Annotated in this window: 53 protein-coding genes and 1 pseudogene (2 of these 54 cut by a window edge); 35 read left to right on the top strand and 19 right to left on the bottom strand. The window is 69.2% G+C overall.

What is annotated here, in order from left to right; genetic code table 11:
• The 3 genes in view from ACMGEZ_RS15395 to ACMGEZ_RS15385 are tightly spaced (at most 3 nt apart) and all read left to right on the top strand, a layout consistent with a single transcriptional unit that may run on beyond the window.
• Positions 1-396, top strand: the 3' portion of a protein-coding gene (locus ACMGEZ_RS15395) for a (2Fe-2S)-binding protein (RefSeq protein ID WP_436823140.1). It extends 228 nt beyond the left edge of the window; 396 of the gene's 624 nt are visible here — the last part of the coding sequence; the start codon falls outside the window, past its left edge; it ends in the stop codon at positions 394-396.
• A complete protein-coding gene (locus ACMGEZ_RS15390) occupies positions 389-1,384 on the top strand; it encodes an FAD binding domain-containing protein (RefSeq protein ID WP_436823139.1) in 996 nt (331 codons plus the stop codon). The genes ACMGEZ_RS15395 and ACMGEZ_RS15390 overlap by 8 nt, the downstream gene beginning before the upstream one ends.
• Positions 1,385-1,387: 3 nt before the next feature.
• On the top strand, positions 1,388-3,604 hold the full coding sequence (locus ACMGEZ_RS15385) for a xanthine dehydrogenase family protein molybdopterin-binding subunit (protein ID WP_436823138.1): 2,217 nt from the start codon (positions 1,388-1,390) through the stop codon (positions 3,602-3,604).
• A 34-nt stretch (positions 3,605-3,638) separates the two neighbouring features.
• Here ACMGEZ_RS15385 and ACMGEZ_RS15380 read toward each other — a convergent pair whose 3' ends face one another.
• Together ACMGEZ_RS15380 and ACMGEZ_RS15375 are read right to left on the bottom strand one after the other, a co-directional pair.
• Positions 3,639-4,577 carry an aldose 1-epimerase gene (locus tag ACMGEZ_RS15380; RefSeq protein WP_436823137.1) on the bottom strand — a complete coding sequence of 313 codons (939 nt, stop codon included), beginning with the start codon at positions 4,575-4,577 and terminating at the stop codon, positions 3,639-3,641.
• Between the two features lie 4 nt (positions 4,578-4,581).
• On the bottom strand, positions 4,582-5,553 hold the full coding sequence (locus ACMGEZ_RS15375) for an SMP-30/gluconolactonase/LRE family protein (RefSeq protein WP_436823136.1): 972 nt from the start codon (positions 5,551-5,553) through the stop codon (positions 4,582-4,584).
• A gap of 87 nt (positions 5,554-5,640) precedes the next feature.
• On the opposite strand from ACMGEZ_RS15375, the gene ACMGEZ_RS15370 reads away from it, so the two are divergent.
• Positions 5,641-6,435 carry an SDR family NAD(P)-dependent oxidoreductase gene (locus tag ACMGEZ_RS15370; protein WP_436823135.1) on the top strand — a complete coding sequence of 265 codons (795 nt, stop codon included), beginning with the start codon at positions 5,641-5,643 and terminating at the stop codon, positions 6,433-6,435.
• Positions 6,436-6,464: 29 nt separating this feature from the next.
• On the opposite strand, the gene ACMGEZ_RS15365 is transcribed toward ACMGEZ_RS15370, so the two are convergent.
• Complete coding sequence (locus tag ACMGEZ_RS15365) at positions 6,465-7,427, bottom strand: LysR family transcriptional regulator (RefSeq protein ID WP_436823134.1); 963 nt, start codon at positions 7,425-7,427, stop codon at positions 6,465-6,467.
• Between the two features lie 109 nt (positions 7,428-7,536).
• Here ACMGEZ_RS15365 and ACMGEZ_RS15360 point away from each other — a divergent pair, with 109 nt between their 5' ends.
• The 11 genes from ACMGEZ_RS15360 to ACMGEZ_RS15310 all read left to right on the top strand — a co-directional run bounded on the left by ACMGEZ_RS15360 (position 7,537) and on the right by ACMGEZ_RS15310 (position 21,214).
• Positions 7,537-8,991 (top strand): aldehyde dehydrogenase family protein, encoded by a 1,455-nt coding sequence (locus tag ACMGEZ_RS15360; RefSeq protein WP_436823133.1) that lies wholly within the window; start codon positions 7,537-7,539, stop codon positions 8,989-8,991.
• Between the two features lie 43 nt (positions 8,992-9,034).
• The gene (locus ACMGEZ_RS15355) at positions 9,035-10,000 is read left to right on the top strand and encodes an ABC transporter substrate-binding protein (RefSeq protein WP_436823132.1); all 966 of its coding nucleotides are present in this window, start codon (positions 9,035-9,037) and stop codon (positions 9,998-10,000) included.
• A 129-nt stretch (positions 10,001-10,129) separates the two neighbouring features.
• Positions 10,130-11,209 (top strand): multiple monosaccharide ABC transporter substrate-binding protein, encoded by a 1,080-nt coding sequence (gene chvE / locus ACMGEZ_RS15350; RefSeq protein ID WP_436823131.1) that lies wholly within the window; start codon positions 10,130-10,132, stop codon positions 11,207-11,209.
• A gap of 145 nt (positions 11,210-11,354) precedes the next feature.
• The gene (mmsA, locus tag ACMGEZ_RS15345) at positions 11,355-12,878 is read left to right on the top strand and encodes a multiple monosaccharide ABC transporter ATP-binding protein (RefSeq protein ID WP_436823286.1); all 1,524 of its coding nucleotides are present in this window, start codon (positions 11,355-11,357) and stop codon (positions 12,876-12,878) included.
• 28 nt (positions 12,879-12,906) lie between these two features.
• Complete coding sequence (gene mmsB, locus ACMGEZ_RS15340; RefSeq protein ID WP_436823285.1) at positions 12,907-14,085, top strand: multiple monosaccharide ABC transporter permease; 1,179 nt, start codon at positions 12,907-12,909, stop codon at positions 14,083-14,085.
• 7 nt (positions 14,086-14,092) lie between these two features.
• Positions 14,093-15,616 (top strand): sugar ABC transporter ATP-binding protein, encoded by a 1,524-nt coding sequence (locus tag ACMGEZ_RS15335; protein ID WP_436823130.1) that lies wholly within the window; start codon positions 14,093-14,095, stop codon positions 15,614-15,616.
• On the top strand, positions 15,613-16,665 hold the full coding sequence (locus tag ACMGEZ_RS15330; protein WP_436823129.1) for an ABC transporter permease: 1,053 nt from the start codon (positions 15,613-15,615) through the stop codon (positions 16,663-16,665). The genes ACMGEZ_RS15335 and ACMGEZ_RS15330 overlap by 4 nt, the downstream gene beginning before the upstream one ends.
• Positions 16,662-17,690, top strand: coding sequence for a galactofuranose ABC transporter, permease protein YjfF (gene yjfF / locus ACMGEZ_RS15325; RefSeq protein ID WP_436823128.1), 1,029 nt, complete (start codon positions 16,662-16,664; stop codon positions 17,688-17,690). The genes ACMGEZ_RS15330 and yjfF overlap by 4 nt, the downstream gene beginning before the upstream one ends.
• Positions 17,691-17,725: 35 nt before the next feature.
• The gene (locus ACMGEZ_RS15320; RefSeq protein WP_436823127.1) at positions 17,726-19,483 is read left to right on the top strand and encodes an IlvD/Edd family dehydratase; all 1,758 of its coding nucleotides are present in this window, start codon (positions 17,726-17,728) and stop codon (positions 19,481-19,483) included.
• 32 nt (positions 19,484-19,515) lie between these two features.
• Positions 19,516-20,442 (top strand): dihydrodipicolinate synthase family protein, encoded by a 927-nt coding sequence (locus ACMGEZ_RS15315; protein WP_436823126.1) that lies wholly within the window; start codon positions 19,516-19,518, stop codon positions 20,440-20,442.
• A 43-nt stretch (positions 20,443-20,485) separates the two neighbouring features.
• The gene (locus ACMGEZ_RS15310; protein WP_436823284.1) at positions 20,486-21,214 is read left to right on the top strand and encodes a glutathione S-transferase; all 729 of its coding nucleotides are present in this window, start codon (positions 20,486-20,488) and stop codon (positions 21,212-21,214) included.
• A 75-nt stretch (positions 21,215-21,289) separates the two neighbouring features.
• Here ACMGEZ_RS15310 and rsmI read toward each other — a convergent pair whose 3' ends face one another.
• Positions 21,290-22,225, bottom strand: coding sequence for a 16S rRNA (cytidine(1402)-2'-O)-methyltransferase (rsmI, locus tag ACMGEZ_RS15305; RefSeq protein WP_436823125.1), 936 nt, complete (start codon positions 22,223-22,225; stop codon positions 21,290-21,292).
• Positions 22,226-22,227: 2 nt separating this feature from the next.
• On the opposite strand from rsmI, the pseudogene ACMGEZ_RS15300 reads away from it, so the two are divergent.
• The 3 genes and pseudogenes from ACMGEZ_RS15300 (at position 22,228) to ACMGEZ_RS15290 (ending at position 24,074) form a co-directional block, all read left to right on the top strand.
• A pseudogene (locus ACMGEZ_RS15300) lies at positions 22,228-22,613 on the top strand (YraN family protein).
• Positions 22,614-22,704: 91 nt separating this feature from the next.
• Entirely contained in the window at positions 22,705-23,334 is a 630-nt protein-coding gene (locus ACMGEZ_RS15295) for an SIS domain-containing protein (protein ID WP_436823124.1), read from the top strand.
• Complete coding sequence (locus ACMGEZ_RS15290; RefSeq protein WP_436823123.1) at positions 23,331-24,074, top strand: BON domain-containing protein; 744 nt, start codon at positions 23,331-23,333, stop codon at positions 24,072-24,074. Before ACMGEZ_RS15295 ends, ACMGEZ_RS15290 begins: the two co-directional genes overlap by 4 nt.
• A 101-nt stretch (positions 24,075-24,175) precedes the next feature.
• Here the strand turns inward: ACMGEZ_RS15290 and ACMGEZ_RS15285 are convergent, their stop codons facing one another.
• The 3 genes from ACMGEZ_RS15285 to ACMGEZ_RS15275 form a co-directional block, all read right to left on the bottom strand.
• Complete coding sequence (locus ACMGEZ_RS15285; RefSeq protein WP_436823122.1) at positions 24,176-25,096, bottom strand: NAD(P)-dependent oxidoreductase; 921 nt, start codon at positions 25,094-25,096, stop codon at positions 24,176-24,178.
• A gap of 49 nt (positions 25,097-25,145) precedes the next feature.
• Positions 25,146-26,282, bottom strand: a complete 1,137-nt coding sequence (locus tag ACMGEZ_RS15280; protein WP_436823121.1) for a PilT/PilU family type 4a pilus ATPase — start codon at positions 26,280-26,282, stop codon at positions 25,146-25,148.
• A gap of 167 nt (positions 26,283-26,449) precedes the next feature.
• Positions 26,450-27,493, bottom strand: coding sequence for a type IV pilus twitching motility protein PilT (locus tag ACMGEZ_RS15275; RefSeq protein ID WP_162578250.1), 1,044 nt, complete (start codon positions 27,491-27,493; stop codon positions 26,450-26,452).
• Between the two features lie 37 nt (positions 27,494-27,530).
• On the opposite strand from ACMGEZ_RS15275, the gene ACMGEZ_RS15270 reads away from it, so the two are divergent.
• Positions 27,531-28,217: a YggS family pyridoxal phosphate-dependent enzyme gene (locus ACMGEZ_RS15270; protein WP_436823283.1), complete on the top strand. Its 687-nt coding sequence runs from the start codon at positions 27,531-27,533 to the stop codon at positions 28,215-28,217.
• Between the two features lie 6 nt (positions 28,218-28,223).
• On the opposite strand, the gene ACMGEZ_RS15265 is transcribed toward ACMGEZ_RS15270, so the two are convergent.
• Positions 28,224-28,703 (bottom strand): Lrp/AsnC ligand binding domain-containing protein, encoded by a 480-nt coding sequence (locus ACMGEZ_RS15265; RefSeq protein ID WP_436823120.1) that lies wholly within the window; start codon positions 28,701-28,703, stop codon positions 28,224-28,226.
• A gap of 93 nt (positions 28,704-28,796) precedes the next feature.
• Here ACMGEZ_RS15265 and ACMGEZ_RS15260 point away from each other — a divergent pair, with 93 nt between their 5' ends.
• The 4 genes from ACMGEZ_RS15260 to ACMGEZ_RS15245 all read left to right on the top strand — a co-directional run bounded on the left by ACMGEZ_RS15260 (position 28,797) and on the right by ACMGEZ_RS15245 (position 34,463).
• A complete protein-coding gene (locus tag ACMGEZ_RS15260; protein WP_436823119.1) occupies positions 28,797-31,760 on the top strand; it encodes an L-glutamate gamma-semialdehyde dehydrogenase in 2,964 nt (987 codons plus the stop codon).
• Between the two features lie 84 nt (positions 31,761-31,844).
• Positions 31,845-33,119: a Glu/Leu/Phe/Val family dehydrogenase gene (locus ACMGEZ_RS15255; RefSeq protein WP_436823118.1), complete on the top strand. Its 1,275-nt coding sequence runs from the start codon at positions 31,845-31,847 to the stop codon at positions 33,117-33,119.
• A complete protein-coding gene (locus ACMGEZ_RS15250; RefSeq protein ID WP_436823117.1) occupies positions 33,116-33,742 on the top strand; it encodes a nucleoside/nucleotide kinase family protein in 627 nt (208 codons plus the stop codon). Before ACMGEZ_RS15255 ends, ACMGEZ_RS15250 begins: the two co-directional genes overlap by 4 nt.
• A gap of 97 nt (positions 33,743-33,839) precedes the next feature.
• Positions 33,840-34,463, top strand: a complete 624-nt coding sequence (locus ACMGEZ_RS15245) for a DUF2242 domain-containing protein (RefSeq protein ID WP_436823116.1) — start codon at positions 33,840-33,842, stop codon at positions 34,461-34,463.
• Between the two features lie 6 nt (positions 34,464-34,469).
• Here ACMGEZ_RS15245 and ACMGEZ_RS15240 read toward each other — a convergent pair whose 3' ends face one another.
• The gene (locus tag ACMGEZ_RS15240; RefSeq protein ID WP_436823115.1) at positions 34,470-34,697 is read right to left on the bottom strand and encodes a hypothetical protein; all 228 of its coding nucleotides are present in this window, start codon (positions 34,695-34,697) and stop codon (positions 34,470-34,472) included.
• A gap of 197 nt (positions 34,698-34,894) precedes the next feature.
• Here ACMGEZ_RS15240 and ACMGEZ_RS15235 point away from each other — a divergent pair, with 197 nt between their 5' ends.
• Positions 34,895-35,272: a VOC family protein gene (locus ACMGEZ_RS15235; protein ID WP_436823114.1), complete on the top strand. Its 378-nt coding sequence runs from the start codon at positions 34,895-34,897 to the stop codon at positions 35,270-35,272.
• A gap of 147 nt (positions 35,273-35,419) precedes the next feature.
• Here ACMGEZ_RS15235 and rocF read toward each other — a convergent pair whose 3' ends face one another.
• The 6 genes from rocF to senA all read right to left on the bottom strand — a co-directional run bounded on the left by rocF (position 35,420) and on the right by senA (position 41,204).
• On the bottom strand, positions 35,420-36,337 hold the full coding sequence (gene rocF / locus ACMGEZ_RS15230; protein WP_436823113.1) for an arginase: 918 nt from the start codon (positions 36,335-36,337) through the stop codon (positions 35,420-35,422).
• A 163-nt stretch (positions 36,338-36,500) separates the two neighbouring features.
• Positions 36,501-37,310, bottom strand: coding sequence for a phosphonate ABC transporter, permease protein PhnE (gene phnE, locus ACMGEZ_RS15225; RefSeq protein WP_436823282.1), 810 nt, complete (start codon positions 37,308-37,310; stop codon positions 36,501-36,503).
• 127 nt (positions 37,311-37,437) lie between these two features.
• The gene (locus ACMGEZ_RS15220) at positions 37,438-38,274 is read right to left on the bottom strand and encodes a PhnE/PtxC family ABC transporter permease (protein ID WP_436823112.1); all 837 of its coding nucleotides are present in this window, start codon (positions 38,272-38,274) and stop codon (positions 37,438-37,440) included.
• Complete coding sequence (locus ACMGEZ_RS15215) at positions 38,271-39,101, bottom strand: phosphonate ABC transporter ATP-binding protein (RefSeq protein ID WP_436823111.1); 831 nt, start codon at positions 39,099-39,101, stop codon at positions 38,271-38,273. Before ACMGEZ_RS15215 ends, ACMGEZ_RS15220 begins: the two co-directional genes overlap by 4 nt.
• Positions 39,102-39,114: 13 nt before the next feature.
• Positions 39,115-39,981, bottom strand: a complete 867-nt coding sequence (locus ACMGEZ_RS15210) for a putative selenate ABC transporter substrate-binding protein (RefSeq protein WP_436823110.1) — start codon at positions 39,979-39,981, stop codon at positions 39,115-39,117.
• A 32-nt stretch (positions 39,982-40,013) separates the two neighbouring features.
• Positions 40,014-41,204, bottom strand: a complete 1,191-nt coding sequence (senA, locus tag ACMGEZ_RS15205) for a selenoneine synthase SenA (protein ID WP_436823109.1) — start codon at positions 41,202-41,204, stop codon at positions 40,014-40,016.
• 28 nt (positions 41,205-41,232) lie between these two features.
• Between senA and senB the strand changes: the two genes are divergently transcribed.
• Together senB and selD are read left to right on the top strand one after the other, a co-directional pair.
• Entirely contained in the window at positions 41,233-42,195 is a 963-nt protein-coding gene (gene senB, locus ACMGEZ_RS15200) for a selenoneine biosynthesis selenosugar synthase SenB (RefSeq protein ID WP_436823108.1), read from the top strand.
• Between the two features lie 27 nt (positions 42,196-42,222).
• Positions 42,223-43,284, top strand: coding sequence for a selenide, water dikinase SelD (gene selD, locus ACMGEZ_RS15195; RefSeq protein ID WP_436823107.1), 1,062 nt, complete (start codon positions 42,223-42,225; stop codon positions 43,282-43,284).
• Here the strand turns inward: selD and ACMGEZ_RS15190 are convergent.
• On the bottom strand, positions 43,274-44,875 hold the full coding sequence (locus tag ACMGEZ_RS15190; RefSeq protein WP_436823106.1) for a WS/DGAT/MGAT family O-acyltransferase: 1,602 nt from the start codon (positions 44,873-44,875) through the stop codon (positions 43,274-43,276). The genes selD and ACMGEZ_RS15190 overlap by 11 nt on opposite strands.
• A 331-nt stretch (positions 44,876-45,206) precedes the next feature.
• On the opposite strand from ACMGEZ_RS15190, the gene ACMGEZ_RS15185 reads away from it, so the two are divergent.
• The 9 genes from ACMGEZ_RS15185 (at position 45,207) to ACMGEZ_RS15145 (ending at position 49,876) form a co-directional block, all read left to right on the top strand.
• Positions 45,207-45,758, top strand: coding sequence for a hypothetical protein (locus ACMGEZ_RS15185; RefSeq protein ID WP_436823105.1), 552 nt, complete (start codon positions 45,207-45,209; stop codon positions 45,756-45,758).
• 57 nt (positions 45,759-45,815) lie between these two features.
• Entirely contained in the window at positions 45,816-46,304 is a 489-nt protein-coding gene (locus ACMGEZ_RS15180) for a phasin family protein (RefSeq protein ID WP_436823104.1), read from the top strand.
• Between the two features lie 15 nt (positions 46,305-46,319).
• Positions 46,320-46,952 carry a TetR/AcrR family transcriptional regulator gene (locus ACMGEZ_RS15175; protein WP_436823103.1) on the top strand — a complete coding sequence of 211 codons (633 nt, stop codon included), beginning with the start codon at positions 46,320-46,322 and terminating at the stop codon, positions 46,950-46,952.
• Positions 46,953-47,021: 69 nt separating this feature from the next.
• Positions 47,022-47,795, top strand: a complete 774-nt coding sequence (locus tag ACMGEZ_RS15170) for an esterase/lipase family protein (RefSeq protein ID WP_436823102.1) — start codon at positions 47,022-47,024, stop codon at positions 47,793-47,795.
• Between the two features lie 53 nt (positions 47,796-47,848).
• A complete protein-coding gene (locus tag ACMGEZ_RS15165; protein ID WP_436823101.1) occupies positions 47,849-48,124 on the top strand; it encodes a DUF2164 domain-containing protein in 276 nt (91 codons plus the stop codon).
• Between the two features lie 11 nt (positions 48,125-48,135).
• Positions 48,136-48,663 (top strand): hypothetical protein, encoded by a 528-nt coding sequence (locus ACMGEZ_RS15160; RefSeq protein ID WP_436823100.1) that lies wholly within the window; start codon positions 48,136-48,138, stop codon positions 48,661-48,663.
• Between the two features lie 121 nt (positions 48,664-48,784).
• The gene (locus ACMGEZ_RS15155; protein ID WP_436823099.1) at positions 48,785-49,051 is read left to right on the top strand and encodes an antitoxin; all 267 of its coding nucleotides are present in this window, start codon (positions 48,785-48,787) and stop codon (positions 49,049-49,051) included.
• Positions 49,048-49,464 carry a type II toxin-antitoxin system VapC family toxin gene (locus ACMGEZ_RS15150; protein WP_436823098.1) on the top strand — a complete coding sequence of 139 codons (417 nt, stop codon included), beginning with the start codon at positions 49,048-49,050 and terminating at the stop codon, positions 49,462-49,464. Before ACMGEZ_RS15155 ends, ACMGEZ_RS15150 begins: the two co-directional genes overlap by 4 nt.
• Positions 49,465-49,492: 28 nt before the next feature.
• On the top strand, positions 49,493-49,876 hold the full coding sequence (locus ACMGEZ_RS15145; protein ID WP_436823097.1) for a RidA family protein: 384 nt from the start codon (positions 49,493-49,495) through the stop codon (positions 49,874-49,876).
• Between the two features lie 16 nt (positions 49,877-49,892).
• Here the strand turns inward: ACMGEZ_RS15145 and ACMGEZ_RS15140 are convergent, their stop codons facing one another.
• The 3 genes from ACMGEZ_RS15140 to ACMGEZ_RS15130 all read right to left on the bottom strand — a co-directional run.
• On the bottom strand, positions 49,893-53,114 hold the full coding sequence (locus tag ACMGEZ_RS15140; RefSeq protein WP_436823096.1) for a bifunctional cytochrome P450/NADPH--P450 reductase: 3,222 nt from the start codon (positions 53,112-53,114) through the stop codon (positions 49,893-49,895).
• 107 nt (positions 53,115-53,221) lie between these two features.
• Positions 53,222-54,475: a branched-chain amino acid ABC transporter substrate-binding protein gene (locus ACMGEZ_RS15135; RefSeq protein ID WP_436823095.1), complete on the bottom strand. Its 1,254-nt coding sequence runs from the start codon at positions 54,473-54,475 to the stop codon at positions 53,222-53,224.
• Positions 54,476-54,528: 53 nt separating this feature from the next.
• Positions 54,529-54,734, bottom strand: the 3' end of a protein-coding gene (locus ACMGEZ_RS15130; protein ID WP_436823094.1) for a TetR/AcrR family transcriptional regulator. It continues 466 nt past the right edge of the window; only the last 206 of its 672 coding nucleotides appear in the window; its start codon lies beyond the right edge, outside the window; it ends in the stop codon at positions 54,529-54,531.

The following is a 54,734-nucleotide window of genomic DNA, read 5'->3' as shown; positions in this document are numbered from 1 at the left end:
CTTGCCCTGACCGGCGCCAAGAAAGGTTGCGACCACGGCCAGTGCGGCGCCTGCACGGTGCACGTGGACGGCCGGCGCGTCGCGTCCTGCCTGACGCTGGCAGTGAAGGCCGACGGGCGCGCCGTGACCACCATCGAGGGCATCGAATCGCCCGACGGCACGCTGCACCCGATGCAGCAGGCCTTCATCGACCACGACGCGCTGCAGTGCGGCTATTGCACGCCGGGCCAGATCATGGCGGCCATCGCGTGCGTGCGCGAAGGCCATGCGACGAGCGATGCGCAGATCCGGGAGTTCATGAGCGGCAATCTCTGCCGCTGCGGCGCCTACGCGGGCATCCTGGCGGCGATCCGCGACGCGGCCCCGCGCATGAAGAAGGACGCAACGCATGCGTGACTTCACCTACCTGCGTCCCCGCAGCGCGGACGAGGCCGTGCACCAGCTCGAGCGTCACCAGCCCGGCGCGCGCTACTTCGCCGGCGGCACCACGCTCTACGACCTGATGAAGCTCGGCGTGGAAGCCCCGGCCGCGGTCGTCGACATCACCGCCATCGAAGGCCTCCGCGGCATCGATGGCAGCGAGGGCCATGAACTGCGGATCGGCGCGCTCACCCCGATGAGCGAGGCGGCCGAGGACCCGATGCTGCTGCGCGACTTTCCGGCGCTCGCCGAGTCGCTCTCGAAGGCCGCCTCCCAGCAGCTGCGCAACATGGCGACCGTGGGCGGCAACCTGCTGCAGCGCACGCGTTGCGCCTACTTCCGCGGCGGCGCCGAGTTCGCCTGCAACAAGCGCACGCCGGGCCGCGGCTGCGATGCCATCGCCGGGCAGAACCGCGGCCATGCCGTGCTCGGCGGCAGCGAGGCCTGCGTGGCGGTCTACCCCGGCGACTGGGCGGTGGCGCTCGTTGCCTTCGATGCACTGGTCGACACGCTCGGCCCACGCGGCACGCGCACGGTCCCCGTGCGCGAGCTCCACCTGCTGCCGGGCCGCACGCCGCATCTGGAGACGGTGCTGGCCGCGGACGAGCTCATCGTGCGCATCCGCGTGCCGCGCACGCCGGCCGGGCGTGCCTCCACGTACCACAAGATCCGCGACCGCGAGTCCTACGCCTTCGCCCTTGCCTCGGCGGCGGTCGGGCTGCAGATCGAAGCCAATCGCGTGGTCGATGCGCGCATCGCGCTCGGCGGCGTCGCGACGCGGCCCTGGCGCGCCACGGAAGCCGAGCGCAGCCTGCTCGGACAGCCGCTCACGCGCTCGACCGCCCGGCGCGCGGCGGAGCTGGCTTTCGTGGGCGCGAAGCCGCTGGAGCACAACGCCTTCAAGGTCGCGCTCGGCATCGAGACCGTGACCGACGCCCTGATGCTGGCCAAGGACAGGAGCTGATCGATGACCACGACCTCACAAGCCCCGAGCGCAGCCGGCCCCGAGCGCGTCGACGCCCGCGACAAGGTGCGCGGCGCCACCCGCTATGCGGCCGACGACGCGCGTGCCGGGCTCCTGCATGCACTGCCCGTGCCCGCGACCATCGCGCGCGGGCGCGTGCTGCGCATCGACACGGCAGCCGCGCAGCGCGTGCGCGGCGTGCGGCTGGTGCTCACGCACGAGAACGTCGGCGCGCTGGAGGGCGCAGGCTTCCTGATGGGCGGTGGCTTCGGCTTCCAGAGCGTCTATCCACTGCGCTCGTCGGAGATCGCGCACCGCGGCCAGACGGTCGCGCTGGTGGTGGCCGACACGCTCGAGGCGGCACGCGAGGCAGCGGCATCGGTCGTCGTTGCCTACGAAGCTTCGCCCTTCATCGCCACGATGCAGTCGCAGGGTGCCCAGCCGGTGGCGCAGGCCAGCGTGCTCCCCGCACCGATGTTCTCGGACAAGCTGGCCGGCAATGCCGATGCCGCGTGGGCGCGAATGCCGGTGACGGTAGACGCCAGCTATGACCAGCCCGCGCAGCACCAGAACCCGATGGAGCTCATCGCCACGGTGGCCGAATGGCAGGATGGCGTGCTCACGGTCCATGAGCCGACCCAGAACGCCGAAGGCGTGCGCCACGGCGTGGCTCGGCAGCTGGGCATCGAGCCCGCGAAGGTTCGCGTGCTGTCGCCCAGCGTGGGCGGTGGCTTCGGGCAGAAGAACTCGCTGCAGGCGCACACGGCGCTGGTCGCCATCGCGTCGCGCATGCTCGGGCGGCCGGTCAAGCTGGTGGTCCCGCGCGCCCAGCTCTTCCATGCCGCGAGCTTCCGCCCCGCGAGCCGGCATCGCGTGCGGCTCGGCGCCGAGCGCGACGGCCGCGTGCGTGCGGCCGTTCACGAGATCGACCAGCAGACCTCGCGCCACGACCTGTTCCCGTCGGTGGGCACCGACATGAGCTCGCGGCTGTACGGCATCGAGAACTTCCGCGGCAGCGAACGCCTGGTGCGCACCGATGTGCAGACGCCCGGCTACATGCGCGCGCCGTACGAGCAGGCGGCGGGCTTCGCCTTCGAATGCGCGATGGACGAACTGGCCTACGCACTGGCCAAGGACCCGGTGGCGCTGCGGTTGGCCAACGACACGGCAAAGGACCCGATCACCGGCAAGCCCTTCACCTCGCGCCACCTGGCCGAATGCCTGCGCGAAGGCGCGCGCCGCTTCGGATGGGCGCGCCGCACGATGGCGCCGGGCTCCATGCGCGCGGAGGACGGCAGCCGCGTCGGCTGGGGCGTGGCCGCCGGCGCCTACAAGGCGGCGGTGGCGCCGGCCGTCGCCACGGTGCGGCTCGCGGACGACGGCCGCGTGCGGGTCGCGGTCGGCGGCCACGAGATGGGCCAGGGCATGCGCACCGCGATCGCGCTCACCGTGGCGCGGGCGCTCGGCGCGCCGGTGGCGGCGATCGAGATCGTGCTCGGCGACACGCAGGCCGCGCCACAGCACGTGACGGCCGGCTCCTGGGGCACGGCCACGGTCCTTCCGCCGGTGCAGGACGCTGCCGCGCAATTGATGGAGGACCTGCGCCGCCACGCCGGCAATGCCAGCGGCACGGCGCTTTCGCTGCTGCGCGCCTCGGGCCGCCCGTTCGCGCAAGCCGAAAGCCGCCGGCGCGCGCCCGGCCAGCCGGAGCAGGTCTATGGCCGGCTCGCCGGTGGCCTCCCCGCCGCAGGCGGCCCCGTGTACCCGGACTTCGTCGCCTTCAGCTTCATCGCGCATTTCGTGGAAGTGCGGGTCGAGCCCGGCACGTGCCGCATCCGCGTGCCGCGCGTGGTGAGCGTGGTCGACTGCGGCACGGTGGCCAGCCCGCGAACCGCGCGCAGCCAGGTGGAGGGCGGCGTGGTGTGGGGCATCGGTGCCGCGCTGCGCGAGCAGAGCGAGATCGATCCTCGCTACGGCGGCTTTCTCAACACCGACCTGGCGGAGTACGTGCTGCCGGTGGCTGCGGACATCGGCCGCATCGAGGTCGAGTTCGTCGGCGCGCCGGATCCGCTGCTCAACCCGCTCGGCGTCAAGGGCCTGGGCGAGGTCGCGATGGTGGGCGTGGCGCCGGCCATCGCCAACGCGGTGTTCCATGCGACCGGCCGACGCTTGCGCAGCCTGCCGATGCGGGCCGAGCATCTGCTGGGCCCTGCCGCGTGAGCGAGGTGTTCAGACGGCTGCCGCCATCCGCGGGTCACCCGCCGGTCGCCTCGCCACCGAGGGGCTCGATGCGCCATTGGATGCGCATCGTCAGCGTCTCGCCCGACTGCAGTGTGCGCAGGCCCGGCCGGCCTTCCAGGTGAAAGGCATCGATGGGCTGCGTGATCGGCTCGAAGCAGAAGGCCGGGCCTTCGGGCGGCCGGTACATCAGGCAGTAGTGATGCTCCGCACCGCCGTCCTCGACGAAGTCCGGCATCGTCAGGGCGAGCTGCAGCTGGTGCTCCGGCCACTCGATGCGCGCGTGGCCGCCCCAGCCTGTGTAGGCGTTGTCGACGAAGCTGCCGAAGGCGGGTGCACCTTGCCCCAGGTCCCAGTCCTGCGGGATCTCCCGCGTGTGCCGGGTCGGCAGCGGGTCGCTGCCGCAAAGCCACACGCCTTGCACGGGCGCGACGATGCGCGTGCCCGCCGTTCGGATGAACCAGGGATGCACGCCCAGGCCGTAGGGCAGCGGTGCGTGGCCCAGGTGGCGGACCTCGAGCGTCTGGTCCAGCCCGTCGTCGACCAGGCGAAAGTGCTGGCTCGCCTGGTATTCGTAGGGGTTGTCGTCGAAGCGCCGCGAATGCAGCGTCATCGTCGCGGCGTCCTCGGCCAGGCTGTCGAGCTCCCAGCCCTGCAGCCAGCCGTCGCCATGAATCGGATAGGGCTCGCCCGCGCGGTTGGGACGCACCGGATGGAATTCGCCCGCCGCCTCGAAACCGCCGCCGCTGATGCGGTTGGACCACGGCACCATCGGGAAGGAGGCCATGCGGTAGAGGTCGAGCGTGACGCCGTCCCAGGGCCGCCACAGGTCGAAGGGGCCGTCCGCACGCTCGATCTGCCAGGCGGCGACGCTGCCGCCGAGCGATGGCACCAGGCCCAGGCGTTGGCGGCCGTGGCGCAGCCAGACGACGGGATGCGAAGGGTTTGCAGTCATGGGCTCAGCCTCCGAAGCGAAAGGCCGGCAGCCCGGGGCTGTCCACCTCGACCGCGAACAGCCCTCCGGCCAGCGGCTCGACGGCGAGGCGGGCTTCGTCCAGGCCGGTCCTGGCCGACGTGATGTACAGCGTGCGCAAGTCGGGTCCTCCGAAGGTGCAGTTGGTGACCTGGCTCACCGGCAGCGCGATGCGCCCCAGCTCCTCGCCGCTCAGCGGGTGGTGGCAGCTCACGCAGCTCCCCGCCCAGTGGGCGATCCAGAGACGGCCCGCCGCGTCGGTCGTCATGCCGTCGGGCAGGCCGTCGCGGCGCGCGAAGCGCAGCCAGAGCCGGCGGTGGGCGAGGGTGCCCTGATCCGGATCGAAGTCGTAGGCGTGGATGCCGCCCTCCGCGGTGTCGTTGAAGTACATCGTGCGGCCGTCCAGCGACCAGGTCGGCCCGTTGGTGACCGCGAAGCCGCTGTCGTGCTGGGTGCACCGCCCGTCGGGGTCGAAGCGGTACAGCGCGCCGCTCGGGGCCACGCAGTCGAAGTCCATGGTGCCGCCCCAGAAGCGGCCGCGGGCGTCGCACTTGCCATCGTTGAAGCGATTGGTGAGGAGTGCCGGCTCGGGCCTGTGCAGCCATTGCGGCCCTGCTTCGGCTTTCGCCGGATCGAAGAAGGCGAAGCCGCGCCGCAGCGTGACGACCAGGCCCGGCGCGTTCTCGCGTTCCGCCAGTGCCGAGATCTCTTCGTCGAAGCCCCACTGGTCCCGCTCGCCCGTCGCAGGATCGAGCCGGAACAGGCGCTTCTCGAGGATGTCGACCCAGTACAGCGCCTGTTCCCGTCCCGACCACATCAGGCCTTCGCCGAGGCTCGCGCCCGCGGCCTGGATGCAGCGCAACGTGCCTTCGAAGCGCGGGGCGGGAAAGGTGGGGGAAGGGCTCACGGGTGGTCTCCGGTGCAAAGCGGGCCGCTGCGGGCCCTTGACGCGCCGCATCGTAGCAAGGCATATTGATAAGAGAAAGTAGGCAAACGCGTATAGACCGATACACGATTTGCAATGTCAATCAACTGGAGACCCTCTTTGACCGCCACCGCCGCGCGAGCGCCCGCATCCCCCGTTTCCACCTATCCCAGCCTGCGCGACAAGACCGTCTTCGTGACCGGCGGCGGCAGCGGCATCGGCGCCGCGATGGTCGCCGCCTTCGCCGAACAAGGCGCGCGGGTCGCCTTCGTCGACATCGCGGAAGAGGCCAGTGCGGCACTCGCGGCGCAGGTCGCCGAAGCCGGCCATCGCGCCCCCTGGTGGCGGCGCTGCGACGTGCGCGACATCGCCGCATTGCAGGCCGCGATTGCCGACGCGGCAGGCGAGCTCGGCGATTTCGCCGTGCTGGTCAACAACGTCGCCAGCGACGACCGCCACACGCTCGAGTCCGTCACGCCCGACTACTACGACGAGCGCATGGCCATCAACGAGCGCCCGGCCTTCTTCGCCATCCAGTCCGTCGTGCCCGGCATGAAGCGGCTGGGCGGCGGGGCGATCGTCAATCTCGGCTCCACGGGCTGGCAAGGCAAGGGCGGGGCCTACCCGTGCTACGCCGTCGCCAAGTCCTCGGTCAACGGCCTCACGCGGGGCCTGGCCGTGAACCTCGGGCGCGATCGCATCCGCATCAACACCGTGTCGCCCGGCTGGGTGATGACGGAGCGCCAGGTCCGGCTCTGGCTGGACGCCGAAGGCGAGCAGGCCCTCGCGCGCAACCAGTGCCTGCCCGACCGTCTGCAGCCGCACGACATCGCCCGCATGGTGCTGTTCCTGGCTTCGGACGACGGCGCGATGTGCACCGCGCAGGAGTTCAAGGTCGACGCCGGCTGGGTTTGAGGGCGCCAGGACTCGCGAACAACCGAGCTTCAGGCCTCGACCTCCAGCCGCCTTCCATAGACGGTCAGGCTTGCCGCCTTGAGCGCGCGCATCATCACCTTCGCGGCCGGCGAGAGCAGGCGGTCGGTGTGCGTGATGATGCCGAAGGCGTCCATGTGGCAGGGCACCGCCACCGGCAGGACCGCGCCCATGCCGTGCGCGGCGTAGTAGCGCGCCACGTCCGTCGCCAGCACCGCGAGCATGTCCGACTGCTGCAGCATGCGGGTGATGAAGAGCAGCGCCGAGCTCTCGATCACGTTCATCGGCGGTGCCAGCCCTTCCTCCCTGAACATCAGCTCGAAGCGGTGCCGCAGCACGCTGCCCGCCGGCGGCACGATCCAGCCGGCGCTCACCAGGTCGCGCAGCGTGAGGCCGGTCATCCCCAGCAGCGGATGGCCGGTCCGCACCAGCGCCGACACCGGCTCCTCGGTCAGCGGCTCGTAGTGCAGCTTGGCCTTGTCGTGCTCGGCCGACAGCCGCGCCACCAGGATGTCGAGCTTGCCCTGCTCGAAGCGCTCCATCAGCACCCGGCTGGTCTCGATCTCCAGGGCGACGCGCAGGTTCGGCTGGTCGCGCTTGACCAGCGCGATCGCCGGCGGCATCAGGGTCAGGCCCGGCGCGGTGATGGTGCCCACGCTCACCTGGCCGAAGCGCCCGGCCTTGAGCGCCATGAGCTCGTCGTGCGCCTCGTTGAGGCTGGCCAGCGCCATGCGGGCGTGGCGGATCATGCTCTCGCCGTACCAGGTGGGCCGCATGCCGCGCGGCAGGCGCTCGAAAAGCGGCACCTCCAGCACGTCCTCCAGGTCCTTGAGCAGCTTCGAGGCGGCCGGCTGCGTCATGTTCAGCACCTGTGCGGCGCGGTGGATGTTGCCTTCCTCCGCCAGCGCGACCAGCAGCAGCAGCTGCCGGGTCTTGAGCCGGGCGCGGATGAACCAGTGGGTGTAGTTCGTCATGGGGTTTTCCTGAATCCTGTTTCGAGTATCGATTCGATCCAAATCTCTATTGGAAAGATATCAGTGCGATTCCTACACTCCGCCCCACTCATCCATAGGAGTTTCGACGTTGAAGCGCAGTCCCGAGGTCCAGCTCAGTGCCCGCCATTACATCAATGGCCGCTGGGAGACTGGCGTGACCAGCGGGCAGAGCATCAACCCCTCGGACCTGCGCGAGACCGTGGCCGAGTACGCCCGCGCCGACCGCAGCCAGACCGAGCTGGCCGTGCGGGCCGCGGCCGACGCCTTCCGAGCCTGGAGCATGACGACGCCGCAGCGCCGCGCCGATGCGCTGGACCTGATCGGCAGCGAAATCCTTGCGCGCAAGGACGAGCTGGGCCTGCTGCTGGCGCGCGAGGAAGGCAAGACGCTGCCGGAGGCCGTTGCCGAGGCCGCGCGGGCGGGGCAGATCTTCAAGTTCTTCGCGGGCGAGGCCCTGCGCGTGGGCGGCGAGAGCGTCGCCTCGCTGCGGCCCGGCGTGCACGTGGACATCACCCGCGAGCCAGTGGGCGTGGTGGGCCTGATCACGCCCTGGAACTTCCCGCTTGCCATTCCCGCCTGGAAGATCGCGCCGGCACTGGCCTGCGGCAACGCGGTGGTGTTCAAGCCCTCCGAGCTGGTGCCCGCCTGCGGCTGGGCGCTGGCCGAGATCATCAGCCGTGCCGCGTTGCCGGCGGGCACCTTCAACCTGGTGATGGGCAGCGGGCGCGAGGTCGGCCAGGCGCTGGTCGAGCATCCGCTGGTCGATGCGATCAGCTTCACCGGCTCGGCTGCCACCGGCGAACGCGTGCTGCAGGCCGCCGCCGCGCGGCGCGCCAAGGTGCAGCTCGAGATGGGCGGCAAGAACCCGCTGGTGGTGCTGGCCGACGCCGACCTGGAACTGGCCGTCGACTGCGCGGTGCAGGGCGCCTACTTCTCGACCGGCCAGCGCTGCACGGCCTCGAGCCGCCTCATCGTCGAGGCGCCGGTGCACGATGCCTTCGTCGCGCGGCTCAAGCAGCGCATCGCCGCGCTGAAGGTCGGCCATGCGCTGGAGCCCGGCGTGGACATCGGACCCGTGGTCGATCGCGCACAGCTCGAACAGAACCTTGCCGCCATCGCGAGTGCCCGCGAGGAAGGCGCCGAGCACGTCTGTGGCGGCGACCTGCTGCAGCGGCCGAGCGAAGGCCACTACATGAGCCCCGCGCTGTTCCTCGCCCGGCCCACGCACCGGATCGCCCGCGAGGAGGTCTTCGGCCCGGTGGCCTGCGTGCTGCGGGCCGACGATGCCGAGCACGCCCTCGTGCTGGCCAACGACACGCCCTTCGGCCTGTGCGCCGGCATCTGCACCAACTCGCTGCGCCATGCAATGCACTTCCGCCGCCATGCGCGCGTGGGCATGACCATGGTCAACCTGCCGACGGCCGGCGTCGACTACCACGTGCCCTTCGGCGGGCGCAAGGCGTCGAGCTATGGCGCACGGGAGCAGGGCCGCCACGCCGCCGAGTTCTACACCACGGTGAAGACCGGCTACATGCGCGCTTGAAGCATCTTTTCAGCCATACCCATACCAACCAGGAGACGACAGCATGAAACTCAACCGCCGCACATTGACCACCGCCATCGCCGCTGCCTCGCTGGCCGCGCTTCTGCCGGCCACCGCGCTCGCGCAGAAGAAAATCGTCCTGGGCTTCAGCCAGGTCGGCGCCGAAAGCGAATGGCGCACCGCCAACACCGAGTCGATCAAGTCGGCCGCCAAGGAGGCCGGCATCGAGCTCAAGTTCTCCGACGCCCAGCAGAAGCAGGAGAACCAGATCAAGGCCATCCGCTCCTTCATCGCGCAGAAGGTGGACGTGATCGCGTTCTCGCCGGTGGTCGAGTCGGGCTGGGAGACGGTGCTGCGCGAGGCCAAGGCCGCCAACATCCCGGTGGTGCTGACGGACCGCTCGGTCAACACCAAGGACGACTCGCTCTACGTGAGCTTCATGGGTTCGGACTTCGTCGAGGAAGGCCGCAAGGCCGGGCGCTGGCTCGTGGAGAAGATGAAGGACCAGAAGGGCGAGGTCAACATCGTCGAGCTGCAGGGCACCGTGGGCTCGGCGCCCGCGATCGACCGCAAGAAGGGCTTCGAGGAGATCATCAAGGCCGACCCCAAGTTCAAGATCATCCGCTCGCAGACCGGCGACTTCACGCGCGCCAAGGGCAAGGAGGTGATGGAGGCCTTCCTCAAGGCCGACGGCAAGAAGATCAATGTGCTCTACGCGCACAACGACGACATGGCCATCGGCGCCATCCAGGCGATCGAGGAGGCGGGGCTGAAGCCTGCCAAGGACATCACCATCATCTCCATCGACGCGGTGAAGGGCGCCTTCGAAGCCATGATCGCCGGCAAGCTGAACGTCTCGGTCGAGTGCAGCCCGCTGCTGGGCCCGCAATTGATGGCCGCCGTCAAGGACATCAAGGCCGGCAAGCCGGTGCCCAAGCGCATCGTGACCGAAGAGACGATCTTCCCGATGGAAGTCGCCGCCAAGGAATTCCCGAAGCGCAAGTATTGAGCTCGCCCCCAGGTTGGCCCACTTCGTGTGGCCGCCCACCCCCTCACCGGGGGCAACACCAGCGGCCCGGCAAAGCCGGTTCCGCGGTGTTCCTGGAATGAGCTCGGATCCATTTAGGAGACATAGTCCATGAAACGCAACTTCCTCAAAGCCACCTTCGCCGCCGCCGCCCTCGCCATCGCCGGCACGGCCGGCATTCCCTCGCTCGCCCAGGCGCAGGACAAGGGCCCGATCGCGATCTCGATGCCGACCAAGTCCTCGGCCCGCTGGATCTCCGACGGGTCGAACATGGTCAAGTACTTCAAGGAGAAGGGCTACAAGACCGACCTGCAGTACGCCGACGACGACATCCCCAACCAGCTCGCGCAGATCGAGAACATGGTGACCAAGGGGTCGAAGGTGCTGGTGATCGCGGCCATCGACGGCAGCACGCTTTCGGACGTGCTGCAGAAGGCTGCCGACAAGGGCGTGAAGGTCATCGCCTACGACCGGCTCATCAAGGGATCGAAGAACGTCGACTACTACGCGACCTTCGACAACTTCCAGGTCGGCGTGCTGCAGGCGCAGTCGATCGAAAAGGCGCTCGACCTGAAATCCGGCAAGGGGCCCTTCAACATCGAGCTCTTCGGCGGATCGCCCGACGACAACAACGCCTTCTTCTTCTACAACGGCGCGATGTCGGTACTGGACCCGTACATCAAGAGCGGCAAGCTGGTGGTGCGCAGCAAGCAGATGGGCATGGACAAGGTCGGCACGCTGCGCTGGGACGGCGCGGTCGCGCAGGCGCGCATGGACAACCTGCTGTCGGCCTACTACACCAAGGAGCGCGTGGACGCGGTGCTCTCGCCGTACGACGGGCTGTCGATCGGCATCATCTCCTCGCTCAAGGGCGTGGGCTACGGCACGCCGCAGCAGCCGATGCCGGTAGTGTCGGGCCAGGATGCGGAAGTGCCTTCGGTCAAGTCGATCCTGCGCAAGGAGCAGACCTCGACCGTGTTCAAGGACACGCGCGAGCTGGCCAAGGTCACGGTTGCGATGGTCGACGCCATGCTGGCCGGCAAGACCCCGGAAGTGAACGACACCAAGACCTACAACAACGGCGTGAAGGTGGTGCCTTCCTACCTGCTGAAGCCGGTGAGCGTGGACGCTTCGAACTGGAAGCCGGTGCTGGTCGACAGCGGCTACTACAAGGAAAGCCAGGTCAAGTGAGCGTGCGGCACGGCGGGCGGGCCGCCGGGCCCGCGGCCGCGAAGGAGGCCTCTTGAGCGAAGTGAGCGAAGTGAGCGAAGTGAGCGATGTCGGCGTGAGCGACGCAAGCGGCGAGGCCCGTGCGAAGAACGCCGTTCTTCTGGAGATGCGCGCCATCACCAAGACCTTCCCCGGCGTGAACGCGCTGGACAAGGTCAACCTCGCCGTGCGCCCGGCCGAGATCCATGCCGTGGTGGGCGAGAACGGCGCCGGCAAGTCGACGCTGATGAAGGTGCTCAGCGGCGTCTACCCCTGCGACTCCTACACCGGCGAGATCCACTTCGACGGCGAGCTGCGCCGCTTTCGCGGCATCGCCGACAGCGAGGCGCTCGGCATCATCATCATCCACCAGGAGCTGGCGCTGGTGCCGCTGCTGTCGATTGCCGAGAACATCTTCCTCGGCAACGAGACGGCGCGCGGCGGCATCATCGACTGGAGCGAGGCCTGGCGCCGCACGCACGAGCTGCTCGCCAAGGTGGGCCTGAACGAGCGGCCGACCACGCTGGTCTCCGACCTGGGCGTGGGCAAGCAGCAGCTGGTCGAGATCGCGAAGGCGCTGTCCAAGCGGGTGCGGCTGCTGATCCTCGACGAGCCCACCGCCAGCCTGAACGAGAGCGACAGCGAAGCGCTGCTCGCGCTGTTGCTGGAGCTCAAGGCGCAGGGCATCGCCTCGATCCTGATCTCGCACAAGCTGGGCGAGATCGCCAAGGTCGCCGATGCGATCACCGTGCTGCGCGACGGCAGCACGGTCGAGACTATCGACTGCCGCCGCGAGCCGATCAGCGAGGACCGCATCATCCGCGGCATGGTCGGGCGCGACATGGCGCACCGCTATCCGCAGCGCACGCCGCGCATCGGCGAGCGCATGCTCGAGGTGCGCGACTGGCGGGTGCACCATGCGCTGCACGCCGACCGCGAGCAGATCAAGGGCGTCAACCTCCACGTGTGCCGCGGAGAGATCGTCGGCATCGCGGGCCTGATGGGCGCCGGGCGCACCGAGTTCGCGATGAGCGTCTTCGGCCGCTCCTACGGCCAGCGCATCAGCGGCACGGTGCGCATGCACGGCAAGGAGGTCGACGTCGGCACCATCCGCAAGGCGATCGACCATGGCATCGCCTACGTCACCGAGGACCGCAAGGGCGCCGGGCTGGTGCTGGAGGAAGACATCCGCACCAACATCAGCCTCGCGAACCTCGAGGCCGTGTCGAGCGCGATGGTGATCGACGAGGGCCGCGAGTACAAGGTGGCGAACGACTACCGCAAGGCGCTGCGCATCCGCAGCGCCGATGTCTACCAGCAGGTGGTGAACCTCTCGGGCGGCAACCAGCAGAAGGTGGTGCTGAGCAAGTGGCTCTTCGCCAACCCGCAGCTGCTGATCCTCGACGAGCCCACGCGCGGCATCGACGTGGGGGCCAAGTACGAGATCTACAGCCTCATCGACCAGCTGGCGAGCGAGGGCAAGGGCATCCTGATGATCTCCTCGGAAATGCCCGAGCTGCTGGGGATGTGCGACCGGATCTATGTGATGAACGAAGGACGCTTCGTCGCCGAATACCCGGTGGCCGAAGCGTCGCAGGAGCGCATCATGCGCGCGATCGTGAACTCGGGAGGTGGCGTCCATGGCCAATGAAGCACAGGCGGCGAAGGCCGCAACGGGGATGGAGGGGCTGGCCGCGAAGCCCTCCATCCATCCAGGATTCCTGAAGAGCAACCTGCGCGAGTACGGCATGCTGATCTCGCTGGTCGCGATCATGGTGCTGTTCCAGGTGCTGACCGACGGCACGCTGCTGCAGCCGCTCAACCTCACCAACCTGGTGCTGCAGAACAGCTACATCGTCATCATGGCGCTGGGCATGCTGCTGGTGATCGTCGCCGGCCACATCGACCTGTCGGTGGGCTCGGTGTGCGGCTTCATCGGCGCGCTGGCCGCGGTGCTGATGGTGGAGTACGAATGGCATTTCGTTCCCACCTTCCTCGCCTGCCTGATCGCCGGCGGCGCAATCGGCGCCGCGCAAGGCTGGTTCGTGGCGTACTCCCGCATCCCTTCGTTCATCGTCACGCTGGCGGGCATGCTGGTGTTCAAGGGCCTGACGCTGGCGCTGCTGGCGGGCCAGTCGGTCGGCCCCTTCCCGGTCGCCTTCCAGCGCCTGAGCTCGGGCTTCATCCCCGAGGCCCTGGCCACCGACGGCCTGCGGCTGACCTCGCTGCTTCTGGGCGCGCTCGCTGCAGTGGCGCTGGTGTTCTTCAAGCTGCGCGGGCGCGCAAGGCTGGCGCGGCACGGCATGGAGGCGGAGCCCTTCGCCTTCTTCCTGCTGAAGAACGTGCTGTTCGCGGCCATCATCCTGTTCTTCAGCTGGCTGCTGGCCTCCTACAAGGGGCTGCCCAACGTGCTGATCGTGATGGCGGTGCTGATCGTGGCCTACGACTTCGTGACCACGCGGACCACGGTCGGGCGGCGCATCTATGCGCTGGGCGGCAACGAGAAGGCGGCGCGGCTCTCGGGCATCAAGACGCAGCGGCTGGCCTTCCTGGCCTTCGTCAACATGGGCGTGCTGGCCGCGCTGGCGGGGCTGGTGTTCGCCGCGCGCCTGAACACCGCCACCCCCAAGGCCGGGCTGGGCTTCGAGCTCGACGTGATCGCGGCCTGCTTCATCGGCGGTGCGTCGGCCTCGGGCGGCGTGGGCAAGGTGATGGGCGCGGTGATCGGCGCCTTCGTGATGGGCGTGATGAACAACGGCATGTCGATCCTCGGCATCGGCATCGACTACCAGCAGGTCATCAAGGGCCTGGTGCTGCTGGCGGCGGTGTTCGTCGACGTGTACAACAAGAACAAGTGAGATCGCGATGAGCGCAGAGATGCAGCAGCCGGTCCTGGAGCTTTCGGGCATCCACAAGCAGTTCGCCGGCGTCAGCGCGCTGCGCGACGTGCAGCTGCGGCTGTATGCGGGCGAGATCCACGCGCTGATGGGCCAGAACGGCGCGGGCAAGTCCACGCTGATCAAGGTGCTCACCGGCGCGCTGCCCTCGGGCGGCGGCACCATGCGGCTGGAAGGCCAGCCCATCCAGCCCGCCTCGCCGCTGGAGGCGCAGAAGCTGGGCATCAGCACCGTCTACCAGGAAGTCAATCTGTGTCCCAACCTCTCGGTGGCCGAGAACGTGTTTGCGGGGCGGTATCCGCGGCGCGGCGCTGTCGAGGGCTTTCGCATCGACTGGTCGGCCGTCCATCGGCGTGCGCGCGAGCTGCTGGCGCGCATCGGGCTGGAGATCGACGTCGGCCGGCTGCTGTCGAGCTACCCGGTCGCGGTGCAGCAGATGGTCGCGATCGCGCGCGCACTCGGCCTGTCCTCCAAGGTGCTGATCCTCGATGAGCCGACCTCCAGCCTGGACGAGGACGAGGTTCGCAAGCTCTTCGAGGTGCTGCGCCGGCTGCGCAGCGAAGGGCTGGCGATCGTGTTCGTCACGCACTTCCTGAACCAGGTGTACGAGGTGTCGGACCGCATCACGGTCCTGCGCAACGGCACCTGGGTCGGCGAATGGCGCGCGAGCGAGCTGGGACCGCAGGCGCTGATCGCCGCAATGCTCGGGCGCGAGCTGGCAGCGCAATCGGCGCGGCCGGCCGCGCTGCCCGTGGTCGCCATCGACACACCGGCGATGCTGGACGCGCAGGGGCTCGGCCAGTCGGGGCTGCTGCAGCCGCTGGACCTGCGCATTCGTGCCGGCGAGATCGTCGGGCTCGCCGGCCTGCTGGGCGCGGGCCGCACGGAACTCGCGCGCCTGCTCTTCGGCCTGGAGGCGCCCGATCGCGGGCAGCTGCGCATCGATGGCGAGCTGGTGCGCTTCGCCAGCCCGGCCGACGCGGTCCGCCACGGGCTGGCGCTGTGCCCCGAGGAGCGCAAGACCGACGGCATCGTGGCCGAGCTGTCGGTGCGCGAGAACATCGCGCTGGCGCTGCAGGCCAGGCTGGGCGCGCGGCGCTTCCTGTCGCGCGCGGAGCAGACGGCGCTGGCCGAGCGCTACGTGGCCGCGCTCGGCATCAAGACGGCGAGCGTGGAAACGCCGATCGGCCTGCTCTCCGGCGGCAACCAGCAAAAGGCCGTGATCGCGCGCTGGCTCGCCACCGAGCCGCGGCTGCTGATCCTCGACGAGCCGACGCGCGGCATCGACGTCGGGGCCAAGCAGGAAATCATGGACCAGATCCTGAAGCTCGCACAGGCCGGCATGGCGGTGCTCTTCATCTCGTCGGAAATGAGCGAGGTGGTGCGCGTGGCGCACCGCATCGTGGTGCTGCGAGACCGCCGCAAGGTGGGCGAACTGCCCGCCGGCAGCAGCGAGGACGAAGTATGCGAACTGATCGCGGCCACCCCATGAGCACCGCTCCCTCTCCCGGTGTTCTCGCCATGGCCCTGCGCCACCGGCTCGCCTGGCCATTGCTCACGCTGGTGCTGCTGCTCGCGCTCAACGCGGCGTTCAACCCCGGCTTCCTGCATCTGGAGTGGCGCGACGGGCATCTCTACGGCAGCCTGATCGACATCCTCAACCGCGCGGCGCCGCTGGTGCTGGTCTCGCTGGGCATGACGCTGGTGATCGCGACGCGCGGCATCGACATCTCGGTGGGCGCAGTGGTCGCCATCGCGGCGGCGCTCGCGGCCTGGATGATCGGCGGCTCGGTCTCGGGCAACGTCAGCCGCTTCCCGATGCCGGTGGCCATCGCCTCGGCCATCGGCGTGGCCCTGGTCTGCGGGCTTTGGAACGGGCTGCTGGTCGCACGCGTGGGCATGCAGCCCATCATCGCCACGCTGATCCTGATGGTGGCGGGCCGCGGCATCGCGCAGCTCATCACCGGCGGGCAGATCATCACCATCTACTACCAGCCCTTCTTCTTCCTGGGCAGCGGCTACCTGCTGGGCTTGCCCTTCTCGCTCTTCGTCGTGGCGCTGGTCTTCATCGCGCTGTACCTTGCGCTCACGCGCACGGCGCTCGGGCTGTTCATCCAGGCGGTGGGCATCAACCCGACGGCGGCCCGCGTGGCCGGCGTGAAGGCGCGCCGCCTGGTGGTGGGCGCCTACGCCTTCTGCGGCGCCTGCGCGGGCGTCGCAGGGCTGCTGATCAGCTCGAACGTGAAGAGTGCGGACGGCAACAACGCCGGCCAGCTGCTCGAGCTCGACGCGATCCTGGCCGTGACGCTGGGCGGTACCGCGCTCACCGGCGGGCGCTTCAGCCTCGTGGGCAGCGTGATCGGCGCGCTCATCATTCAGACGCTGACCTACGCCATCTACTCGCTGGGCGTGCCGCCCGAGATCAACCTGGTGGTGAAGGCGGCGGTGGTGTTCGCGGTGATGCTGCTGCAGTCGCCTGAATTCCGTGCCGCGGTCGGCAGCCTGGCGCGGCGGCCCGCACTCGAAGGAGCGGACCGATGAGCGCGGTGATGCAGGAACAGAAGACGGCCGTGGCCGGCGCCGTGACCGGCACGGCGCGGCACCCGCGCTTCAACCCCAAGTACCTGCCGCTGGCCGCCACGATCTCGCTCTTCGTCGCGATGGCCGCGCTCGGCTCGGTGCTCTACGACGGCTTCTTCTCGGCGCAGGTCTTCCTCAACCTGCTGATCGACAACGCCTTCCTGATCGTGGTGGCGGTGGGCATGAGCTTCGTGATCCTGTCGGGCGGCATCGACCTGTCGGTGGGCTCGGTGATCGCGCTCACCACCATGGTCTCGGCCTCGCTGGTGGAGAAGCATGGCTGGAACCCCGCGGTGGTCATCCCGCTGGTGCTGCTGATGGGCACGGCCTTCGGCGGCGTGATGGGCGTGCTGATCGAGCGCTTCCGGCTGCAGCCCTTCATCGTCACGCTCGCGGGCATGTTCCTGGCACGCGGGCTTTGCTACCTGATCAGCATCGATTCGATCAGCATCACGAACGAGTTCTATGCGTCGGTCTCGCAGCTGCGCATTCCGGTGGGCTTCGGGGCCTCGCTGTCGGTCAGCGCCGTGATCGCGCTGGCGGTGCTGGTGCTGGCGGTGTTCGTCGCGCACTGGACGCCCTTCGGCCGCACGGTCTACGCGATCGGCGGGAGCGAGCACTCGGCCATGCTGATGGGCTTGCCGGTGCGCTCGACGCTGGTGGGCGTGTATGCGCTCTCGGGTTTCTGCTCGGCGCTCGCGGGCGTGATCTTCACCTTCTACATGCTCTCGGGCTACGGCCTGCATGCGATGGGGCTGGAGCTCGACGCCATCGCGGCCGTGGTGATCGGCGGCACGCTGCTGACCGGCGGCGTCGGCTATGTGGCCGGCACGCTGTTCGGCGTGCTCACGCTCGGGATCATCCAGACGCTGATCGCCTTCGACGGCACGCTGAGTTCCTGGTGGACGCGCATCGTCGTGGGCGCCTTGCTCTTCTTCTTCTGCCTGCTGCAGCGCTTCTTCACGGCGCGCGCGCCGCGGCGCTGAGTCTCTTCCATCACCGTTCCCGAGAAAGCCCGCTCATGCCGGATGCCCCCAAGAAACTACGTTCCGCCCAATGGTTCGGCCCGGCCGACAAGAACGGCTTCATGTACCGCAGCTGGATGAAGAACCAGGGCATCCCCGACCACGAGTTCGATGGCCGCCCCATCGTGGGCATCTGCAACACCTGGTCGGAGCTCACGCCCTGCAACGCGCACTTCCGCAAGATCGCCGAGCATGTGAAGCGCGGCATCTCGGAGGCCGGCGGCTTCCCCGTGGAGTTCCCGGTGTTCTCCAACGGCGAGTCGAACCTGCGGCCGACCGCGATGTTCACCCGCAACCTCGCGAGCATGGACGTGGAGGAGGCGATCCGCGGCAATCCGATCGATGCGGTGGTGCTGCTCACCGGCTGCGACAAGACCACGCCTGCGCTGCTGATGGGCGCGGCAAGCTGCGACATCCCCGCCATCGTGGTGACCGGCGGGCCGATGCTCAACGGCAAGCTCGAGGGGCGCAACATCGGCTCGGGCACGGCGGTGTGGCAGCTGCACGAGTCGTTCAAGGCGGGTGAGATCGACCTGCACCACTTCCTCGCGGCCGAAGGCGGCATGTCGCGCTCGGCCGGCACCTGCAACACCATGGGCACGGCCTCGACCATGGCCTGCATGGCCGAGGCGCTGGGCACCTCGCTGCCGCACAACGCGGCGATCCCGGCGGTGGACGCGCGCCGCTACGTGCTGGCGCAGATGTCGGGCGCCCGCGCGGTCGCGATGGCACGCGAGGGCTTGACGCTGTCGAAGATCCTCACGCGCGAGGCCTTCGAGAACGCCATCCGCGTGAATGCGGCGATCGGCGGATCGACCAACGCGGTGATCCATCTCAAGGCTATTGCCGGACGCATCGGCGTCGATTTGGCGCTGGAGGACTGGACCCGCATCGGCCGCGGCACGCCCACCATCGTCGACCTGATGCCCTCGGGGCGCTTCCTCATGGAGGAGTTCTACTACGCCGGCGGCCTGCCCGCGGTGCTGCGTCGGCTGGGCGAGGCGGGGCTGCTGCCGCATCCCGGCGCGCTCACCGTCAACGGCAGCACGCTCTGGGACAACGTGCGCGAAGCGCCCAGTTACGACGACGAGGTGATCCGCCCGCTGGACCGGCCGCTGATGGACGACGGCAGCATCCGCATCCTGCGCGGCAACCTGTCGCCGCGCGGCGCGGTCCTCAAGCCCTCGGCTGCCACGCCCGAGCTGCTGCAGCATCGCGGCCGGGCGGTGGTGTTCGAGGACTTCGACCACTACAAGCGCCGCATCGTCGACGAATCGCTGGAGGTCGACGCGAGCTCGGTGCTGGTGATGAAGAACTGCGGCCCGCGCGGCTACCCCGGCATGGCGGAGGTCGGCAACATGGGCCTGCCGCCCAAGCTGCTGCGCCAGGGCGTGAAGGACATGGTGCGCATCTCCGACGCGCGCATGAGCGGCACGGCCTACGGCACGGTGGTGCTGCATGTCGCGCCCGAGGCCGCGGCGGGTGGTCCGCTTGCGGCGGTGCGCGATGGCGACTGGATCGAGCTGGACTGCGAAGGGGGCCGCCTGCACCTGGACATCAGCGACGAGGAATTGGCCGCTCGCCTCGCCGCGCTGGCTGCACTGGCCGCACCGGCCGAGGAACCGCCCGCAGCAAAGGCGCAGGGCGGCTACCGGCGCCTGTACATCGACCATGTGCTGCAGGCTGACGAGGGCTGCGATTTCGACTTCCTGGTGGGCTGCCGCGGTTCCGAGGTGCCGCGGCACTCTCACTGACCCACCTCCATTCCTTCTTCCGCGGAGCCTGCATGACCCTGGACAACCCCCGCCATCGCGGCATCTATCCCGTCGCGCCCACCACCTTCACCGAATCGGGCGAGCTCGACCTCGACAGCCAGAAGCGCTGCATCGACTTCATGATCGACGCCGGTTCCGACGGCATCTGCATCCTGGCGAACTTCTCCGAGCAGTTCCTGCTGTCGGACGAGGAGCGCGAGGTGCTCACGCGCACGGTGCTCGCGCATGTCGCGGGCCGCGTGCCGGTGATCGTCACCACCACGCACACCAGCACCCGCGTCTGCGCGGAGCGCAGCCGGCGCGCGCAGGACATGGGCGCGGCCATGGTGATGGTGATGCCGCCGTACCACGGGGCCACCTTCCGCTTCATCGAGCCGCAGATCCAGGCCTTCTATGCGCGCGTGTCGGACGCCATCGACATTCCCATCATGATCCAGGACGCGCCGGCAAGCGGCACGCCGCTGTCGGCTTCGTTCCTCGCGCGCCTGGCCATGGAGATCGAGCATGTCGCCTACTTCAAGATCGAGACCGCGGGCGCCGCATCGAAGCTGCGGGAGCTGATCCGCCTGGGAGGCCAGACGATCGAAGGGCCCTGGGATGGCGAAGAGGCGATCACCTTGCTGCCCGACCTGGACGCCGGTGCGACCGGGTCGATGACAGGCGGCGGCTATCCGGACGGCATCCGGCCCATCATCGAGGCGCATCGCAACGGCGACCGCGAGCGGGCCTATGCGCTCTACGAGCGCTGGCTGCCGCTGATCAACTACGAGAACCGGCAGGCCGGCTTCCTGGCCGCGAAGGCGCTGATGAAGGAGGGCGGGGTGATCGCCTGCGAGGCGCCGCGCCACCCGTGGCCGGCGCTGCATCCGGAGACGCGCAAGGGGCTGATCGAGACCGCCAGGCGGCTGGATCCGATGGTGCTGCGCTGGGGGCGTTGACGAGGGAGCGTGTCGCGGTAGCATGCGCGCGAAAGGGCGCGACGTGACCTACCAGCTCCACTACTGGCCCACCATCCAGGGCCGCGGCGAATTCGTGCGGCTCGCACTCGAGGCGGCCGGTGCCGACTATGTCGATGTGGCGCGCGAGCCGCCGGCCCGCGGTGGCGGCGAGGCCGCGCTGGTGCGGCGGCTGAGCGATCCTGACAATCCGCGCGCCTCCTTTGCGCCGCCCTTCCTGGTCGATGGCGACATCGTGGTCGGCCAGACGGCTGCGATCCTGCTGTACCTGGGCCCGCGCCTGGGCTTGGCCGGCATCGGCGAGCGCGATGCGCTCTGGACGCACCAGCTGCAGCTCACCATTGCCGACGTGGTGGCGGAAGCCCACGACACGCACCACCCGATCTCCAGCGGGGCCTACTACGAGGAGCAGCGCGAGGCCGCGCAGGCGCGCGCCAGGTGCTTCCGCGAGGAGCGCATCCCGAAGTACCTCGATTGGTTCGAGCGCGTGCTGCAACGCAATCCGGCGGGCGACCAGCATCTCGTGGGCGAGGGCCTGACGTACGCGGACCTCTCGCTGTTCCAGCTGGTGGCGGGACTGCGCTATGCCTTCCCGAAGGCGACGGCACGTGCGCTGGGCCGCACCCCGGCCGTGGTCAAGCTGCATGCCAACGTGGCACGCCGGCAGCGCGTGCACGAGTACCTGCAGAGCCCGCGGCGCATTCCGTTCAACGAAGAAGGCATCTTCAGGCGCTATCCCGAGCTCGACGGCTGATCGGCACCGCGGCTACCGGAAGCGGACATGGCTCCGCGCGCAACCCTTCGATCCTTCGCGCTGGAATGCAAGCCGCTAGTCGCTGGGCTCTTCGCGCAGGCGCAGCGCCAGCTCGTAGAGCGCATTGCGCGGTGCGCCGCTGATCTCGGCCGCCAGGCGCACTGCGCTCTTGAGCGGCAGCTCGGCCAGCAGCAGCTGCAGGACGCGCCGGGCTTCGGCGTCGTCGTCCGCAGCCGCCGGCGCGGGATGCAGCGCCAGCGCGAACTCGCCGCGGGTGCGGTCGCGGCTGGCCGCAAGCCAGGCGGGCAGCTCGGCCGCGGGCAGGGTGGCGATCTCCTCGAACTGCTTGGTGAGCTCGCGCCCCACCGTCACGCGCCGCCCGCCCAGCAGGGCCAGGGAACGCGCCAGCGCCTCGATGCGATGCGGCGCCTCGAGCAGCACCACGCTGCGCCGCTCGGCGGCGAGCGCCTGCACGGCGGCATCGCGCTCGCCGGGCTTGGCGGGCAGGAAGCCGGCGAAGACGAAGGCACTCCCGGCATCGCCGTCCGCAACCAGCCCTGCGGCCGACACCAGCGTGGTCACGCTGCTCGCGCCCGGCAGCGGCAGCACGCGCAGGCCCGCTGCACGCACCGCAGTGGCCAAGCGCGCGCCGGGATCGCTGACGCCGGGCGTGCCGGCATCGCTGACATAGGCGATGCGCTCGCCGGCCGCGAGGCGCGCGATCACGGCCTGTGCCGCCTCGGCCTCGTTGTGCTGGTGCAGCGCGAGCAGCCTGGCCGCGGGCCGCTCGATGCCGTAGGCGCGCAACAGGCCTTGCGTGTGGCGCGTGTCCTCGCAGGCCACGGCATCGACCAGCTGCAGCACGTGGAGGGCGCGCAGCGTGATGTCCGCCAGGTTGCCGATCGGGGTGGCGACGACGTAGAGCGCGCCTTCGGGATAATGCTGCGCGCCCGCGGCATCGCGCGCGGCCTGAAGGGCTGCGCCGAAGGAAGCAGGGGCGAGGGAGGTCAAGCGTGTTTCTCCAGAACAAGAAGGCGGCCGAGGCCACCACCAAGCAGCGCGGCGATGCAGCCGAGGCGGCCGCGCTCGCGCATCTGCAGTCGGCCGGCCTGGTGCTGGTCGCGCGCAATTATCGAACCCGGGCCGGGGCGGCGGCGAGATCGACCTGATCATGCGCGATCCGGGTGACGGCACGCTGGTCTTCGTCGAGGTGCGCCACCGCGCCGGCGCGAGCCATGGCGGCGCGGGCTCCAGCATCACCGGCGCGAAGCGGCGGCGCATCGTCTTCGCGGCGCGGCACTACCTGAGCCGCCTGCGCACGTTGCCGCCCTGCCGCTTCGACGTGGTGCTGCTGGAGGCGCAGATCGAATGGATCCGCGCCGCCTTCGATGCCGATTGATGTTTTTCCGGCGCGGGAACCCGGCCTCTGCGCCGCACTCAAGTGAGGCAATAACCTTTTGTTGCCCGACCCGCAGTTATCATCCCGCCCCATGCTCGAGCAACGGATCCAGCAGCACTTCATCGACAGCGCGGACCTCAAGTACCAGGCCGGCCCGCTTCTCGGCAAACCGATCTCCCAGGCCATGCAGGCACTGCTTGCGTGCGTGACCAGCGGCGGCAAGGTCCTGGCGTGCGGCGCGGGGGTCTCGGGCCTGCTGGCGGCGCAGTTCGCCGCCCAGTTCGTCGGCCGCTTCGAACGAGATCGTCCCGGCCTCGGCGCCATCGCGCTGCCATTCGACGCCGTCGACCCCGCCGCCGACACGCCCGAGGCCGGCGACCCGGACCGCTTCGCGCGCCAGGTGCGCGCACTCGGGCAGGGTGGCGACGTGCTGCTGGCCCTCAGCGCCAGCGGCCAATCGGCCGCCGTGCTGGCCGCGCTCGAGGCAGCGCATGCGCGCGACATGACCGTGGTGGCCCTGCTGGGCAACGGCGCGGGCAGCGGCGCCAGCAGCAGCAATCCCGGCGGCGCCGTCGGGCGCGCCTTGCGCGAAACCGATGTCCAGATCTGCGTGCCGCACGAGCGCGCGGCGCGCATCCACGAAGTCCACCTGCTCGTGCTGCACTGCCTGTGCGACGGCGTGGATGCCCAGTTACTCGGAGAACAGGAAGGTTCCATATGACGACGACATCTCTCCAGCGCCTTGCGTTGGCCTTGACCGCGGGCGCTGCACTGGCTGCCAGCCTCTCCGCCTGCGTGCCGCTGGTGGTCGGCGGCGCGGCGGTGGTGGGCGCGGGCATGGTGGCGACCGACCGCCGCAGCTCGGGCGCACAGCTCGACGACCAGGGCATCGAGCTGCGCGCAAGCGCGCGGGTGCGCGAGATCGCCAACGACCAGATGTACGTCAGCGTCACCAGCTACAACCGCCAGGTGCTGCTGACCGGTGCGGTGGGCAGCGAGGCCGATCGCCGCCGCGTCGAGGACGTGGTGCGCCGCGTCGACAACGTGCGCTCGGTGGTCAACGAGCTGACGATCGGCGCGCCGAGCACCTTCCAGGAGCGCTCCAGCGACACCCTGATTGCCGGCAAGATCAAGGCGTCGCTGCTCGACGCCAAGGACATCTTCGCCAACTCCTTCAAGGTCGTCGTGGAGCGCGGCACGGTCTACCTGATGGGACTGGCCACGCGGCGCGAGACCGATCGCGCCACGGAAATCGCCCGCGGCATCTCCGGCGTGCAGAAGGTGGTGCGCGTGGTCGAGATCGTCAGCGAGTCGGAGCTGGCCGGCCAGCCGCAGCAGGGCGGCACCGGTGCCGCGCCGGCCGGCTCGCGCTCCAACGTGCCGCTGCCACCCATGGAGCCGCTGCCTCCCGCCGGCTCTTCGCAGCCCTCCGGCGGTGCGATCGCCACCCCCGTCCGATAGGGGATTCCAGGAACACCGCGGAACCGGCTTTGCCGGGCCGCTGGTGTTGCCCCCGGTAGGGGGTGGGCGGCTACACGAAGTGAGCCAACCTGGGGGCGAGCCTATTTCAATCGCGTGATCAGGCTCGACGTATCCCAGCGTCGGCCGCCGGCCTGCTGCACGTCGGCATAGAACTGATCCACCAGCGCGGTCACCGGCAGCCGCGCGCCGTTGCGCTTGGCCTCGTCGAGCACCAGGCCGAGGTCCTTGCGCATCCAGTCGACCGCGAAGCCGAAGTCGAACTTGCCCTCGACCATGGTCTTGCCGCGGTTGTCCATCTGCCAGCTCTGCGCGGCGCCCTTGCCGATCACGGCCAGCACCTCGTTCATGTCGAGCCCGGCGCGCTGGCCGAAGGCGATGGCTTCCGACAGGCCCTGCACCAGGCCCGCGATCGCGATCTGGTTGACCATTTTCGCGAGCTGGCCCGCGCCGCTGTCGCCGAGCCGCGTGACGGCGCGAGCGAAGGCGGCGATGACCGGCTTCACGCGCTCGAAGGCGGTTGCGTCGCCGCCGCACATCACCGTCAGCGCGCCGTTCTGCGCGCCGGCCTGGCCACCGGAAACCGGGGCATCGATGAACTGCACGCCGCGTTCCAGCGCGGTCTTCGACAGCTCGCGCGCCACGTCGGCCGAGGCGGTGGTGTGGTCGACGAAGACCGCGCCCTTTGCCATGCCGGCCAGGGCGCCGTGCTCGCCCAGCACCACCGAGCGCAGGTCGTCGTCGTTGCCGACGCAGCAGAACACGATGTCGGCGCCGGCTGCGGCTTCGCGCGGCGTGGGGGCGTGGCGCAGGCTGCCCTTGGCCTGGGAGCCGAACTCCTGTTGCCAAGCGGCGGACTTCGCTGCGGTGCGGTTGTAGACCGCGACGCTGTGGCCGGCCAGGGCGAGGTGCCCGGCCATCGGGTAGCCCATCACGCCGAGGCCGAGGAAGGCGACCTTGTGCGCCGGGATGGGGTCGTAGGTTTTGGGGTTGAGGCTGCTCATGAGGGCGAGCTTATCGCCCTTGCCGCCTCGCGGGTTCGTTCACACCTTCTCAGACGATCGCGAAGTGCTCGGTGCCGGCGGAGAGGTCGGTCGTGCGCGCGCGCTGACTGTTGAGCTTGATCTGCAGCCGAAGGTCATTGGCCGAGTCGGCGTTGCGCAGCGCGTCCTCGAAGGAAATCATGTTGGTCTCGAACAGGTCGAACAGCGCCTGGTCGAAGGTCTGCATGCCGAGGTTGCGGCTCTTCTTCATGACCTCCTTGATCTCGCCGACCTCGCCCTTGTAGATCAGGTCGGTGATCAGCGGGGTGTTCAGCAGGATCTCCACCGCGGCGACGCGGCCGCGTCCGTCCTCGGTCGGGATCAGGCGCTGCGAGATCAGCGAGCGCAGGTTGAGCGACAGGTCCATCAGCAGCTGGGCGCGGCGCTCCTCGGGGAAGAAGTTGATGATGCGGTCGAGCGCCTGGTTGGCACTGTTGGCGTGCAGCGTGGCCATGCACAGGTGGCCGGTCTCGGCGAAGGCCACCGCATGCTCCATGGTCTCGCGGTCGCGGATCTCGCCCATCAGGATCACGTCGGGGGCCTGGCGCAGCGTGTTCTTGAGCGCGGCCTCCCAGCTGTCGGTGTCGATGCCCACCTCGCGCTGCGTCACCACGCAGTTCTTGTGCGGATGCACGAACTCCACCGGGTCCTCCACCGTCACGATGTGGCCGAAGGAATTCTCGTTGCGCCAGTCGATCATCGCGGCCAGCGTGGTCGACTTGCCCGAGCCGGTGGCGCCCACCAGGATGCACAGGCCGCGCTTGGTCATCGTCACATCCTTCAGCACCTGCGGCATGCCCAGCCCGTCGATGGTGGGGAGCTTGGCCGGAATGGTCCGCAGCACCATGCCGACCTTGCCCTGCTGCACGAATGCGTTGACGCGGAAGCGGCCGATGCCGGTGGGCGAGATCGCGAAGTTGCACTCCTTGGTGCGCTCGAACTCGGCCGTCTGGCGGTCGTTCATGATCGATCGCGTGAGCGCCAGCGTGTGCTGCGAGCCCAGGGCCTGCTGCGACACCTTGGTGACCTTGCCGTCGACCTTGATGGCGGGCGGGAAGTCGGCGGTGATGAACAGGTCGCTGCCGTTGCGGCTCACCATGAGCTTGAGCAGTTCGTTGATGAACTGGCTGGCTTGATCGCGTTCCATCTGACGACTCCTAGGTCAATTTGGCCGGCGTCGCTGGACGAGCGCGGCATTCAAGGTTATCCCCATTCCGGGAACACCGCGGAACCGGCTTTGCCGGGCCGCTGGTGTTGCCCCCGGTAGGGGGTGGGCGGCTACACGAAGTGAGCCAACCTGGGGGTGAGCCATGTTCAGCCCGGGAAATTCTCGGGGATCTTCGCTTTGCCGCGGGCTTCTGCGGCGGAAATGACGTTGCGCCGCACCAGGTCCGTCAGGCATTGGTCCAGCGTCTGCATGCCCTGGCCGCTGCCGGTCTGGATCGAGGAATACATCTGCGCCACCTTGCCCTCGCGGATCAGGTTGCGGATGGCCGAGGTGCCCAGCATGATCTCGTGCGCCGCCACCCGGCCCTGGCCGTCCTTGGTCTTGCACAGGGTCTGCGAGACCACGGCCTGCAGCGACTCCGACAGCATGGCGCGGATCATTTCCTTCTCCTCGCCCGGGAACACGTCGATGATCCGGTCGATCGTCTTGGCGGCCGAGGAGGTGTGCAGGGTGCCGAACACCAGGTGGCCCGTCTCGGCAGCGGTCATCGCCAGGCGGATGGTTTCCAGGTCGCGCATTTCGCCGACCAGGATCGCGTCGGGGTCCTCGCGCAGCGCCGAGCGCAGGGCGTTGGCGAAGGACAGCGTCATCGGCCCGACCTCGCGCTGGTTGATCAGGCACTTCTTGGACTCGTGCACGAACTCGATCGGGTCTTCCACCGTCAGGATGTGGCCGTATTCGGTCTCGTTGAGATAGTTGATCATCGCGGCCAGCGTGGTGGACTTGCCCGAGCCCGTCGGGCCGGTCACCAGCACCAGGCCACGAGGCTTGAGCGCGAGGTCGCCGAAAATCTTGGGCGCGTTGAGCTGCTCCAGCGTGAGGATCTTCGAGGGAATGGTCCGGAACACCGCCGCCGCGCCGCGGGCCTGGTTGAAGGCGTTCACGCGGAAGCGCGCGAGGCCGTCGATCTCGAAGGAGAAGTCGACCTCCAGGAATTCTTCGTAGTGCTTGCGGTGCGTGTCGCTCATGATGTCGTACACCATGGCGTGCACGGCCTTGTGGTCGAGCGCGTCGACATTGATGCGCCGCACGTCGCCGTGCACGCGGATCATGGGGGGCAGGCCGGATGAAAGATGCAAGTCCGAGGCCTTGTTCTTCACGCTGAAGGCCAGCAGTTGGGTGATGTCCACGAAGCTCCTCGGTGACGTTTTGATACGTTTGACGATTATGACGATGATTGGTGACAAGCTCCAGCAAGTTCGGACCCGGATCGTGACCGCATGCACGGCGGCCGGCCGCGACCCGGCGAGCGTGCGCTTGCTTGCGGTGTCCAAGACCTTCCCCGCCGAGGCGGTGCGCGAGGCCCGCGCCGCCGGCCAGATTGCCTTCGGCGAGAACTACGTGCAAGAGGGCGTGGCCAAGATCGAGGCCCTATCCGACCTGCGCGCCGAGCTCGAATGGCACTGCATCGGCCCCCTGCAGAGCAACAAGACGCGGCCCGTGGCGGCACATTTCGATTGGGTGCACAGCATCGACCGGCTCAAGATCGCCGAGCGGCTCGCCGAGCAGCGGCCGGCGGAACTGCCGCCCTTGCAGGTCTGCCTGCAGGTCAATGTGGATGGCGGCGCCAACAAGTCCGGCGTCGTGCCGCAAGAGGCGCTGGCCTTGGCGCGAGCTGTTGCGGCCTTGCCACGTTTGCGCCTGCGCGGGCTGATGGCCATCCCGGAGCCCGCGCCCGATTTCGAAACACAGCGGGCGCTGTTCCTGCGCGCCGCAGGCATCTTCGAGGAGATGCGAAGCGCCGGCCTCGAGGTCGACACGCTCTCGCTGGGCATGTCGGCGGATCTCGAGGCGGCGATCGCGGCGGGCAGCACGCTGGTGCGCATCGGCACCGCGATCTTCGGCGCGCGCTGAGCGCTCTCAAGCGTGCAGCGGAATGCGTGCGCTGCTCTTGACCTCCTCCATCACCGCGTAGGTGCGCGTCTCCCGCACGCCCGGCAGTTGCCACAGCACCGTGCCGGCGAATTCGCGGTACGCCGCCATGTCTGCCATTCGGGTCTTGAGCAGGTAGTCGAAGCCGCCGGCCACCATGTGGCATTCCATGATCTCGTCGCGCACCTGCACCGCGGCCTTGAACTGGTCGAAGACATTGGCCGCGGTGCGGTCCAGCAGCACCTCGACGAAGACCGTGAAGCCGCGGCCCAGCTTGTGCGGGTCCAGCCGCGCCTCGTAGCCCTGGATGAAGCCTTCGCGCGTGAGCCGCTGCACGCGGGCCAGCACGGCGGTGGGCGAGAGCGACACCGCCTCGGCAAGCTTGAGGTTGGAGATCCGCCCGTCCTCCTGAAGAATCTTCAGAAGTTTGAGGTCGATGCGGTCCAGGTTGATGGCTTCTGCAGTCATGCTTGGCGAATTATCCAGTCGACTGTCGATTTTTAGTGAATAACTCGGCGAAGAAAGGCGGACCATCGGTACATCGCCACCGGAGTTTTCGCCATGCGCCTGCCCACCCCCTACCGGCCCGAAGCCGAGATCGTTTCCCACCGCCTGGCTTCCTTGAAAGGCGCGCTCGACTGGCCTTCGGCAGCATCCGCGGCGGCGCCGTGGGTGCGGGCCGTGCGCGAGCATCCACCGCATTTCTGGGCGATGGAAAGCCTGCTGCGCGAGTACCCGATCTCCAGCGCCGAGGGCCTCGCGCTGATGCGCCTGGCCGAGGCGCTGCTGCGCGTGCCCGATGCCGAGACCGCCATCGCGCTGACCGCCGACCAGCTGGGCCGCGCCGACTTCGAAGGCGCCGCCGACTCCAGGCTGGCGCGCCTGTCCGGCTCTGCCATCGCGCTGTCGAAGAAGTTCCTGCCGGCGCCCGGCGGGACCGACGCCGAACCCGGCCTGATGGCCCGCGTCGGCGCCCGCACCGTGGTGGCCGCCACCTTGCGCGCGGTGCAGCTGCTGGGGCGGCAGTTCGTGCTGGGCCAGACCATCGAGGAGGCGATGGGCGAGGCGCGCTCGGCGCACCAGAAGCACCGGGCCCTGCGTTTCAGCTACGACATGCTGGGCGAAGGCGCGCGCACCGAGGCCGATGCGCGGCGCTACCTCGACAGCTATGCCAACGCCATCCGATCGATCGCCGCGCGCGCCGACCGTGAGGGCGCGCCCGAGCACAACGACGGCATCTCCATCAAGCTCAGCGCGCTCCATCCGCGCTACGAGGACGCGCAGCGCGAGCGCGTGCTGCGCGAGCTGGTGCCGCGTGTGTGGCAGCTGTGCGAGCTGGCCGCCGAGGCGCGCCTCAACCTCACCATCGACGCGGAGGAGGTCGACCGGCTCGAGCTTTCGCTGGATGTCTTCGAGGCGCTGGCCGCGCGGGTGGCGGCCGAACGGCCGCAATGGCGCGGCTTCGGCCTGGCGATTCAGGCCTACCAGACGCGCGCGCTGGAACTGGTCGAGCATCTGGTCGCCCTTGCGCGCCGCTACGAGCTGCGCCTGATGTGCCGGTTGGTGAAGGGCGCCTACTGGGACGCCGAGATCAAGCGCGCGCAGGAGCTGGGGCTGCCGCACTACCCGGTGTTCACGCACAAGCACCATAGCGACATCAGCTATCTCGCCTGCGCCCGCGCGCTGCTGGCCGCCCCCGACGCCATCTATCCGCAGTTCGCGACGCACAACGCGGGCACCATCGCAGCCATTCTCCAGATGGCTGGGGACACGCCCCTGGAGCTGCAGCGGCTGCATGGCATGGGCGAGGGCATCTACCGCGAGGTGATGAAGCGCACCAGCGCGCCGGTGCGCATCTACGCCCCGGTGGGCCGCCACAAGGACCTGCTGGCCTACCTGGTGCGCCGGCTGCTGGAGAACGGCGCCAACTCCTCGTTCGTCAACCAGTTGGGCGACGAAAGCGTCGGCCTCGACGAGCTGCTGGTGTCGCCCCTGTGGCTGGACAGCCGCGCCCCGCTGCCCTTGCCGGCCGATCTCTACGGCCCGCCGCCGGCAAGGCGCAACAGCCGCGGCCTGGACCTGGCCGATGCCTCGATGCGTGCGCCGCTGCTGGCGGCTCATGCCGATTGCATCGTGCCCACCGTCGCCGAGTTCGATCCCGCGCAGACGGCCCAGGCCCTGGCGAAATCGATGGCGGCCTACCCCGCCTGGCGCAAGGCGCCGGTCGCGCAGCGCGCCGACATCCTGCGCCGCGCGTCCGACGCGCTGCAGGCCGAGCTGCCGCGCTTCTGCGCGCTGCTGGTCGAGGAAGCCTTCAAGACCTGGGGCGATGCGGTGGCCGAGGTGCGCGAGGCCATCGACTTCCTGCGCTACTACGCCGACGAGGCCGAGCGGGTGATGCAGCCGGCGACGCTGCCCGGCCCCACCGGCGAGAGCAACGAGCTGCGGCTGACCGGACGCGGACCCTGGGTCTGCATCAGCCCCTGGAACTTCCCGCTCGCAATCTTCCTGGGCCAGGTGGCGGCTGCGCTCGCCACCGGCAACACGGTGCTGGCCAAGCCGGCCGAGCAGACCCCGGCCGTTGCATCCGAAGCCGTCCGCCTGCTGCACGCGGCCGGCGTGCCCGCCGATGCGCTGCAACTGCTGCACGGCCCCGGCGAGACCGTCGGTGCGGCGCTGGTGGCGGCGCCGGACGTCGCGGGCGTGGTGTTCACCGGCTCGACGCAGGTCGCGAAGACCATCCACCGCGCGCTGGCCGGCAAGGACGGGCCCATCGTGCCGCTGATCGCCGAGACCGGCGGCATCAACGCGATGCTGGTCGATTCCAGCGCGCTGCCCGAGCAGGTGGTCGATGCGGTGGTCCAGAGCGCCTTCCGCTCGGCCGGGCAACGCTGCTCGGCGCTGCGCCTGCTGATCCTGCACGAGAGCATCGCCGACGAGGTGATCCGCATGATCCAGGGCGCCGCGGCCGAGCTGGTGACCGGCGACCCTGCCCTGCTCTCGACCGATGTCGGCCCGGTGATCGACCGCGATGCCTTCGACGGCATCCGGCAGCACCTGAAGCGCCTGGATTCGGAAGCCCGCGTGCTGGTGGCCGGCAGTGCTCCCGCCGACGGCATGCCCCATCTGATTGCGCCGCATGCCTACGAGCTGCCTTCGATCGAGCGCGTGCAATGCGAGATCTTCGGCCCCGTGCTGCACGTGGCGCGCTGGTCGGGCGAGCCGCAGGCAGTCATCGACCGCATCAACACGCTGGGCTTCGGCCTCACGCTGGGCATCCAGACGCGCATCGACAGCCGCGCCCAGGCGCTGGCCGCGCGCGCCCATGTGGGCAACGTGTACGTCAACCGCAACATCATCGGCGCGGTGGTCGGCGTGCAGCCCTTCGGCGGCGAAGGCCTGAGCGGCACCGGCCCGAAGGCCGGCGGGCCCCACTACCTGCCGCGCTTCTGCGCCGAGCAGACGCTCACCATCAACACCACCGCCGCCGGCGGCAACGCGGCCCTGCTTGCCGCAAGCGCATAAGGCGCAACGCATCGCGCATAGGCCATGGCGCGGGGCCGCGCGCGAGACTATCGTGCATGGCTTCGCAACAATGCCTGGAGTGCCATGTCCGCCGCCGATCTGTCCTACGTCCAACCGACCCCCAACAGCCCCTGGGGCACCTACCTCTCGCAGGTGGACCGCGTGGTGCCCTACCTGGGCGAGCTGTCCCGCTGGGTCGAGACGCTCAAGCGCCCGAAGCGCGCGCTGATCGTCGACGTCCCGATCGAGATGGACGACGGCAGCATCGCCCACTTCGAGGGCTACCGCGTGCAGCACAACATGTCGCGCGGCCCGGGCAAGGGCGGCGTGCGCTTCCACCCTGACGTCACGCTGGAAGAGGTGATGGCTCTGTCCGCCTGGATGACGGTCAAGACCGCCGCGGTGAACCTGCCCTACGGCGGCGCCAAGGGCGGCATCCGCGTCGACCCGAAGAAGCTCACGCACAAGGAACTCGAGCGGGTGACGCGCCGCTACACCAGCGAGATCGGCATCATCATCGGCCCGCAGCAGGACATCCCGGCGCCCGACGTCAACACCAACGCCCAGATCATGGCCTGGATGATGGACACCTACTCGATGAACGTCGGCGGCACCGCCACCGGCGTCGTCACGGGCAAGCCGCTGCACCTGGGCGGCTCGCTGGGCCGGGTGAAGGCGACCGGCCGCGGCGTGTTCGTCACCGGCCGCGAGGCGGCGCGCCGGCTGGGCCTGGACCTGCGCGGCGCGCGCATCGCGGTGCAGGGCTTTGGCAACGTCGGCTCGGTGGCGGCGGAGCTGTTCGCCGAGGCCGGCGCAAAGATCGTGGCGGTGCAGGACCACACCGGCACCATCATCAACGCCAACGGGCTCGACCTCAAGACGCTGATGCCACTGGCGCGCACCGAAGGGGTGGTGGGCTTCAAGGGCGGCGATGTGATCGACAACGAGTCCTTCTGGGACGTGGCCTGCGACATCCTCATCCCCGCCGCCCTCGAAGGCCAGCTGACCGCCGAACGCGCGCAGAAGACCCAGGCCAGGCTCGTGCTCGAAGGCGCCAACGGTCCGACCGTGCCGACGGCCGACGACATCCTGGCCGAGCGCGGCGTGCTGGTGGTGCCCGACGTGATCTGCAACGCCGGCGGCGTGACGGTCAGCTATTTCGAATGGGTGCAGGACTTCTCGTCCTTCTTCTGGGACGAGGACGAAATCAACCAGCGGCTGGACCGCATCATGATGAACGCGCTCAACCAGATCTGGGACACCGCCGACAGGCACCGGATCACGTTGCGCACCGCGACCTTCGCGGTGGCCTGCGAGCGCATCCTGATGGCGCGGCAGGAGCGCGGGCTCTACCCATGAACCTGGCGCCCGAGCTGGCCCGTCTCGAGTCTTTGCTGGCGGATGGCCGGCGCAAGCTGCTCGGCCTGGTGGGCGCGCCCGGCTCGGGCAAGTCCACCCTCGCTCGCGCGCTGGAGCAGGCCTTGCCCGGGCGCGCGCAGGTGGTGCCGATGGACGGCTTTCATCTCGCGCAGGTGGAGCTGCGGCGGCTGGGCCGGGCCGAGCGCAAGGGCGCGCCCGACACCTTCGACAGCGCGGGCTACGTGGCGCTGCTGCGGCGCCTGCACGACCAGCGCGCGGACGAGATCGTCTACGCGCCCGAGTTCCGGCGCGAGATCGAGGAACCCGTCGCCGGCGCCATCGCCGTGCTGCCCGGGACGCAGCTCGTTATCACCGAGGGCAATTACCTGCTGCTGCAGGAAGGCGCATGGGGCGACGTCGCGCCGCTGCTGGACGAGGTCTGGTACGTGGAGGTCGACGACGCGCTGCGCGTGGAGCGCCTGGTAAGGCGCCACCAGCAGTTCGGCCGGAGCTTCGAGGAAGCGCGGGCGTGGGTCGAGCAGACCGACGAGCCCAATGCGCGCCGCATCGCCGCCACGCGCGAGCGGGCGCATCGCGTGGTCCGCGTCGCGAGCCCCGCCTGAAGAGGATGAAAATCCGCTCGATCAGTCGCAGCACGTCGGCCGCGCCACGCGGGTTCGGGCTAGCATTTCGCATCTCCGATCTCGGCTTCTGCTCTCCATGCGTCCTCCCTTTCCGCGTGCAGCCCTGGCGCTGCTGTTCACGCTCCTTCTCGCGGGCTGCGGCATCAGTTCGCCCAAGCAGGTCTCCTACGACCCCGAGGAATTCGACTCGACCACCACCCACACGCGCAGCTTTCGCGCGCCCCAGGCCGAGACCTGCGAGGCCGCCCGGCGCGCGCTGCTGAGCCAGGGCTACCTGGTGACGGCGGCCAACGCCGACCTGGTGGCGGGCCGCAAGAGCTTCCAGCCTGCCAGCGAGGTCCATGTGGAGGTCGAACTGCGCGTGGTCTGCGCGCGCGACAGCGGCGGTGCGAGCACCATCGCCTTCGCCAGTGCGCTGCAGGACCGCTACAGCCTCAAGAAAGTCAACAACTCGGCCAGCGTCGGCGTCGGCGCGCTCGGTTCGCTGTCGCTGCCTTTTTCATCGAGCGATGACGCGCTGGTCAAGGTGGCCAGCGAGACGCTCACCGACGAACGTTTCTACGATCGCTTCTTCGCCCTGATCGACCGCTTCCTCGTGCCCGAGGCGGTGCAGAGCACGCCGGTGGCACCGCCCGCGCTGCCTGCGCCAAGCACCGATGCGCCGCTGCGTCCGGTGCCGCTGTCGCCTTCGCGCGGCTGATCCCGGTCAGATCGAGATCGAGCGTGCCGCGTAGGCCGGCAGGCCGGTGAGGCCGCAGAGGCGCTGCAGCACGCCATAGCCTTGCGCGAGCGCGGCGGCGTAGGTCGCGAAGGGGCGCTCGGCGCGCTGCAGCGCCTCGAAGCGGCCGTCGTGGCGCACATCCTCGTGGATCACCCAGTAATAGGAACCATCGAACGGTTGTTCCACCAGCAACCCGATCTTTCGCACGTCCATGCCTTGTCCTCGCTCAGAATCTCAAAATGAATACTTAAGAATGTAGTCCGTTGTGATTAATAGCCGGCACTGAAAAGTTCACGCTTCGCCGCGTTTTGTGGTGCGGCTCCTCGCCTTCGCTGATTGATTTCACGCCGGTGCTGTGCAACGGTGTTCCGATGGGATCGACAGTCAACCCTCGCTGAAGGAGCAAGGCCATGCTGGGAAACAAGGAAGCGGTTGCGAACCTCGCGGTCAAGGACCTTGATCGGGCGAAGCAGTTCTACGAGGAAATGTTGGGACTGACGCCGATCGAGGCGGAGGGCGATGACTTGATCGTGTTCCAGAGCGGCATCTCGACGCTCAATGTCTACCGCTCCCAATACGCCGGCACCAACCAGGCGACCGCGGTCACCTGGGCCGTCGGCGAGGAGATCGAGGCGCTGGTCAGCGCGCTCAAGGCCAAGGGCGTGCGCTTCGAGCATTACGACATGCCTGACACGCGGCTCGAAGGCGACATTCACGTCACGGGCGAGATGAAGGTCGCGTGGTTCAAGGACCCGGATGGCAACATCCTCAACCTCATCAACCAGTAAAAGAATTCAAGGTTCGAATCGCATTCGAGATCGCGGTCTCGTCCGCCGAATGGGTGCGGCTGGAGGGCGTGGCCGTGCGTCGCAGCCCGCGCATTTCGGTGCGCGTGTTCCCCAGCGTGTTCGCGCGCCTGGCCTGACGGCCCCGCTTCAGCGCACCAGCGTCGATTTGCCGAACAGGCTCTCGATCAGTTCCACCGCCACTTCCGCCGTGCGGTTGCGCACATCCAGCGCGGGATTGAGCTCGACGACATCCAGCGAGGCGAGCCGGCCGGTGTCCGCGATCATCTCCATGCACAGCTGCATCTCGCGCCAGGTCGGGCCGCCGCGCACGCCGGTGCCCACGCCCGGCGCGTAGTCGGGGTCCAGGCAGTCGAGGTCGAAGCTCACGTGCAGGTGGGTCTCCTCGTCGATGTCCTGCAGCGCCTCGGTCATGGTGGTGCGCATGCCGTGCTCGTCGATGTGGCGCATGTCGAAGACGTTGAGGCCGAGCGCGCGGATCGCCGCCTTCTCCTCCGCGTCGACGCTGCGGATGCCGATGAAGCGGATCGCATCGTGCTCCAGCGCCGCGGCCTCGCCGCTCCAGCCGCTCAGCGCCTGCGGCCCGTGGCCGAGCAGGCAGGCGACCGGCATGCCGTGGATGTTGCCGCTGGGGCTGGTGCGCTCGGTGTTGACGTCGGAATGCGCATCCAGCCACAGCACGCGCAGCTTCTTGCCGCGCCGGCGCGCGTGCCAGGCGATGGCGCTGATGGAGCCGATCGCCAGGCAGTGGTCGCCGCCCATCAGGAGCGGCAGGTGGCCGGCGCCCAACGCGCCGTCGACGGCGTCGTAGACGGCGCGGTTCCAGCTCACCACTTCGCCCAGGTGCCGCAGCCCGTTGGCCGGATCGGCCCAGGGGGTCGCGGGGCCGGCCAGGTTGCCGCGGTCCACGATCTCGTAGCCCAGGCGCGAGAGCGTGGCGGCAATGTCTGCCACCCGCAGCGCGTCCGGCCCCATGCCGGCGCCGCGCACGCTGGCGCCGACGTCGGTGGGCGCGCCGATCAGTTCGACCGTGGTGAAGGGACTCATTGGAACTCCGATGTGTTCAGTGTCGACGCCGAATGAAACGGTCGCAACCCGGCCGGGGAACACCGCGGAACCGGCTTTGCCGGGCCGCTGGTGTTGCCCCCGGTGAGGGGATTGGCGAAGCGACACGAAGTGCGCGAAGCCTGGGGGAGAACGTCATCATTTTTCATGCGTGGGCGGGTGCCAGGCCGCGCCGCAGCCGGCCGCTCGCAGTGTCCACGATGAAGACCAGCACGAACATGGCGCCGATCACGGTCGCCGATTGCGCCTGCTGGAACAGCGAGAGATGAAAGTACAGCATCTGCCCGAGCCCGCCGGCACCGACGAAGCCGAGCACGGCGGCCATGCGGATATTCATCTCCCAACGGTACAGCGCATAGGCGAGCCATTGGGGCCAGGCGAGCGGCAAGCTGCCGTAGGCGAAGGCCGCGACCGCGCCGCTGCCGGCTTCGCGCAAGGCGCGCTCGGGCGTGGGCGGCACGTTCTCCAGCGTCTCGCCGAACAGGCGGCCGAACACGCCGCTGGTGTGCAGTGCCAGTGCGAGCACGCCGGCGAAGGGGCCGAGCCCGGCCGCGAGCACCATCAGCGCGGCCCACACCAGCTCGGGCACGCTGCGCAGCAGGTTCAGCACGAAGCGCGAGGCCTGGCGCAGCGCCGGCCCGAAGCGGCCGGAGGCGGGCAGTGCCAGCGCGGCGCCGCCCAGCATCGCGAGCAGGGTGCCGAGCGCCGAGACCGCCAGCGTCTGCAGCGCGCCCCAGGCGGTCTTGGCGAGGAAGCCGGGCGACAGGTCGGGTGGAAAGAACTCGGCCACGAACTTCGCCATCGAGGCCAGCGACTCGCGTGCCACGAGCGCGCGAAAGTCGATGCCGAGATAGAGGAAGCTGGCGATCACCGCCGCCAGGATCGCGCCGGTGGCCAGCACGCAGCCAAGGCAGGGCGCGGCGGCGCGCGCGCGTTCGGTGGCGGTTGGGCGCATCGAATTCACTGGAGTACCCCTTCGCCTCCGGCTGCGGTGCTATTCGCCTTCGGAGGGGCCGTGCGGCTCACTGGAGTACCTTCGCCTTCGGCTGCGGTGCTATGAGCCTTCGGAACGGCCGTGCGGCTCATGCGAGCCACTTTCGCAGGGCCGCGCTCAAGGCATCGGCCATCAGCACCAGCAGCAGGAACACGATCAGGATGCTGCAGGCCTCGCCGCCGTTGAGCATCTTCATCGATTGGTCCATCAGCTGGCCCAGCCCGCCGGCGCCGACGAAGCCCATCACCACCGAGGCGCGCACCGCGCATTCCCAACGGTAGACGGTGTAGGAGGCCAGCTCCTGTGCCGCGCCCGGCAGCAGGCCGTAGCACAGCGCGGCGATGCGCCCGCTGCCGGCCTCGAGCAGTGCGCGCGCGGGCCGCGTGTCGCCCGATTCGAGGATCTCCGCGTACACCTTGCCGAGCATGCCGCCGTAGGTGATCGCCAGCGCCAGTACGCCAGCCGCCGGGCCCAGGCCGAAGGCCCGCACCAGCAGCAGCGCCCACACCAGTTCGGGGATCGCGCGCAGGACGGTGAGCAGGCCGCGCGCCGCCGTCCGGATGGCCGCGCCGCGCCATCGCCCGGGGCCGGGCCCGATGCGCGAGATCGACAGCGACCGCGTCACCACGAAGGCCAGCGGCACCGCGAGCACGAAGGCGAGTGCGACGCCGGCGGTCGCCATCGCGAGGGTTTCCAGCGTCGCGCGCGCCAGCAGGCCGAGAAAATCGGCGTTCAGGGCGGGCGGCAGGAAGCCCGCCAGGAAGCCGCCCATCACGCGCAGGCTGCCGGGCGCCAGCAGCGCCTGGGGCTTGAACTCGGCGACCACCAGCATCGGCCACAGCACCACCAGCGCGAGCAGCAGCGCGCCCAGGCGCCGGCGCGCGAGCGGGTCGCGCAAGGGCGGCGGGTGCTGCAGTGCGCTCATCGGCAGGCGACCGGCAGCAGAGGCGCGCGACGCTCTTCGAGCACGAAGTCCGGCGCCTGGGTCGGCAGCGCGCCGCCCTCGGTCGCATAGAGCTCCTGCAGCATCGCGCGGCTGACGGCGGCGGGCGGCGCATCGAAGGCCACCACGCCGGCACGCAGGCCGACGATGCGGTCGAACCACTTCAGCGCCAGGTCCACCGCGTGCAGGGAGGCGACCAGCGTGGCCCCGGTGGACCGGCTCTGCGCGATCAGCTCGCCCACCGCCAGGTCGGCCAGCGCGGGGTCGAGCGCCGACACCGGCTCGTCGGCCAGCAGCAGCTCGGGCGCCTGGTAGAGCACGCGCGCCATGCCGACGCGCTGCAGCTGGCCGCCGGAGAGCCGGTCGCAGCGGTCGAACAGCCGGTCGGCCAGGTCCAGCCGGGCCAGCACGGCCTGGGCCCCCGCGATATCGGCCGGCACCAGCAGCGAGGCGAGGGCGTGGGCGCCCGACCAGGCACCCAGCCGGCCGGCCAGCACCGCCGTGATGACGCGCAGGCGCGGCGGGATCGGCGGCGTTTGCTGGATCAACCCGATGCGCGCGCGCAGCGCTTTCAGCGGCCGGGCGCGCAGCTGCCAGGGCCGCGCGCCCAGCAGTTCGACACGTCCTTCGCTGGCGCGCAGTGCAGCGCCGGCGATGCGCAGCAGGCTGGTCTTGCCGGCCCCGGAGGGACCGATGATGGCCACGCGCGAGCCCGGCGCAACGCACAGCGTGACCCCTTGCAGCGCGCGCTGGCCGTTGGCATGGACCAGGCCGACATCCTCCAGCGCCAGCGCGGCTTCGGCAGTCAACGGCGAGGCCCGCCTACTTGATGAGCCCGGCCGAGCGCGCCGCCGCCTCGATGCTGTCGTAGTTCGAGGCCTTGGTCGGGATGAACTTCGAGGCGCGCTGCAGCGACAGGATCTCCTGGTGCGCCGGGTTGGCCGCGTCCAGCTTGAGGAAGGCGTCGGCGAGCTTCTTCTGGAGCGCGGGATCGAGTCCGGGCCGGGCGGTCCAGTTGTAGTCGTAGTAGGGCGCGGTGGTGGCCAGCACGCGCACCTTGGCGGCATTGGGATTCTTCGCCTCGACCAGCTTGTCCCAGACCGAGGCGTTGAGCACGCCGGCCTCGGCCCGGCCCGCGGCGACGAAGGCCACGGTGGCGTCGTGCGCGCCGGAGTAGGCGACGGTCTTGAAATCCTTGTCCGGGTCGATGCCGGCCTGCAGCAGGAAGTGGCGCGGCATCAGGCTGCCCGAGGTGGAAGAGGGTGCACCGAAAGCGAAGGTGACGCCCTTGAGATCGCCCAGCTCCTTGGCCTTGCTGTCGACAGGCACGATGAACTTGCTGGTAAAGACCTCGTCCTCGGCCCGCTGCACCAGCGGCACCACGCCGCCCTGCGTGCGCAGCCTGGCCTGCACGAAAGTGAAGCCGCCGAGCCAGGCCAGGTCGATCTTGTTGCCGGCCAGGCCTTCGACCACCGCCGCGTAGTCGGTGACGGGCGTGAACTGCACGTCGAGCCCGGTCTCCTTCTTCAGGTACTCGCCCAGCGGCTTGAACTTGCGCTGCAGCTCGGTCGGCGCCTCGTCGGGGATGGCCGAGACGCGCAGGGTGGTGGCGGTTTGCGCATGGACCGGCAGGCCGGCGGCCAGGCCGAGCAGGCAGAAGAAGGTGGTCTTGAGGAACTGGCGTTTCATGATGGCTTTGCCGAGGGGAAGAGGGCCGCAGTTTAAGGAGCCGCGGTCCTGAAGCCGGCGAACACATCGTTGCGGCCGGGTTGGAAGAAGTTGCGATAGCGCAGGTCGTGCAGGCGCGGGTGCGTGGCGAAGGCGCCGCCGCGCAGCTCCCGGTGGTCGCCGAACCAGGGGGCCGAGTAGTCGCGGTAAGGGCCGGGCGCGAAGCCCGGGTAGGGCGTGAAGGTGCTGGCGGTCCATTCCCACACGCTGCGGCCCCAGGCGAAGCCGGGCTGCGTGGCCGCCGCATGCTCCCATTCGGCGGCCGTGGGCAGGCGGCGGCCGGCCCAGCGTGCATAGGCCTCGGCCTCCCAGGCGTTGACATGGATCACGGGTTGCTCGGGGTCGAGCGGCAGCCAGCAGTCGAACCAGCGGATCTCCCATTGCTGCAAGACGCGGGAGAGGCGCCGCCAGCGCGCCGGGTGATTGCGGGCCTGCGTCGCTCGCCAGCGCCCGGCCTCGCCGGGCCAGAAGGCGGGATCGTCGTAGCCGCCGGATTCCACGAAGCGCAGGTAGCAGCCTGCCGTGACCGGCGTGGCATCGATCTCGTAGCCGGCCAGGCTGACCGGATGCCCGCCGAGCTCGTTGTCGAAGGCGAAGCCGCGGCGCGCCGCCGGCCAGCCGATGCAGGCCTGCGCGGCGGGCACTTCGATGGCGGGCCCTTCTGCCAGCCGCGGCGGCGCAGTCAGCCCGTCGGGCGCGGCGTAGCCGAGCGTCGCGCGCAGCCAGGCGAAGGCCTCGTCGTGCATATCCTCGTGGAACAGCACCAGGCGATGGAAGTAGAGGGCTTCGTCACTGTCATCGCATTGCGCGAGCGCGGCCAGGCAGGCCTCGAGCTGTGCATCGAGGCGCGCTTCGATCTCCTTTCGTGCGGGCAGGGCCACGGACCAGCGGGCGATGTGGGCCAGCCGGGCCGAGTCGAACAGGGCATCGGGCCCGGCGATGCGCGCCGGCTGGCTGGCTTGCACATGGCCATGGGCGTCGACCGCGTGCGGACCGCGCAGCACCCAGAACTCGCCGAACCAGGCGAGGTGCGACAGCTCCCAGGCGACGAGGTTCACGCCGGCCTGGCGGGGCACCTGCCATTGGGCGTCGCTCAGGTCGAAGGTCCAGGCGCGCGTGCGGGAACGGCATTCGCGCAGCGCGGCTGCGAGCGCTTCGCCGGCGAGGGTGCGCGCGTCAGCCATGGCGGCAATGCCCTGACAGAATGCGCCGATGAGCAAGAAGCCGCACGTCCTGATCGTCTCGCCCGCGCTGGCGGATGCGAACAACGGCAACTGGCGCACGGCCTCGCGCTGGGCCCGGTTTCTCTCGGGCGTGGCCGAGGTCGAGATCGCGCGCGACTGGAACGGCATGGCCTGCGACGCGATGATTGCCCTGCATGCCCGCCGCTCCGCCGAGGCGATCGCGCAGCTGCGCGCGGCGCGGCCGGCCTGCCCCATCGCGCTGGTCCTGACCGGCACCGACGTGTACCGCGACATCGAAGAGAACAAGGCTGCTCGGCATTCGCTGCAGTGTGCCAGCCAACTGGTGGTGTTGCAGCCCGATGCGCTCGATCGCCTCGGGCCGGCCGAGCGCGCAAAGACCCGGGTGATCCTGCAGTCGGCGGGCCGGCTGCGCAAAGGCGCGGCGGTCCGCAGCTTCAACCTGGTTGCGGTCGGGCATCTGCGCGACGAGAAGGACCCGCTCGCTCTCATGAACGCGGCGCGCCGCTTGCCCGCGGCAACGCCGATCCGCATCGTCCACATCGGCGACGCACTGGTGCCCGAGCTCGGCGAGGCGGCGCGCCGCACCATGGCCGAATGCCCGCACTACCGCTGGTTCGGCGGGCTCCCGCCCGACGCAACGCGGCGCTGGATCGCGCGCGGCCGCGCGCTGGTGCACATGAGCCGGATGGAGGGTGGCGCGCAAGTGGTGATCGAGGCCGTGCGCTCGGGCGTGCCGGTGTTGGCCAGCCGCATCGGCGGCAACCTGGGGCTGCTGGGTGCGGACTACGAAGGCTGCTTTCCGGCCGGCGACGACGCGGCGCTGGCGGCGCTGATGGAACGTTTTGCGGCCGAGCCGGCATTCGCCCGAAGGCTGGCGGCGCAGTGCGCGCTGCGCGAGCCCTTGTTCACCCGCAAGGCCGAACGTGAATGCGTGCGGCGCCTGCTGTGCGATCTGCTCACGCCACCATAATCGGCCAGACCTCGAAAGCGCGACACCATGAACGATCGAACCACCGCCCCGGCCATCCGTCTCACGAGCTTTTCCCACGGTGGCGGCTGCGGCTGCAAGATCGCGCCGGGCGTGCTGTCGGAGATCCTGCGAAACAGCGGCAGCGGCATCATCCCGCCCGAACTGCTGGTCGGCATCGAGACCGCGGACGATGCCGCGGTCTACCAGCTCAACGACGAGCAGGCGCTGATCGCCACCACCGACTTCTTCATGCCGATCGTCGACGACCCCTTCGACTTCGGCCGCATCGCCGCGACCAATGCCATCAGCGATGTCTACGCCATGGGCGGCACGCCGATCATGGCCCTGGCGCTGGTGGCGATGCCCGTCAACCAGCTGCCGCTGGAGGTGATCGGCGAGGTGGTGCGCGGCGGCCAGGCGGTGTGCCGCGAAGCCGGCATCCCCATCGCGGGCGGCCACACCATCGACTCGGTCGAGCCGATCTACGGGCTGGTGGTCATGGGGCTGGTGCATCCGAAGCGGCTCAAGCGCAATGCCGATGCGAAGGCCGGCGACGTGCTGGTGCTCGGCAAGCCGCTGGGCGTGGGCGTGCTGTCGGCAGCGCTCAAGAAGGAGAAGCTCGACGCCGAAGGCTATGCGCAGCTGGTTGCCAGCACCACGCGGCTCAACAAGCCCGGCATCGCATTGGCCGCGCTCGAAGGCGTGCATGCGCTGACGGATGTGACCGGCTTCGGCCTCGCCGGCCACACGCTGGAGATGGCGCGTGGCGCCGGGCTGCAGGCGGTGATCGACTGGCCGCAGGTGCCGCTGCTGCCCCGTGTCGCCGAGATGGCGGCCGAGGGCTTCGTCACCGGCGCCTCGGGCCGCAACTGGGCCGGCTATGGCGCCGAGGTGCGGCTCGATGCCGCACTGCCAGCCGTGGCCCAGGATCTGCTGAGCGACCCGCAGACCTCGGGCGGGCTGCTCGTGAGCTGCGCGCCCGACAGCGTGCCGCAAGTGCTGGCGCTGTTCCACGAACAAGGCTTCGACGCCGCCCGCGTGATCGGCCGCATGGAGGCCGGGCCGGCCGGCTTGCGCGTCAACGCGTAGCGGCAGCGGCCGCGCGGCGGCTGACGGGGCTCTTGCGCGTGGCAGCGGCTTTGGCGGGCGCGGCTTTTCGCGCCGGCGTCTTGCGCGGCTTGGGCTTCGCAGGCGCCCCCGCTTCGATAGCCGCGGCCTTGGGCGCCGGCTTGGCCGCTTCCGCAGCTTGCGCAGGCGCTTCGAGCGCCTCGACCCGCGCCTGGATGTCGCGATGCTCGTCGAGCAGGTAGTCCGCGATCACGTCCACGTCGGGCACCGCGCGGCGGCAGGCGATCAGGCCGAAGTCCAGGCTGCCGTTGTAGCTCTGCACCGTCATGTTGAGCGCCATGCCATGGGCTGGGATGGACACCGGGTAGTAGGTCAGCAGCTTCGCGCCTGCGAAGTAGAGCGCGGCCTGCGCGCCCGGCACGTTCGAGATCACCACGTTGGCCACCGGCGGCAGCCGGTCCGCCAGCCGCGAGCGGCCGTACATCGAGGCCAGGCCCGACATCAGCCACGGCGCGCCGAAGGACGGGTAGTCGGTGGGGATCGCGGCCTTGATGCTGCCCATCAGGTTCTTGGCCGCGGTGGAGGATTCGCGGATGCGCTCGATGCGCTCGATCGGGTCGGCCACGTCGGTCGCCAGCGTCATCACCGTCATCGACACCTGGTTGTTCGACGAGGTGTCGCCAGGCGCGCGCAGCGTCACCGGGATCGCCGCGGTCATCGGCTTCTTCGGCAGCTTGCCGTGGTCCGCCAGATAGCGGCGCAGCGCCCCGGCGCAAAGGCCCATCACCACGTCGTTGAGGCTGGCGCCCAGCTTCTTGCCGGCCTGCTTGACCTCGGCCAGCGGGATCGATCGCACCGCATAGGCGCGCTGGTTGGTGATGGCCACGTTCAGCGGCGTGCGCGGACCCAGCAGGTTGAGGTTCTTGGGCTGTTGCCAGAGGCTGGCGCCCTCGCTCCGGGGCTGCGGCACGACCAGGCTCTGCACCGCGCGTGCCATGTCGGGGAAGGTCTTCACCAGCTTGACGTACTGCTGCAGCGTGTTGCTGATGGCGGCACCGGCAAGCTCGGCCACGCCCAGTTGATAGCGGTTGTTGCGGCGGGCCTTCTGGCGCGGCGCCTTGATGGGCTCGGGATGCGGTTCCAGGTTCATGATGGCCTGCGCGAAGGCGCTTCCGGCCTGGCCGTCGATGCCTGCGTGGTGGACCTTCGTGTACATGGCGACGCGGCCGCCCTGCAGCCCGTCGATCACGTAGAACTCCCACAGCGGGCGGCTGCGGTCCATCAGCGTCGAGTGCAGGCGGCCCACGTACTGTTCGAGCTGGCGCAGCGTACCCGGCCGCGGCAGCGTGACGCGGCGCACGTGGTAGTCGAGGTCCACGTCGTCGTCCTCCACCCATACCGGGTTCGACAGCTCGAAGGGCATCAGCGCGAGCTTGCGCGTGAAGATCTCCGACAGGTGCATGCGGCTCGCCACATGCGCCTGCACGTCCTCGTAGAAGTCGCCCTTGTAGCCGGCCGGCAACTCCAGCAGGTGCAGGCCGCCGACATGCATCGGCGTCTCGGGTGTCTCGGTGTGCAGGAAGGTCGCATCCAGGCCGCTCAGGTGCTTCATTCGGATCGGTCCTCTTGTTGTCGTTGGTGCGAGGTGCGGGGCGCGTGGTGCGCCACGGCGCGGAGGAAAATGATCCGCAATGCGAGGGGGCGCGGATAGCGGGTAAGCCCGGGGCCCGGATGGGGCGAGCGGCGTCTCGCTCGTCGTAGCATCGCGGGGCCTTGAAGAACTTCGAAGAAATTGGGGCAGTTGGCCTAACTATCGGACGCTTCTAGTTTTCAGGGCCTAGGGCTTTGCGAAGAAGATGAGGTCATCGCGTCGGAACCATGACGCGAGCGATGGCGGGGTCGGTTCCCGGCGTCATGTCCAAATTCACTTCAAGGAAATCATCATGTCCACGCAAAACTTCTCCAGCGCCGCCGTCCACGTGGTCGGCCAGTACAACGAAGTCGGCAAGACCCTGGTCGGCGCCTACCGTGCCGGCGCCCATCGCCTGCTGAACGGCGCAGCTTCGCGCACCAGCGAGTTCCTCAATGCCCGCCAGCTGCCGCTGGTGAGCGAGACCCTCAAGGCCCGCCTGATCGGCGCGCAGGAGAAGGTCAACGGCTTCCTGGCCAACCGCCTCGACATCGACACCGGCCGTGTCGTCGCCGTGATGGACCGCATCGCCGGCACCACCACGAGCGGCATCGAATCGGTCGCCAACGTCGCCGGCCGCATCGAGTCGCCGCTGGGCAGCTCGGTGCTCCAGGCCCTGGGCAACCTGCACCAGCCGATCGCCGCCGTCTCGGTGCAGATCGCCGACCGCGTCGCCGCCGGTGCCAAGCAGATCGAAAGCCGCGTGGCGGGTACCTCTGACGAGGCAGCGCCGGTCAAGACCGTCAAGGCCAAGGCCCGCACGGCCGTGCGCCGCCCGGTGCGCACCGCGCGCAAGGCCGCCTGAGCGCAGGTGCCCTGGCCGCCCGGCCGCTTTCCCGATTGACCTGTCCTGGAGCAACGCATGGCGACTCGCCGCGATGAAACTGTCAGCGTGAAGAAGAAGGCGGCTGCGGCCGGCAAGAAGACGCTCCCGGCCAAGAAGACGGCGCTGCGCCAGAAGGCGGCCCCGGCGAAGAAGGTGGCCCCGGCGAAGAAAGTGGTCTCTGCGAAGAAGGCCGCGGCACCCGGCAAGCAGGCAGGCGCTCAGGGCCTGCTGCGTGCCGGCCTGAAGGCCTTGGGCAACGTGCGCGACGACGTCGTCAAGCGCCAGACCAATGTCATCGAAAACCTGCTGGGCCTCGGCCAGCCCAAGGGCGACGGGGCGCCGCGCGGCTTCGCGCTCGAGAGCTTCGGCATCCGCAAGTTCGAGGACGTGTTCGACCAGCGTGTCGCCACCGCCCTGCAACGCCTGGGCATGCCGACGGCGCAGGAGATCCAGGAACTGCGCGAGCAGATGAAGCGCCTGCTCGAACACCTGGAGCGCATCGAATCGGGACAGCGCAAGCGCTGATCGAACCCAGAGCCCGTGGCCAGCATCAACACGCGCGAACGCATCCTGCAGACCAGCCTGGCGCTGTTCAACGCGCAGGGGCTCGCCGCCGTGTCCACACACCGCATCGCGGCCGAGCTGGAGATGAGCCCCGGCAACCTGCACTACCACTTCAAGGCCAAGCAGTTGATCGTCGATCGCCTGTTCCGGCGCTTCGAGGAGCAGCTGGAACTGCTCAACGCCTCCTCGAATTCGGTGCGCGCGATCGACGACCTGTGGCTCGCGCTGCATCTGCGCTTCGAGGCCATCGACGCCTACCGCTTCGTCTACCGCGACATGGCCTTCCTGGCCGGCGAGTACCCGGCGCTGGGCCAGCGTGCGCAGGCCCTGACCGCGCACAACCTGCTGGCCGCGCAATCGCTGTGCGAGACCCTCCTGGCCGCGGGCGTCATCGAGGCGACGGCCGAGGAAGCTCAGATGCTGGCGCTGCAGATGGTCTTCACCACCACCTGCTGGCTCTCCTTCGAGCGGCTGGTGCCGGGGCGCGACGCGCTGCAGCAGGCCGACCCGGGGCTCGCGGCCTTCTACACGCTGACGCTGGTTTCGCCGTATGTTTCCCGCGAATCGAGGGCTTACCTCGATTACCTGCGTGGCAAATACCTCGGATAACCGGCACAGTCCCGCACACGAGGGGAACCGCGCGTACGCGCGCGATGACTCGGAACGAAGGAGAGATTCATGATGGCAGCCACCCGCGAACCGATCAAACCCCCTTCGCGCCTGCTGCTGCTGGCCGAAGGACGCGCCCTCTGGGAAGCCGGCGCGGCGCTGGCCCTATGGCCGCTGCTGCAGCTCACGCCGCGCGGCGACGGCCATCCCGTGCTGGTGCTGCCGGGCCTGGTGGCCAGCGACATGTCGACCAAGCTGCTGCGGCGCTATCTCGAGGGCCGCGGCTACGAGGCGCACGGCTGGGGCCTGGGCCGCAACCTCGGCCCGCGCGAGGGCATCGAGGACGGCATGACCGCCAAGCTCGAGGCCCTGCATGCCGAGAGCGGCCGCAAGGTCAGCCTGGTGGGCTGGAGCCTGGGCGGCGTCTATGCGCGCCTGCTCGCCGCCCGCCATCCGCAATGGGTGCGCAGCGTGGTCACGCTGGGCAGCCCCTTCACCGGCAGCGCGCGCGCCACGCATGCGTGGCGGGTCTACGAAGGCGTGAGCGGCCAGAGCGCGGAGGACCCGCGCCGCATGAAGCACGTGCGCCCCACGCCGCCGGTGCCCACCACCTCCATCTTCAGCCGCAGCGACGGCGTGGTCGCGTGGCGCTGCAGCGTGGAGGAGGCCGGGCCGCAATGCGAGAACATCGAGGTGATCGCCAGCCACCTCGGCCTGGGCGCGCATCCGGCCGTGCTCTATGCGCTGGCCGACCGGCTGGCGCAGGCCGAAGGGCAGTGGAAGCCTTTCGATCGCGGGCTGTGGGGACCGCTGGTCTACCCGGACCCGGGCCGGCCGGGGTAGGCTCGGCCTGATCCGCTCCCGAGCGCCTAGACGCACACCACACGCCGCACGACATGCCCATTGAACTGAACAAGGACGCCCGCTCGGAGGCCATCAAGTCGATCGAGCGCTATTTCCAGGAGAACATGGAAGAACGCATCGGGAACATCGCCGCCGGCGCGCTCCTGGGCTTCTTCGTCGAAGAGATCGGGCCGGTGATCTACAACCAGGCGGTCGCCGATGTTCAGGAGCGCCTGCAGGCGCGGATCTCGGAAATCGACATCGAGATCCACGAGGACGAGTTCCAGTACTGGCGAAAGTACGACAGCCAGCGCAAGCCGAAGAAGTGAGATCGCGAGCCATGCCACCCATCCGGGCCTGCGCATTGCCCGATCAGGCGCTGCTCGCAAGGTACACGCGCAGCGGCTATGCCGATTGCTACGCGACGGAAGTGGCTGGCGTCGTGTCGCAGGCGGCCTACGTCGAAGCGTTCTACACCGGTGCCGTCTTCAGGCTGGAAAGACTCCTGCTCGCGCGGCTCGCATCCAGGCCATCGACGGATGCAGAGGTGAGGCAGCTCGCTGCCGGCGTACGAGACAGCTTTTCCGCCTGGAAGGTGGAAGCGCGGACGGACGATCAACTGCTGATGTGCGATCTTGCCGGTCGCACGCGTTCGTGGCTGATGGTGGCGCAGGCGCCCGGCGGCAGCGGCGCGTCCTCCACGCGCCTGTACTTCGGCTCGGCCGTGGTGCCGGTGGTGGACAAGATGTCGGGCGAGGCCAGGATGGGCTTTCTCTTCAAGGCCCTGCTCGGCTTCCACAAGCTCTATTCCCGGGTCCTGCTGCATGCGGCACGCGCACGTCTCGCACGCGCTGCTCGCGCCGCTTGAGTGGCGCTGTCCCGCGCTGTCCGATCACGCCGGACGTTGGAGGACTGAAACGGGTGCTTGACACAGGAAACGCATGTAGATACATTGGTATCTACATCCAATTGGACGCTTGGAGTTGGCCATGCAGCAACCCACCGCAAAACTCTTCGCCACCGGCGGCAGCCAAGCCGTGCGCCTCCCCGCCGAGTTCCGCTTCGAAGGCACCAGCGAGGTCTACATCCGCCGTGATGAAAGTACCGGCGATGTCATTCTCTCCACCCGCTCGCCTGTGGACTGGGGCGCGTTCATGCGGCTGCGCGAGCAGTTGGGATCGTTGCCGCAGGACTTCCTGGCGGAACGAGAGCAGGGCGAACAGCAGCGGGATCCCTTCAAGGACTGGAAGGAATGACGCTCTACATGCTGGACACGAACGCGGCGAGTGAGGCGGTGCGCGGACATCCCGCTTTCGATTCCCGACTGCAGGCGCTGGCGCCCGGCCAATGGTGCATCTCGGCAGTGACCTGTTCCGAGATCCGCTATGGCGTGGCCAGGCGCCCCGAGGCCGTGCGCCTGCATCGCATGGTGGAAGAGTTCCTGCGCATCGTGCCCATACTGCCATGGGACGCCAAGGCGGCGAACCGGCACGGCGAACTTCGCGCGGATCTCAAAGCGCGCGGCACACCCATCGGTGACTTCGACGAGATGATTGCGGCCCATGCGCTCTCGCTCGGTGCCGTGGTGGTGACGGATAACACGCGGCACTTTGCGCGGGTGCCGAGCCTCGTGCTCGAAAACTGGCTGCGGCCATCGAGCGGCCACTAAGATTTTCTCGAACTCCGCAAGCCAGCCCATGACACGCAGACTCATCAGCTCCGGCTCGACCTTCGAGCAGGAGATCGGCTATTCCCGCGCCGTGGTGGACGACGAATGGGTGTTCGTCTCCGGCACCACCGGCTTCGACTACGCGACCATGACCATCGCCGAAGGCGTGGTCGAGCAGGCCGAGCAATGCCTGCGCAACATCGGCGCCGCGCTCGCCGAGGCCGGGGCTTCGTTCGCCGATGTGGTGCGCGTCACCTACGTGCTGCCCAAGGCGGACGACTTCCCCGCCTGCTGGCCCGTGCTGCGCAAGTACTTCGGCGAATCCAGGCCGGCCGCGATGATGATCTCGGCAGGCCTGGCAGACCCGCGCATGAAGATCGAGATCGAGGTCACCGCACGCAAGCGCGCCTGAGAGCCCTCTTCAGGCCTCAGTTGCCGGCCCACACGTCCAGCACGTAGCGCCTGTCGGCAATCATGCGTTCGAGCCAGGCATCGCCGTCCTGCCCATGCTCGCGCGCGATGTCCGACAGTGCCCTGCGCACATCAGGCTCCATGCGCGAGCCGTCACCACACACATAAATGATCGCGCCCTGCTCCAGCAGCCGCCAGACCTCGGCGCCCTGCTCGCGGATGTGATCCTGCACGTAGACCTTGCGCTCGCCGGCGCGCGAGAAGGCGGTGAAGAGCCGCACCACGCCGCGCTCGGCCCAGCCGTTCAGCTCGTCGGCATAGATGAAATCCTGCTCGGGATGGCGGCAGCCGAAGAAGAGCAGCGCCTCGCCGGGCGCCGTGCCCTTGGCGATCTGCGCCTCGCGCTCCTGCAGGAAGCCGCGAAAGGGCGCTAGGCCCGTGCCCGGCCCCACCATGATCAGCGGCCGCTGCGCGTCGTCCGGGAGCCGGAAGCCCTCCGCCGTGGTCTCGCGCACCACGCCGTGCACCAGCTCGCCGGACTCGGCGCGCGCCAGGTAGTTCGAGCACACGCCCTCGAACTTTCCCAGGCCCGAGCGCGCCGGCCCGGCCACCACGCCCACGGTGATGCTGCAACGGCCGCCATCGACCAGCGGCGAGGAGGAGATCGAGTAGTAGCGCAGCGAGAGCGGCGACAGCATTTCCAGGAAGAGCGCGAAGGGCGGCTGGCAGGCCGGGAATTCCTCCAGCAGGTCGAGCACCGACTTGCGCTTGTGCAGAACCTCGCTCCTGTAGAGCGCAGCCGAGGTCTCGTCGGCGCCCGACAGGGCCTCCATCTTGGGCCGCGTGAAGGGGCATTGCGTATGTGCCCCGAGCTGGGCGATCTGCTTGCGCGTGGCCACGTCCTGCAGCTCGACGTAGTCGCCCAGCAGCCGGTCCACCGCGATCACTTCGTCCACCGGCAGCGCGGCCTTGCGCCCCGGCGCGGCCTGCAGCCGCACATGGGCCTTGCGGTCGAAGCCGAAGCGCGCCATGGCACGCTCCACCTGCGCCGCGCCGTTGCGCGGCACCACGCTCAGGTGGTCGCCGGCGCGGTAGCTCACGCCTTCGGGCAATTGCAGCTCGAGGTGGCGCGTGGAGCGGTCCTGCGTGGGGTTGCCGCCGCTGCCTTGCAGCTCGCGGTTCTCGAGCACGCGCAAGCCCACTGCGCCCAGCGCATCGACCAGCGCGTTCTTCTGCGGCGGCGGCATCTCTTCCAGCGTGTAGAGCGGCTCGCTCTGCAAGGGCGCGGAGTCGGCGTCCTTCAGGTCGAAGACCTTCGCGAGCTGCGGCCACAGCGCATCGCTCCAGTCCTGGAAACTTCCGTCCATGTCCTCGCGCGCGTCGCCCTCGCCGCGCGCATGCACGCGCGTGGCGCCCAGCGCGGCCAGGCGCTCGTCGATGCGCCGCGGCACCGCCTGGTAGGTGGAGGCCCAGTCGGTATTGCCGCAGCCGAAGACGCTGAAGCGCACGCCATTGAGCGAATCGTCGGCGGTGTCGAGCCAGCGATGGAACTCGGCCGCGTTGTCCGGCGCCGTGCCGTTGTAGGAGGCCGAGACGATGGCGACCGCGCCGTTGGCGGGCAGCCGCTCGGCGTAGTCGTCCAGCGACGCGAGCTGGGTCGAATAGCCGCGCATCTCGCCGGCCTCGGCCAGCTGGCGCGCGAGGTCTTCCGCGGTGCCGAGGTTCGAGCCCTGCAGCACCAGCAGCGAGGTGCCGTGGCGCGCGGCCTGCGGCTTGGCCGCGAGGGGCCGCGGGGCTGCCGCCTGCACGGGTTGCGATGCGCTGAAATCGCCGCGCGCGCGCGTGGCCGGATCACGCGGCACCGCCCGGATCCTGAAGCCTTCCGGCTTGATCGTGAGCGCCTCGCGGATCTTGAGCTGGTAGCCCGTGTGGTCGACCAGGTCGAAGCGCTGCAGGATCATGCCCAGCGTGAGCACCGCTTCCTGCAGCGCGAACTGGCGCCCGATGCAGGCACGCTGCCCGTTGCCGAAGGGCTTGAAGGCGTTGAGCGGCCGCTCCCGCTCCGCCTCGCGGCTGAAATGGTCGGGGTTGAAGCGGTCGGCGTCCTCGCCCCACACCGCCTTGTCGCGGTGCAGCGCCAGCGCGTGCAGGATCACCATGTTGCGCCGCTTGATCGTGTACTGGCCGCCGATGGTCGTGTCTTCCTTCGCCGCCATCGCGACCGCCGGCGCCGTCGGGAACAGGCGCAGCGATTCCTTGAGCACCTGCAGCACGTACACCAGGCGGTTGACCTGCGCGTAGGTCGGCTTCACAGAGGGGTCGGGGCCGAACACCTGGTCGACCTCGGCCCGCGCCCTGGCCATCGCCTCGGGGTTGTTGAGCAGGAAGTAGATCGCGAAGGACAGCAGCCCGCTGGTGGTCTCGTGGCCCGCGATCAGGAACTCGATGCACTCGTCGCGGATCTGCCGGTCGTCCAGCCGCTCGCCGGTCTTCTTGTCGACGCCGGCGATCATGTAGCTCAGCAGGTCGGGCTTGGTCGCGATGTCGGCCCCGCTCTGGCGCCGCTCCTGGATGATGTCCTCCACCATCTTGTGCATGAAGCGGATGTCGTTGCGCTGCTGCGTCAGCTGCTTCTTCAGCATCAGCTCCTCGAGCGGGATGCCGCGCCGGTTCTGCACCGTCTCCAGCGTGCGCACCATCGCGTCGACGAAGGGATGGAAGCCTTCGCGGTAGAAGGAGTTGAAGCGGTAGCCGAAGCCGCACAGGCCGATGGTGTCGAGCGTGAGCGCGGTCATGTCGCGCACCACGTCGACCTCCTCGTCGAAGTTCAGGCGCTCCCACTTGGTCACCAGCTGCTCGGCGATGTCCAGCATCATCGGGTGATAGGCCTGCATCGCACGCTGGCTGAAGTTGGCCAGCAGGATGTTGTGCGGCTTGGACCAGGTCGACTCGTGGGTGTCGGAGGTGAAGAGCCCATGCGAGAGCGCGCGCAGCCGGCGCAGCGTGCCCTTGGTGCTCTTGTCGAAGCGCTTCTCGTCGCACAGCTCGTCGACCAGCGCGGCCGAGGACACCACGATCACGGGCATGCCCGGCATGTCCAGCCAGTAGATCGGGCCCAGCTCCTGCGCGATCCTCCACATGTCGAGCACCGGAGACTCGGAGCCGATCGACAGGATGTTGCCGACGAAAGGCTTCCTCGCGGGGTGCGGGATCGGATAGAGCGGGTTCTTGCCTGCCATGGTGTTCCTCGACCTCCTGGTCAGCCCTTTGCGAGCGACATCGCAGTATCTCGATGCCGCTGCGCGCGGCAGGCAGGGCTATCCCTTAGCGCAAAGGGATCAGGCGATCAGGACGCGGGCCGGACCATCTTGCACTCCGTGCCCTGTGCCAGCTCGTTGCCGGTATAGACGGCGTCGGTGCGAAAGCCGTAGTTCGTGCCTTCCCAGCCCACCTTCACCGCCTTGCCGTCCACCGGCGCGATGGTGTTGACCACCTGGGGCAGCAACAGCTGGTGGTCCTCGGCGCGCATGCGCACGGGGCCGACCACCGAATCGAAGCTCATGTCTTCCATCGCGCGCGCCACCTTCGTGGTGTCGGTGCTGCCGGCCTTGTTGATGGCGGCAGCCAGCAGCCGCGGTGTGAGCTCGATGCGCGGCGCCAGGAAATCCTTGCTCGTCTTGGCCTTGTAGGCCTTGGCCAGCGCATCGGCCTTCGGCCGGTCGGCCTGGCCCGGATGCCATTCGGCCACCCAGGTGAGCTTGCCCAGCTTGGCCTGCGACACCGCCAGCACCGTGCCGGGCACCGAGCCCGCGCTGTGGTTGAAGTAGTGCAGGTCGTAGCCCGCATCGCCCGCGGCCTTGAGCAGCAGCGTCATGTCCTGCCCCCAGTTGCCGGTGATCACCGAATCGGCGCCGGACTGGCGCACGTTCGCGAGGTAAGGCGCGAAGTCCTTCACGCGCCCGATGGGGTGCAGCGTTTCGCCCACGAACTGGATGTCGGGCCGCGCCAGCCCGACCATCTGCCGGCCGTAGCCGGCCCATTGCTTGCCATGTGCGTAGTCCTGGTTGAGCAGGTAGACCTTCTTGATCTCGGGCGTCTTCTTGATGTAGTTGGCCAGCGCCTTCATCTTCATCGCGGTGTTGGCCTCGGTCTGGAAATGCCAGAAGCTGCAGGCCTTGCCCGTCATCTCGGGATCGATCGAGGAGTGGTTGAGCACGATCAGCTCCTTGCCCGGGTTGCGCTGGTTCCAGCGGTTGACCGACTGCACCAGCGCCGTCACCACCGAGGAGCCCGAGCCGCCGGTCACGATGGCCTGGGCACCCTGGTCGATCGCGGCCTGCAGCGCGCTCTGGCTTTCCTGCGCCGAGAGCTTGCTGTCGAACTGCAGCAGCTGCAGCTTGGTGCCGCCGAGCACGCCGCCCTTGGCGTTGATGTCCTCGATCGCGTACTGCGTGTGCGTGAGCATCAGCTCGCCGACGTTCGCGAAGGGCCCCGAGAGCGGGTCGATGTAGGCGATCTTGTAGGTCTGCTGGGCTTGTGCGGCGCCGGCGGCGAGCACCGCGGCGGCGGCCAGCGGCGCGAACGCGAAAGTGGACTTCATGGCTTGTCTCTGGAAGTTGGAGAAGGAACGAAAGGGAAGGGCGCGAGGACCGGTCAGCCGCCGCGCTCGCGCAGGCCCAGCACGCGCCACGAGAGCTGCACCAGCTCGGCCACCACCTCGTCGGGCGAGAGCCGGCCCTCGGGCCGGTACCAGCTGTAGAGGAAGCCGGGCAGGCTGAGCGCGGCCAGCGCGGTGATCTTGGTTTCGCGGAAGTCCAGGTCGCCATCGCGCCGCGCTTCCTCGAGCAGAGGGCAGAGCC

The organism is Variovorax stachyos (assembly GCF_051400855.1).
Classification (GTDB): Bacteria; Pseudomonadota; Gammaproteobacteria; order Burkholderiales; family Burkholderiaceae_C; genus Variovorax.
This window is presented reverse-complemented; position numbering and strand designations above follow the sequence as displayed.

What these genes read in the sequence shown, in the direction of transcription:
- ACMGEZ_RS15390 (WP_436823139.1), top strand. Translation starts at nt 389, where the DNA reads ATGCGTGACTTCACCTACCTGCGTCCCCGCAGCGCGGACGAGGCCGTG.
- ACMGEZ_RS15385 (WP_436823138.1), top strand. Translation starts at nt 1,388, where the DNA reads ATGACCACGACCTCACAAGCCCCGAGCGCAGCCGGCCCCGAGCGCGTC.
- ACMGEZ_RS15380 (WP_436823137.1), bottom strand. Translation starts at nt 4,577, where the DNA reads ATGACTGCAAACCCTTCGCATCCCGTCGTCTGGCTGCGCCACGGCCGC.
- ACMGEZ_RS15375 (WP_436823136.1), bottom strand. Translation starts at nt 5,553, where the DNA reads ATGCGGCGCGTCAAGGGCCCGCAGCGGCCCGCTTTGCACCGGAGACCA.
- ACMGEZ_RS15365 (WP_436823134.1), bottom strand. Translation starts at nt 7,427, where the DNA reads ATGACGAACTACACCCACTGGTTCATCCGCGCCCGGCTCAAGACCCGG.
- ACMGEZ_RS15355 (WP_436823132.1), top strand. Translation starts at nt 9,035, where the DNA reads ATGAAACTCAACCGCCGCACATTGACCACCGCCATCGCCGCTGCCTCG.
- chvE (WP_436823131.1), top strand. Translation starts at nt 10,130, where the DNA reads ATGAAACGCAACTTCCTCAAAGCCACCTTCGCCGCCGCCGCCCTCGCC.
- mmsA (WP_436823286.1), top strand. Translation starts at nt 11,355, where the DNA reads ATGCGCGCCATCACCAAGACCTTCCCCGGCGTGAACGCGCTGGACAAG.
- mmsB (WP_436823285.1), top strand. Translation starts at nt 12,907, where the DNA reads ATGGAGGGGCTGGCCGCGAAGCCCTCCATCCATCCAGGATTCCTGAAG.
- ACMGEZ_RS15335 (WP_436823130.1), top strand. Translation starts at nt 14,093, where the DNA reads ATGAGCGCAGAGATGCAGCAGCCGGTCCTGGAGCTTTCGGGCATCCAC.
- ACMGEZ_RS15330 (WP_436823129.1), top strand. Translation starts at nt 15,613, where the DNA reads ATGAGCACCGCTCCCTCTCCCGGTGTTCTCGCCATGGCCCTGCGCCAC.
- yjfF (WP_436823128.1), top strand. Translation starts at nt 16,662, where the DNA reads ATGAGCGCGGTGATGCAGGAACAGAAGACGGCCGTGGCCGGCGCCGTG.
- ACMGEZ_RS15320 (WP_436823127.1), top strand. Translation starts at nt 17,726, where the DNA reads ATGCCGGATGCCCCCAAGAAACTACGTTCCGCCCAATGGTTCGGCCCG.
- ACMGEZ_RS15315 (WP_436823126.1), top strand. Translation starts at nt 19,516, where the DNA reads ATGACCCTGGACAACCCCCGCCATCGCGGCATCTATCCCGTCGCGCCC.
- ACMGEZ_RS15295 (WP_436823124.1), top strand. Translation starts at nt 22,705, where the DNA reads ATGCTCGAGCAACGGATCCAGCAGCACTTCATCGACAGCGCGGACCTC.
- ACMGEZ_RS15290 (WP_436823123.1), top strand. Translation starts at nt 23,331, where the DNA reads ATGACGACGACATCTCTCCAGCGCCTTGCGTTGGCCTTGACCGCGGGC.
- ACMGEZ_RS15285 (WP_436823122.1), bottom strand. Translation starts at nt 25,096, where the DNA reads ATGAGCAGCCTCAACCCCAAAACCTACGACCCCATCCCGGCGCACAAG.
- ACMGEZ_RS15280 (WP_436823121.1), bottom strand. Translation starts at nt 26,282, where the DNA reads ATGGAACGCGATCAAGCCAGCCAGTTCATCAACGAACTGCTCAAGCTC.
- ACMGEZ_RS15270 (WP_436823283.1), top strand. Translation starts at nt 27,531, where the DNA reads ATGACGATGATTGGTGACAAGCTCCAGCAAGTTCGGACCCGGATCGTG.
- ACMGEZ_RS15265 (WP_436823120.1), bottom strand. Translation starts at nt 28,703, where the DNA reads ATGACTGCAGAAGCCATCAACCTGGACCGCATCGACCTCAAACTTCTG.
- ACMGEZ_RS15260 (WP_436823119.1), top strand. Translation starts at nt 28,797, where the DNA reads ATGCGCCTGCCCACCCCCTACCGGCCCGAAGCCGAGATCGTTTCCCAC.
- ACMGEZ_RS15255 (WP_436823118.1), top strand. Translation starts at nt 31,845, where the DNA reads ATGTCCGCCGCCGATCTGTCCTACGTCCAACCGACCCCCAACAGCCCC.
- ACMGEZ_RS15250 (WP_436823117.1), top strand. Translation starts at nt 33,116, where the DNA reads ATGAACCTGGCGCCCGAGCTGGCCCGTCTCGAGTCTTTGCTGGCGGAT.
- ACMGEZ_RS15245 (WP_436823116.1), top strand. Translation starts at nt 33,840, where the DNA reads ATGCGTCCTCCCTTTCCGCGTGCAGCCCTGGCGCTGCTGTTCACGCTC.
- ACMGEZ_RS15240 (WP_436823115.1), bottom strand. Translation starts at nt 34,697, where the DNA reads ATGGACGTGCGAAAGATCGGGTTGCTGGTGGAACAACCGTTCGATGGT.
- ACMGEZ_RS15235 (WP_436823114.1), top strand. Translation starts at nt 34,895, where the DNA reads ATGCTGGGAAACAAGGAAGCGGTTGCGAACCTCGCGGTCAAGGACCTT.
- rocF (WP_436823113.1), bottom strand. Translation starts at nt 36,337, where the DNA reads ATGAGTCCCTTCACCACGGTCGAACTGATCGGCGCGCCCACCGACGTC.
- phnE (WP_436823282.1), bottom strand. Translation starts at nt 37,310, where the DNA reads ATGCGCCCAACCGCCACCGAACGCGCGCGCGCCGCCGCGCCCTGCCTT.
- ACMGEZ_RS15220 (WP_436823112.1), bottom strand. Translation starts at nt 38,274, where the DNA reads ATGAGCGCACTGCAGCACCCGCCGCCCTTGCGCGACCCGCTCGCGCGC.
- ACMGEZ_RS15210 (WP_436823110.1), bottom strand. Translation starts at nt 39,981, where the DNA reads ATGAAACGCCAGTTCCTCAAGACCACCTTCTTCTGCCTGCTCGGCCTG.
- senA (WP_436823109.1), bottom strand. Translation starts at nt 41,204, where the DNA reads ATGGCTGACGCGCGCACCCTCGCCGGCGAAGCGCTCGCAGCCGCGCTG.
- senB (WP_436823108.1), top strand. Translation starts at nt 41,233, where the DNA reads ATGAGCAAGAAGCCGCACGTCCTGATCGTCTCGCCCGCGCTGGCGGAT.
- selD (WP_436823107.1), top strand. Translation starts at nt 42,223, where the DNA reads ATGAACGATCGAACCACCGCCCCGGCCATCCGTCTCACGAGCTTTTCC.
- ACMGEZ_RS15190 (WP_436823106.1), bottom strand. Translation starts at nt 44,875, where the DNA reads ATGAAGCACCTGAGCGGCCTGGATGCGACCTTCCTGCACACCGAGACA.
- ACMGEZ_RS15185 (WP_436823105.1), top strand. Translation starts at nt 45,207, where the DNA reads ATGTCCACGCAAAACTTCTCCAGCGCCGCCGTCCACGTGGTCGGCCAG.
- ACMGEZ_RS15180 (WP_436823104.1), top strand. Translation starts at nt 45,816, where the DNA reads ATGGCGACTCGCCGCGATGAAACTGTCAGCGTGAAGAAGAAGGCGGCT.
- ACMGEZ_RS15170 (WP_436823102.1), top strand. Translation starts at nt 47,022, where the DNA reads ATGATGGCAGCCACCCGCGAACCGATCAAACCCCCTTCGCGCCTGCTG.
- ACMGEZ_RS15165 (WP_436823101.1), top strand. Translation starts at nt 47,849, where the DNA reads ATGCCCATTGAACTGAACAAGGACGCCCGCTCGGAGGCCATCAAGTCG.
- ACMGEZ_RS15160 (WP_436823100.1), top strand. Translation starts at nt 48,136, where the DNA reads ATGCCACCCATCCGGGCCTGCGCATTGCCCGATCAGGCGCTGCTCGCA.
- ACMGEZ_RS15155 (WP_436823099.1), top strand. Translation starts at nt 48,785, where the DNA reads ATGCAGCAACCCACCGCAAAACTCTTCGCCACCGGCGGCAGCCAAGCC.
- ACMGEZ_RS15150 (WP_436823098.1), top strand. Translation starts at nt 49,048, where the DNA reads ATGACGCTCTACATGCTGGACACGAACGCGGCGAGTGAGGCGGTGCGC.
- ACMGEZ_RS15145 (WP_436823097.1), top strand. Translation starts at nt 49,493, where the DNA reads ATGACACGCAGACTCATCAGCTCCGGCTCGACCTTCGAGCAGGAGATC.
- ACMGEZ_RS15140 (WP_436823096.1), bottom strand. Translation starts at nt 53,114, where the DNA reads ATGGCAGGCAAGAACCCGCTCTATCCGATCCCGCACCCCGCGAGGAAG.
- ACMGEZ_RS15135 (WP_436823095.1), bottom strand. Translation starts at nt 54,475, where the DNA reads ATGAAGTCCACTTTCGCGTTCGCGCCGCTGGCCGCCGCCGCGGTGCTC.